The sequence below is a fragment of the Mycolicibacterium peregrinum genome (assembly GCF_001665625.1).
Taxonomy (GTDB): domain Bacteria; phylum Actinomycetota; class Actinomycetes; order Mycobacteriales; family Mycobacteriaceae; genus Mycobacterium; species Mycobacterium peregrinum_B.
Genome location: NZ_LZSY01000067.1, coordinates 1 through 57,671, shown reverse-complemented (window position 1 = coordinate 57,671; position 57,671 = coordinate 1). Strand labels below are relative to the sequence as shown.

General features: G+C 67.2%; 52 protein-coding genes and 1 tRNA gene (1 of these 53 running past the window's edge). 24 read left to right on the top strand and 29 right to left on the bottom strand.

The window, feature by feature from the left end; translation table 11 throughout:
* The 3 genes from A5779_RS09075 to A5779_RS09065 form a co-directional block, all read right to left on the bottom strand.
* Window positions 1-14 carry the 5' end (the start) of a CHAT domain-containing protein gene (locus A5779_RS09075; protein ID WP_064881012.1) on the bottom strand. The gene continues 1,183 nt to the left of window position 1, outside the view, so 14 of the gene's 1,197 nt are visible here — the first part of the coding sequence; the start codon lies at window positions 12-14; the stop codon falls past the left edge of the window.
* A complete protein-coding gene (locus A5779_RS09070) occupies window positions 11-1,759 on the bottom strand; it encodes a hypothetical protein (RefSeq protein WP_064881010.1) in 1,749 nt (582 codons plus the stop codon). Before A5779_RS09070 ends, A5779_RS09075 begins: the two co-directional genes overlap by 4 nt.
* Window positions 1,760-1,830: 71 nt before the next feature.
* Window positions 1,831-2,325 carry a lipoprotein LpqH gene (locus A5779_RS09065; protein ID WP_064881099.1) on the bottom strand — a complete coding sequence of 165 codons (495 nt, stop codon included), beginning with the start codon at window positions 2,323-2,325 and terminating at the stop codon, window positions 1,831-1,833.
* Between the two features lie 93 nt (window positions 2,326-2,418).
* Here A5779_RS09065 and A5779_RS09060 point away from each other — a divergent pair, with 93 nt between their 5' ends.
* The 3 genes from A5779_RS09060 to A5779_RS09050 are packed head-to-tail and all read left to right on the top strand — an operon-like array spanning window position 2,419 to window position 4,511.
* A complete protein-coding gene (locus A5779_RS09060; protein ID WP_330220064.1) occupies window positions 2,419-2,778 on the top strand; it encodes a hypothetical protein in 360 nt (119 codons plus the stop codon).
* Window positions 2,779-2,781: 3 nt separating this feature from the next.
* On the top strand, window positions 2,782-3,945 hold the full coding sequence (locus A5779_RS09055) for a winged helix DNA-binding domain-containing protein (protein WP_064881008.1): 1,164 nt from the start codon (window positions 2,782-2,784) through the stop codon (window positions 3,943-3,945).
* Complete coding sequence (locus tag A5779_RS09050; protein ID WP_064881006.1) at window positions 3,942-4,511, top strand: hypothetical protein; 570 nt, start codon at window positions 3,942-3,944, stop codon at window positions 4,509-4,511. Before A5779_RS09055 ends, A5779_RS09050 begins: the two co-directional genes overlap by 4 nt.
* 3 nt (window positions 4,512-4,514) lie before the next feature.
* Here A5779_RS09050 and uvrA read toward each other — a convergent pair whose 3' ends face one another.
* Window positions 4,515-7,409, bottom strand: coding sequence for an excinuclease ABC subunit UvrA (gene uvrA, locus A5779_RS09045; protein WP_064881004.1), 2,895 nt, complete (start codon window positions 7,407-7,409; stop codon window positions 4,515-4,517).
* A gap of 73 nt (window positions 7,410-7,482) precedes the next feature.
* Here uvrA and A5779_RS09040 point away from each other — a divergent pair, with 73 nt between their 5' ends.
* A complete protein-coding gene (locus tag A5779_RS09040) occupies window positions 7,483-8,166 on the top strand; it encodes an MBL fold metallo-hydrolase (protein WP_064881002.1) in 684 nt (227 codons plus the stop codon).
* Window positions 8,167-8,179: 13 nt separating this feature from the next.
* On the opposite strand, the gene A5779_RS09035 is transcribed toward A5779_RS09040, so the two are convergent.
* Window positions 8,180-8,623 carry a universal stress protein gene (locus A5779_RS09035; protein ID WP_055114775.1) on the bottom strand — a complete coding sequence of 148 codons (444 nt, stop codon included), beginning with the start codon at window positions 8,621-8,623 and terminating at the stop codon, window positions 8,180-8,182.
* A gap of 348 nt (window positions 8,624-8,971) precedes the next feature.
* On the opposite strand from A5779_RS09035, the gene A5779_RS09030 reads away from it, so the two are divergent.
* Window positions 8,972-10,510 (top strand): glycosyltransferase family 39 protein, encoded by a 1,539-nt coding sequence (locus A5779_RS09030; RefSeq protein ID WP_064881000.1) that lies wholly within the window; start codon window positions 8,972-8,974, stop codon window positions 10,508-10,510.
* Window position 10,511: 1 nt separating this feature from the next.
* On the opposite strand, the gene A5779_RS09025 is transcribed toward A5779_RS09030, so the two are convergent.
* On the bottom strand, window positions 10,512-11,357 hold the full coding sequence (locus tag A5779_RS09025; RefSeq protein ID WP_064880999.1) for an acyl-CoA thioesterase: 846 nt from the start codon (window positions 11,355-11,357) through the stop codon (window positions 10,512-10,514).
* A gap of 224 nt (window positions 11,358-11,581) precedes the next feature.
* Between A5779_RS09025 and A5779_RS34270 the strand changes: the two genes are divergently transcribed.
* On the top strand, window positions 11,582-12,034 hold the full coding sequence (locus tag A5779_RS34270; RefSeq protein WP_207549052.1) for a hypothetical protein: 453 nt from the start codon (window positions 11,582-11,584) through the stop codon (window positions 12,032-12,034).
* A 92-nt stretch (window positions 12,035-12,126) separates the two neighbouring features.
* Here the strand turns inward: A5779_RS34270 and A5779_RS09015 are convergent.
* A tRNA-Cys gene (locus A5779_RS09015) sits at window positions 12,127-12,197 on the bottom strand.
* 162 nt (window positions 12,198-12,359) lie between these two features.
* Between A5779_RS09015 and A5779_RS34955 the strand changes: the two genes are divergently transcribed.
* Both A5779_RS34955 and A5779_RS34950 read left to right on the top strand, forming a co-directional pair.
* Window positions 12,360-13,163 carry a helix-turn-helix domain-containing protein gene (locus tag A5779_RS34955; protein ID WP_082941608.1) on the top strand — a complete coding sequence of 268 codons (804 nt, stop codon included), beginning with the start codon at window positions 12,360-12,362 and terminating at the stop codon, window positions 13,161-13,163.
* A gap of 8 nt (window positions 13,164-13,171) precedes the next feature.
* Window positions 13,172-13,879 carry an RNA-guided endonuclease InsQ/TnpB family protein gene (locus tag A5779_RS34950; RefSeq protein WP_082941607.1) on the top strand — a complete coding sequence of 236 codons (708 nt, stop codon included), beginning with the start codon at window positions 13,172-13,174 and terminating at the stop codon, window positions 13,877-13,879.
* On the opposite strand, the gene A5779_RS09000 is transcribed toward A5779_RS34950, so the two are convergent.
* The 3 genes from A5779_RS09000 to uvrB all read right to left on the bottom strand — a co-directional run bounded on the left by A5779_RS09000 (window position 13,880) and on the right by uvrB (window position 18,364).
* Window positions 13,880-14,644, bottom strand: coding sequence for a DUF899 domain-containing protein (locus tag A5779_RS09000; RefSeq protein WP_064880993.1), 765 nt, complete (start codon window positions 14,642-14,644; stop codon window positions 13,880-13,882).
* A 100-nt stretch (window positions 14,645-14,744) separates the two neighbouring features.
* Window positions 14,745-16,148: an MFS transporter gene (locus tag A5779_RS08995; protein WP_064880991.1), complete on the bottom strand. Its 1,404-nt coding sequence runs from the start codon at window positions 16,146-16,148 to the stop codon at window positions 14,745-14,747.
* Between the two features lie 44 nt (window positions 16,149-16,192).
* Window positions 16,193-18,364 carry an excinuclease ABC subunit UvrB gene (gene uvrB, locus A5779_RS08990; RefSeq protein WP_064881090.1) on the bottom strand — a complete coding sequence of 724 codons (2,172 nt, stop codon included), beginning with the start codon at window positions 18,362-18,364 and terminating at the stop codon, window positions 16,193-16,195.
* Between the two features lie 67 nt (window positions 18,365-18,431).
* Between uvrB and A5779_RS08985 the strand changes: the two genes are divergently transcribed.
* Together A5779_RS08985 and A5779_RS08980 are read left to right on the top strand one after the other, a co-directional pair.
* The gene (locus tag A5779_RS08985) at window positions 18,432-18,938 is read left to right on the top strand and encodes a ribonuclease FAU-1 family protein (protein ID WP_207549054.1); all 507 of its coding nucleotides are present in this window, start codon (window positions 18,432-18,434) and stop codon (window positions 18,936-18,938) included.
* 11 nt (window positions 18,939-18,949) lie between these two features.
* Window positions 18,950-19,522, top strand: a complete 573-nt coding sequence (locus tag A5779_RS08980; RefSeq protein ID WP_064880989.1) for a hypothetical protein — start codon at window positions 18,950-18,952, stop codon at window positions 19,520-19,522.
* 3 nt (window positions 19,523-19,525) lie between these two features.
* Here the strand turns inward: A5779_RS08980 and A5779_RS08975 are convergent, their stop codons facing one another.
* The 3 genes from A5779_RS08975 to rpsA all read right to left on the bottom strand — a co-directional run bounded on the left by A5779_RS08975 (window position 19,526) and on the right by rpsA (window position 23,055).
* Entirely contained in the window at window positions 19,526-20,260 is a 735-nt protein-coding gene (locus A5779_RS08975) for a FadR/GntR family transcriptional regulator (RefSeq protein ID WP_064880987.1), read from the bottom strand.
* A gap of 106 nt (window positions 20,261-20,366) precedes the next feature.
* Window positions 20,367-21,530 carry a dephospho-CoA kinase gene (gene coaE / locus A5779_RS08970; RefSeq protein ID WP_064880985.1) on the bottom strand — a complete coding sequence of 388 codons (1,164 nt, stop codon included), beginning with the start codon at window positions 21,528-21,530 and terminating at the stop codon, window positions 20,367-20,369.
* A 79-nt stretch (window positions 21,531-21,609) separates the two neighbouring features.
* Window positions 21,610-23,055: a 30S ribosomal protein S1 gene (gene rpsA, locus A5779_RS08965; RefSeq protein ID WP_055114791.1), complete on the bottom strand. Its 1,446-nt coding sequence runs from the start codon at window positions 23,053-23,055 to the stop codon at window positions 21,610-21,612.
* Between the two features lie 263 nt (window positions 23,056-23,318).
* On the opposite strand from rpsA, the gene A5779_RS08960 reads away from it, so the two are divergent.
* Window positions 23,319-24,503 (top strand): PrsW family intramembrane metalloprotease, encoded by a 1,185-nt coding sequence (locus A5779_RS08960; RefSeq protein WP_236734704.1) that lies wholly within the window; start codon window positions 23,319-23,321, stop codon window positions 24,501-24,503.
* Here A5779_RS08960 and A5779_RS08955 read toward each other — a convergent pair.
* Window positions 24,482-24,889: a helix-turn-helix domain-containing protein gene (locus tag A5779_RS08955; RefSeq protein ID WP_236734703.1), complete on the bottom strand. Its 408-nt coding sequence runs from the start codon at window positions 24,887-24,889 to the stop codon at window positions 24,482-24,484. The genes A5779_RS08960 and A5779_RS08955 overlap by 22 nt on opposite strands.
* 49 nt (window positions 24,890-24,938) lie before the next feature.
* Here A5779_RS08955 and A5779_RS08950 point away from each other — a divergent pair, with 49 nt between their 5' ends.
* Window positions 24,939-25,883 (top strand): MBL fold metallo-hydrolase, encoded by a 945-nt coding sequence (locus tag A5779_RS08950; protein ID WP_064880981.1) that lies wholly within the window; start codon window positions 24,939-24,941, stop codon window positions 25,881-25,883.
* Between the two features lie 54 nt (window positions 25,884-25,937).
* Here the strand turns inward: A5779_RS08950 and polA are convergent, their stop codons facing one another.
* Window positions 25,938-28,598, bottom strand: a complete 2,661-nt coding sequence (gene polA, locus A5779_RS08945; protein ID WP_236734706.1) for a DNA polymerase I — start codon at window positions 28,596-28,598, stop codon at window positions 25,938-25,940.
* A 34-nt stretch (window positions 28,599-28,632) separates the two neighbouring features.
* Window positions 28,633-29,517: a LysR family transcriptional regulator gene (locus tag A5779_RS08940; RefSeq protein ID WP_064880976.1), complete on the bottom strand. Its 885-nt coding sequence runs from the start codon at window positions 29,515-29,517 to the stop codon at window positions 28,633-28,635.
* A 71-nt stretch (window positions 29,518-29,588) separates the two neighbouring features.
* Here A5779_RS08940 and A5779_RS08935 point away from each other — a divergent pair, with 71 nt between their 5' ends.
* Together A5779_RS08935 and A5779_RS08930 are read left to right on the top strand one after the other, a co-directional pair.
* On the top strand, window positions 29,589-30,710 hold the full coding sequence (locus A5779_RS08935) for an FAD-dependent monooxygenase (RefSeq protein ID WP_064880974.1): 1,122 nt from the start codon (window positions 29,589-29,591) through the stop codon (window positions 30,708-30,710).
* Complete coding sequence (locus A5779_RS08930; RefSeq protein ID WP_064880972.1) at window positions 30,707-31,423, top strand: alpha/beta fold hydrolase; 717 nt, start codon at window positions 30,707-30,709, stop codon at window positions 31,421-31,423. The genes A5779_RS08935 and A5779_RS08930 overlap by 4 nt, the downstream gene beginning before the upstream one ends.
* Here the strand turns inward: A5779_RS08930 and A5779_RS08925 are convergent.
* Together A5779_RS08925 and A5779_RS08920 are read right to left on the bottom strand one after the other, a co-directional pair.
* The gene (locus tag A5779_RS08925) at window positions 31,389-32,807 is read right to left on the bottom strand and encodes an FAD-dependent monooxygenase (RefSeq protein WP_064880970.1); all 1,419 of its coding nucleotides are present in this window, start codon (window positions 32,805-32,807) and stop codon (window positions 31,389-31,391) included. The two genes, A5779_RS08930 and A5779_RS08925, sit on opposite strands and share 35 nt — an antisense overlap.
* Complete coding sequence (locus A5779_RS08920; protein ID WP_064880968.1) at window positions 32,804-33,361, bottom strand: TetR/AcrR family transcriptional regulator; 558 nt, start codon at window positions 33,359-33,361, stop codon at window positions 32,804-32,806. The genes A5779_RS08925 and A5779_RS08920 overlap by 4 nt, the downstream gene beginning before the upstream one ends.
* A gap of 121 nt (window positions 33,362-33,482) precedes the next feature.
* On the opposite strand from A5779_RS08920, the gene A5779_RS08915 reads away from it, so the two are divergent.
* From A5779_RS08915 to A5779_RS08905, 3 genes are all read left to right on the top strand, one after another.
* Window positions 33,483-33,920, top strand: a complete 438-nt coding sequence (locus tag A5779_RS08915; protein WP_055114812.1) for a Zn-ribbon domain-containing OB-fold protein — start codon at window positions 33,483-33,485, stop codon at window positions 33,918-33,920.
* A complete protein-coding gene (locus A5779_RS08910; RefSeq protein ID WP_064880966.1) occupies window positions 33,920-35,122 on the top strand; it encodes a lipid-transfer protein in 1,203 nt (400 codons plus the stop codon). The genes A5779_RS08915 and A5779_RS08910 overlap by 1 nt, the downstream gene beginning before the upstream one ends.
* A gap of 88 nt (window positions 35,123-35,210) precedes the next feature.
* Window positions 35,211-35,438: a DUF167 domain-containing protein gene (locus tag A5779_RS08905; RefSeq protein ID WP_055114815.1), complete on the top strand. Its 228-nt coding sequence runs from the start codon at window positions 35,211-35,213 to the stop codon at window positions 35,436-35,438.
* Window positions 35,439-35,523: 85 nt separating this feature from the next.
* Here the strand turns inward: A5779_RS08905 and A5779_RS08900 are convergent, their stop codons facing one another.
* From A5779_RS08900 to A5779_RS08890, 3 genes are all read right to left on the bottom strand, one after another.
* Complete coding sequence (locus A5779_RS08900; protein WP_064880964.1) at window positions 35,524-37,518, bottom strand: DUF7064 domain-containing protein; 1,995 nt, start codon at window positions 37,516-37,518, stop codon at window positions 35,524-35,526.
* Window positions 37,519-37,563: 45 nt separating this feature from the next.
* On the bottom strand, window positions 37,564-39,501 hold the full coding sequence (locus A5779_RS08895; protein ID WP_064880962.1) for a primary-amine oxidase: 1,938 nt from the start codon (window positions 39,499-39,501) through the stop codon (window positions 37,564-37,566).
* A gap of 64 nt (window positions 39,502-39,565) precedes the next feature.
* Window positions 39,566-41,077, bottom strand: coding sequence for a carboxylesterase/lipase family protein (locus A5779_RS08890; protein WP_064880960.1), 1,512 nt, complete (start codon window positions 41,075-41,077; stop codon window positions 39,566-39,568).
* Between the two features lie 76 nt (window positions 41,078-41,153).
* Here A5779_RS08890 and A5779_RS08885 point away from each other — a divergent pair, with 76 nt between their 5' ends.
* A complete protein-coding gene (locus tag A5779_RS08885) occupies window positions 41,154-41,870 on the top strand; it encodes a hypothetical protein (RefSeq protein ID WP_064880958.1) in 717 nt (238 codons plus the stop codon).
* Here the strand turns inward: A5779_RS08885 and A5779_RS08880 are convergent.
* Window positions 41,867-42,205: a hypothetical protein gene (locus A5779_RS08880; protein ID WP_064880956.1), complete on the bottom strand. Its 339-nt coding sequence runs from the start codon at window positions 42,203-42,205 to the stop codon at window positions 41,867-41,869. The two genes, A5779_RS08885 and A5779_RS08880, sit on opposite strands and share 4 nt — an antisense overlap.
* Window positions 42,206-42,327: 122 nt before the next feature.
* Between A5779_RS08880 and A5779_RS08875 the strand changes: the two genes are divergently transcribed.
* Window positions 42,328-42,666, top strand: coding sequence for an RNA polymerase-binding protein RbpA (locus tag A5779_RS08875; RefSeq protein ID WP_064881086.1), 339 nt, complete (start codon window positions 42,328-42,330; stop codon window positions 42,664-42,666).
* Between the two features lie 60 nt (window positions 42,667-42,726).
* Here the strand turns inward: A5779_RS08875 and A5779_RS08870 are convergent, their stop codons facing one another.
* From A5779_RS08870 to cobN, 7 genes are all read right to left on the bottom strand, one after another.
* Entirely contained in the window at window positions 42,727-43,536 is an 810-nt protein-coding gene (locus tag A5779_RS08870; RefSeq protein ID WP_055114825.1) for a polyprenol monophosphomannose synthase, read from the bottom strand.
* 9 nt (window positions 43,537-43,545) lie between these two features.
* On the bottom strand, window positions 43,546-45,447 hold the full coding sequence (lnt, locus tag A5779_RS08865; RefSeq protein ID WP_110777041.1) for an apolipoprotein N-acyltransferase: 1,902 nt from the start codon (window positions 45,445-45,447) through the stop codon (window positions 43,546-43,548).
* Window positions 45,437-47,032 (bottom strand): amidohydrolase, encoded by a 1,596-nt coding sequence (locus A5779_RS08860; protein ID WP_064880954.1) that lies wholly within the window; start codon window positions 47,030-47,032, stop codon window positions 45,437-45,439. The genes lnt and A5779_RS08860 overlap by 11 nt, the downstream gene beginning before the upstream one ends.
* 16 nt (window positions 47,033-47,048) lie before the next feature.
* Complete coding sequence (locus A5779_RS08855; protein WP_064880952.1) at window positions 47,049-47,543, bottom strand: FxsA family protein; 495 nt, start codon at window positions 47,541-47,543, stop codon at window positions 47,049-47,051.
* 6 nt (window positions 47,544-47,549) lie between these two features.
* Entirely contained in the window at window positions 47,550-47,978 is a 429-nt protein-coding gene (locus tag A5779_RS08850) for a PPOX class F420-dependent oxidoreductase (RefSeq protein ID WP_064880950.1), read from the bottom strand.
* 5 nt (window positions 47,979-47,983) lie between these two features.
* Window positions 47,984-48,367 (bottom strand): PPOX class F420-dependent oxidoreductase, encoded by a 384-nt coding sequence (locus tag A5779_RS08845; RefSeq protein WP_064880948.1) that lies wholly within the window; start codon window positions 48,365-48,367, stop codon window positions 47,984-47,986.
* 97 nt (window positions 48,368-48,464) lie between these two features.
* Entirely contained in the window at window positions 48,465-52,115 is a 3,651-nt protein-coding gene (cobN, locus tag A5779_RS08840) for a cobaltochelatase subunit CobN (protein ID WP_064881082.1), read from the bottom strand.
* A gap of 353 nt (window positions 52,116-52,468) precedes the next feature.
* Here cobN and cobG point away from each other — a divergent pair, with 353 nt between their 5' ends.
* The 5 genes from cobG (at window position 52,469) to A5779_RS08815 (ending at window position 57,561) form a co-directional block, all read left to right on the top strand.
* Window positions 52,469-53,587: a precorrin-3B synthase gene (gene cobG, locus A5779_RS08835; protein WP_064881081.1), complete on the top strand. Its 1,119-nt coding sequence runs from the start codon at window positions 52,469-52,471 to the stop codon at window positions 53,585-53,587.
* A gap of 9 nt (window positions 53,588-53,596) precedes the next feature.
* Window positions 53,597-54,223, top strand: a complete 627-nt coding sequence (locus tag A5779_RS08830) for a precorrin-8X methylmutase (protein WP_064881079.1) — start codon at window positions 53,597-53,599, stop codon at window positions 54,221-54,223.
* Window positions 54,220-55,755, top strand: a complete 1,536-nt coding sequence (locus A5779_RS08825) for a precorrin-2 C(20)-methyltransferase (RefSeq protein WP_064880945.1) — start codon at window positions 54,220-54,222, stop codon at window positions 55,753-55,755. Before A5779_RS08830 ends, A5779_RS08825 begins: the two co-directional genes overlap by 4 nt.
* Window positions 55,756-55,852: 97 nt before the next feature.
* A complete protein-coding gene (locus tag A5779_RS08820) occupies window positions 55,853-56,491 on the top strand; it encodes a TetR/AcrR family transcriptional regulator (protein WP_064881075.1) in 639 nt (212 codons plus the stop codon).
* Window positions 56,492-56,511: 20 nt separating this feature from the next.
* Window positions 56,512-57,561 (top strand): phosphotransferase family protein, encoded by a 1,050-nt coding sequence (locus A5779_RS08815; RefSeq protein WP_064881077.1) that lies wholly within the window; start codon window positions 56,512-56,514, stop codon window positions 57,559-57,561.
* Window positions 57,562-57,671: the final 110 nt, after the last annotated feature.

Genomic DNA, 57,671 nt, shown 5'->3' with positions numbered 1-57,671 from the left:
AGCGTGTCGTTCATGGCCAGGTCGTCCAATCCGCGCCAGGGGCGGTGACGTCCCGCCCATACCGCTGCAGCGCCAGCTCCCGGTAGTGGCTCAGGATCGGGCCAGAACTCGGGTCGATCCGCAATGGCGGCAACGGTCCGAGCCGCGTCAACGAGCCTTCGGCGTCGACCGGTGCAGCCGCGGCCGCGACGGCGAGTTGCGGGGCGAGTTCGGCCTCGACCGGAACGACGGCCGTGGCCGTCTCCGCCCATTCGGCGGACTGCTCTGCATCGACCGCTTTGTCGGCGGTGAAAGTTCCTCGTGCACTGTGGTATTCGATCAGCTCACAAGTGAGCTCGGTATTGTCCGATTCCCAGGCCACCGCGAATGCCCCCGCCAGCAAGGGCGCCGAGACACTGCCGGCCCACCGGGCCCTGGCCCCGGCGTCGGTGATCGTGTAACGCACCGAATCAACCGCGAGGGCGGCAGGCACCTTCAGGTCGGCGGCCCGGCCCAGCTTGACCATCCCCCGGCGGTACTTGCGGCTGCCCGGGCGGCAGTTGAACGTGCCGGTCCCCGCGGCGTGCCGAGCCTCCACCTGTTCCCAGCTCTGCCCCGGTTTACCCAAACCGTCGAAGCCCATCTCCGCCAGCGCGTCGGCCCGCCAGATGTTGCCCAGGTGCGCATCCAGCCGCGCGTACTGCAACCAGCTGCGCCGCGGCGATGCGTCGAGCAGCGCCCTGGCCTCCTCCACCATCGCGATCGCCTCGTCGAAGGCGCCGCGGAACAAGGCGATCCAACTGCGCTGCAGCAGAATTCGGTGAATATGTAAGGGCCGCTCGATCTCGCGCCAATGCCGCTCGGCATGGTCCCAACATTCGTCGGCCTCCCGCAACCTGCCCAGGCCCACCCGGATCAGACCGAAGTACAACCAGCTCCGGGACACATCATGGGCGCGGGCATGCTCGGCGATCACCGGGTAGGCCTCAGTCACCAGGTCTTGGGTCTCGGCGTACCGACCGGCTGTCCAGGCGGCAGCCCCCCGCTCGAGCTGGGCGCGGGCGGTGGCGAGTCTCCAGCCCCGGGCCTGCGCACGGGCACCGGCCCGGCGCAACCATGGCTCGGCCTCGTCCAGACGACCGGACTCGATGCAGAACCGACCGTAGCCGAGCGCTCCGGTGACGAACAGATGATCAGCCTCGGCATCCTCACCTCGAGGCGCTTCGCCGTCCTCCAGGACCTCGAGCACCTCGGCCCACACCGGGACCGATGCGGCATACAGATCGTCGTCGCACAGGCTGCTCGCGATCAGAATTCTGGTGTGGCAGATCAGGTTACGATGCTCACGCCGTAAATCGTCAAAGTCTCCGGCGGTTTCGATCAGGGTCTCCAGATGCGCTGCGGCACCGTCATGATCGCCGCGGGCCGCAGCCAGCCCGGCTTCGAGGAACTCCAGCCGGCGGGAGTAGCGGCAGGTCATGTGATCGATCTCGGCATCGGACATGGTGGTCTGTGCGGCAAGATCGGGCCGCTGCCCCGAGCGGATCGCAGCGTAGATCGCCAGGGTGTCGCGGATCCGGGAAATGCTCTCCACCACACCGTCATACGCGGTTCGTACCAGGAAGATCTCACCGAGCTGGGCGAACACCTCGAAGGCATAGTCGTCGCGGTCGGCCTGCTCGATCCGGGGTAGCAACGACAGCAGGAGATCGTGGGCAGCACCCTCGTCGGCGGCCAGCGCCAGGTGACGTGCGCGGTCGAGATCGCCGACGATGGCCACCTCTGCACCATATAAAAGGTGCGGGCGTGCCCGGCGGACCACCTGCCGGGCACGCCCGCCATGACGGGAGATCAGCTGCAGGACACCGTGATGGTGAACGGCTTGTTGATCATCCCGGCCATCGGGTTCTTCATGTCGGCGCCCGACGCCTCGCCGGTGATGGTGTAAGTGTCCCCGTCGACCTTGACCTCGGCGGAACCGACCTTGACACCCATCGCCTCACTGACCGCCAGTGCGCTTCCGTCGAAAACCAGGCCGAGGGACTCGACCTTCGGGGTGGCCTCGTCGGTCATCACCACACCCAGGCCCTGCTGGCCGCCGATCGCGGCGCTGGCCACGTTGATCTTGCCGCCCTGCTTCACACAGCTGACAGAGTTCAGGTCGAGGCCCGCCAGGTCCGACCCGTCGACCTTGACCTGGGTGTTGTCCCCGGTGCTGACCTTGGCCTCACCGGCCGGCTGGTCCGCCGATGCGGCGGGCTTGTCGGCGGGCTTGTCGTCCGAGCAGCCCACCAGCACCGCACCGGTCGCGAGCAGTCCCATGGCGCCTGCGATAACTCGATTCATGCTCATTCCGTCTTCCCCTTCGTCTCACGTTGCCCCGATGGCTCCGTCCTGCGCTCAAGTGAAGGCGGGCCCAAGTGCTACCGATCCCAAGAAATGTCGGTTGCCGCAGGTAACGTGGATTTCGTGACGAAGGACCCAGAGCACCCGGATCAGCCCGAAGAAACCGAGGAGCCCGCTGCGGTGGAGGGTGAGATCGTTCCTGCTGCTACGGCCACGGGTCCGGCCGCACCCGTCGAGGTGCCCGACACCGGCTACACCGCCGCCGGGGTGCCGACGTTCGACGCGGTCCGGGAGAAGATCGAGACCCGGTACGGCACCGCGATCGGGTCGGCGGAGCTGGCGGCCGAGACTCCGGAGGGCCGCTCCATCGAGGAGCAGTACGAGAAGCGCCAGCAGGCGGCGGCCGAGCGCTTGCAGCAGATCCGTGAGTCTATGCACAAGGACGACACCTGATCCGTGCGCACGTTCACTGTTGCCGAGCGGCGGGCGCGGCTGGCCCGGCGCCATTTCCTGAGCCAACCGGCGTCCTCCGTCGACGACGCCGCACGCGCTTTCGTCGGCCTCCACGCGACTGATCCCTCGACCCCTTACCTGTCCCTGTTTGCGCGGCTGCCCGGCTTCACTGTCGACGATCTCGACAGCGAGCTGTACCGGCAGCGCACGCTGCTCAAACACCTCGCGATGCGCCGCACGCTGTGGATCGTGCGCACCGAGGACCTGCCGCTGGTGCAGGCAGGGGCCAGTGACCGAGTCGCGGGCAATGAACAGCGCAAGCTCGTCGGCGACGTGGAGAAAGCCGGGGTGGCCGCCGACGGCACCCGGTGGCTGCACACCGCGTGCCAGGCAGTCCTGGCCCATCTGGGTGAGCACGGGCCGACCCCCGCATCCCAACTTCGCATCGCACTACCCGAACTGGCCGGCAGTTTCGACCCCGCACCGGGAAAGCGCTGGGGCGGTGAGACTCCGCTTTCCCCAAGGGTTCTGACGGTGCTCGGGGTGCGCGGCGAGATCGTCCGCGGCCCCAACGACAGCGGCTGGACCAACTCGCGGCCGCGGTGGGCGGTCACCTCCGACTGGCTCGGGACAACGGTGGCGACAGCCGACCCCGACCATGCCCGCGCCGAGCTGGTGCGCACCTGGTTGCGCACGTTCGGCCCCGCCACGGTCACCGACATCAAGTGGTGGTTCGGCAACACCCTGACCTGGGCCCGCCACGCCCTGCGCGATATCGGCGCGGTCGAGGTCGATCTGGAGGGCACCGCGGGCTACGTGCTGCCCGACGACCTCGATGTCGAACCCGAGGCTCAGCCCTGGGCCGCTCTGCTCCCGGGCCTGGACGTCACCACGATGGGGTGGTTCGACCGCGACTGGTACCTCGGCGATCATCGTCCAGAGGTGTTCGACACCAACGGCAACGGCGGGCCCACGGCCTGGTGGAACGGCCGGATCGTGGGCGGCTGGGGCCAGGACTCCGACGGCCGCGTCCATCTGCACCTGCTGGAGGCGATCGGCCGCGACGGCACCCGCGCGCTGCAACAACGCGCCGATGCGCTCACGGACTGGCTGGCCGGGGCACGTGCCAATCCCCGGTTCCCCTCCCCGTTGTCCAAGCGCTCATGACGCGGTTCGCCGGTTGGGTGTTGTTGGTGCTGACCGGGTGCGCGGTCCTCGGCCTGCTCTACGGCATGAGCTTTCCGGGTGAACCGTCCGATGCGTTCTATATCGGCGCCTTGGCGCTGGTCCCGTTGTTCATCATCTGGTGCGGCGTGGGCATCGCGCTGCGAGGACGGGCCGGCCGGCGGGACCGGGCCGTGATGCTGGCGAGCCCGGCGCTGGTGATCGTCGGCATCGGGCTGGCGTGCACAAACGTTCCGCTGCAACTGCATTGGCGGGTCGCGCAGTCAGCGTTCGAGGCGGACCTGACGGCATTTGAGAGCGATGAGACCTTCGGACACCAGCCCCACCGCATCGCCGGATACACCGTCGAGGACATCTCGCGCCGGACGGACAACTTCATCGACTTCTCGCGCCGCGACGACATGAACGGCTCGGACGGGTTCACCTACAGCGTCGACGGCAGCGCGCCTCAGACCGTGCACCACGTGGCGAGCGACTATGTCATGGCGTCGGTGAAACGCCTTGGCCCGCACTGGTTCGCGGTCCAGAGCTACCACACCATGAACTGACCGTCAGGCGCTGACCTTGCGGCGCTTGGGTTTCGGTGCGGGCGCGTCGACCAGCTCGGCGAGGAACTGACCGGTGTAGCTGTCGGGGTTGGCCGCCACGCCCTCGGGCGTGCCCTGCGCGACGACGGTGCCGCCCCCGGCCCCGCCCTCGGGCCCCATGTCGACGATCCAGTCCGAAGTCTTGATCACGTCGAGGTTGTGCTCGATGACGATCACCGTGTTGCCCTTGTCGACAAGGCCGTTGATCACCTTGAGCAGCTTGCGAATGTCCTCGAAGTGCAGGCCGGTGGTGGGCTCGTCGAGGATGTAGACGGTGCGCCCGGTGGACCGCTTCTGCAATTCGGCCGCGAGCTTGACGCGTTGCGCCTCGCCGCCGGACAGTGTCGGCGCCGGCTGCCCCAACCGCACATAACCCAGACCCACGTCGACGAGGGTCTTGAGATAGCGGTGGATCGAGCTGATCGGCTCGAAGAACTCGGCGGCCTCCTCGATCGACAGATCCAGCACCTCGGCGATGGTCTTGCCCTTGTAGTGCACCTCGAGGGTTTCCCGGTTGTACCGGGCGCCCTGGCACACCTCGCACGGCACATAGACGTCGGGCAGGAAGTTCATCTCGATCTTGATGGTGCCGTCACCCGAGCAGGCCTCACACCGGCCGCCCTTGACGTTGAACGAGAACCGGCCCGGCTGGTAACCGCGGACCTTCGCCTCGGTGGTGGCCGCGAACAGGGACCGGATCTTGTCGAACACCCCGGTGTAGGTGGCCGGGTTGGACCGCGGCGTGCGACCGATCGGTGACTGGTCGACCCGCACCAGCTTGTCGAGCTGATCGAGCCCGTTCACCCGGGTGTGCCGCCCGGGCACCTGCCGGGCGCCGTTGAGCTTGTTGGCCATCACCGAGGCCAGGATGTCGTTGACCAGGGTCGACTTGCCCGAACCCGACACCCCGGTGACCGAGGTGAGCACGCCGAGCGGGAACGCGACGTCGATCTCCTTGAGGTTGTTCTCCCGCGCCCCGACGACCGTGACCTGTCGACGTTTGTCGGTGGGCCGCCGAATGGCGGGGACCTCGATGCTCTCCTTGCCGGAAAGGTAAGCGCCCGTGATGGATTCGGGGTTGGTCAGCAGATCCTGATACGTGCCGCTGTGCACGATCCGGCCGCCGTGTTCACCGGCCGCCGGGCCGATGTCGACGACCCAGTCGGCATGGGCGATGGTGTCCAGATCGTGTTCGACGACGATCAGCGTGTTGCCCAGGTCGCGCAACCGCACGAGGGTGTCGATCAGCCTGCGGTTGTCCCGCTGGTGCAGGCCGATGGACGGCTCGTCGAGCACGTAGAGAACGCCGACCAGCCCGGAGCCGATCTGGGTGGCCAACCGGATGCGCTGCGCCTCACCGCCGGACAGCGTCGCGGCGGCCCGCGACAGCGACAGGTAGTCCAGCCCGACGTCGAGCAGGAACCCGAGCCGCGACTGGATCTCCTTGAGCACCTGCCCGGCGATGGCCTGCTCGCGATGCCCTAGCGTCAGATCGTTCAGGAAGTCAGCACAGTCTGCGATGGACAGCTCGGCCACTTCGGCAATGGACTTCGCGCCATGGTCGCCGGCAGTCATGGTCACCGCGAGAATCTCGGGCTTGAGCCGCGTGCCGTTGCACTCCGGGCACGGGATGTCACGCATGAAGCCCTCGTAGCGTTCCTTCATCTGCTCCGAGTCGGTCTGCTCCATGCGGCGCTGAAGGAAGGCCATCACGCCTTCGAAATCGGCGTAGTAGGACCGGGTGCGGCCGTAGCGGTTCTTGTATCGGACGTGGACCTGGTGATCCGAGCCCTCCAGAATCGCCTTGCGTGCCTTGGCGGGAAGCTTCTTCCACGGGGTGTCGATGTCGAAACCGAGTTGATCACCCAGCCCGGACAGCATCCGGGTGAAGTACTCGGCGCTCTGCCCGACCGCCCACGGCGCGATGGCGCCCCCGGCCAGGGTCAGCTCCGGGTCGGGCACCACCAGTTCGGGGTCGACCTCTTTGCGGATGCCCAGGCCCGTGCACTCCGGGCAGGCGCCATAGGGCGAGTTGAACGAGAAGGACCGGGGTTCAAGATCATCCACGGCCAGCGGGTGGCCGTTGGGGCAGGCCAGCTTCTCGGAGAAGCGCTGCTCCCGGTGCGGATGGTCATCCTCGCGGTCCACGAACTCCAGCACCACGATGCCGTCGGCCAGGTTCAGCGCCGTCTCCACCGAATCGGTGAGCCGCTGCTTGGAGCTGGCCTTCACCGTGAGCCGGTCGACGACCACCTCGATGTCGTGCTTTTCCTGCTTCTTGAGCTTCGGCGGGTCCGTCAGCGAATGCACCACACCGTCCACCCGCACGCGGCTGTAGCCCTGGGTGTTGAGCTTCTCGAACAGGTCGACGAACTCGCCCTTGCGGGTGCGGACCACGGGTGCCAGCACCTGGAAACGCAGGCCTTCATCCATGGCCAGGACCTGGTCCACGATCTGCTGCGGGGTCTGCCGGGCGATGCGCTCACCACACACCGGGCAGTGCGGGGTGCCCGCGCGGGCGTACAACAGACGCAGGTAGTCGTAGACCTCGGTGATGGTGCCCACCGTCGACCGGGGGTTGCGGTTGGTCGACTTCTGATCGATGGACACCGCAGGCGAGAGGCCCTCGATGAAATCGACATCGGGCTTGTCCATCTGACCGAGGAACTGCCGGGCGTAGGCCGACAGCGACTCGACATAGCGCCGCTGCCCCTCGGCGAAGATGGTGTCGAAGGCCAGCGAGGACTTGCCCGACCCGGACAGGCCGGTGAACACGATCAGCGCATCACGGGGTAGATCGAGGTCGACTCCCCGCAGATTGTGCTCGCGCGCACCCTTCACGATCAGGCGGTCAGCCACGCGTTTCCTTTCCCACGACAGACTTCACGCCCATGCTATGTGCGCCCACCGACAAGCCGGATACGGTGGCGCTATGACCAGCCCCCACATCGCGGTTGACGACACCTATACCGGCCACCAGGAGCCGCAGACCGCCGCCCGGCGCACCCTGCCGAACGCCTCGATCATCAAGGTGTCGGTCGGTCCCATGGACAACAACGCCTACCTGGTGACCTGCAATTCCACCGGAGAAACGCTGCTCATCGACGCCGCCAACGACGCCGAGGTGCTGCTGGACGTGATCAAGCAGCAGACGCCGAAGCTGTCGCTGATCGTCACCAGCCACCAGCACTTCGACCACTGGCAGGCGCTGGAGGCTGTGGCAGAGGTCACCGGGGCGCCGACGGCCGCACACTCCCTGGACGCCGAACCACTGCCGGTGACGCCCGACCGGATCCTGGCCGACGGCGACACCATCACGATCGGCGACCTGACGTTCGACGTGATCCATCTCCAGGGCCACACCGAGGGGTCGGTTGCCCTGGCATTGAAGTCACCGGACGGCGTGACCCACCTGTTCACCGGCGACTGCCTGTTCCCCGGCGGAGTCGGCAAGACCTGGCAGCCCGGTGACTTCGAGCGGTTACTGGGCGATGTGAGCACCAAGGTGTTCGACGTCTACGACGACCGCACAGTGGTGTACCCCGGGCACGGAGACGACACCACGCTCGGCGCCGAACGTCCCCATCTCGGGGAGTGGCGCGAGCGCGGTTGGTAAGTCGGGCAGCAGCTCAGCTCGTGTGGACGATGAGCACGTCGGTCTTGGACCGGCGTGCCACGTTCGCGGGCACCGAGCCCAGCAGACGGCCGGCAATCGTGCTCAGGCCGACGTTGCCGACCACCAGCAGATCCGCCTGAACGTCCTCGGCCAGCTCGACGAGCGCATCGACCGGAGCGCCGACAACCGGCCGCTCCTCGATTTCGGTGGCGCCGGCAGCCTTCGCGCGGTCGGTCGCCTCGCGGAGGATGGCGTAGATGGGCGCGTTGCCGGCCATCTTGTAGCCCTCTTCTTTGAGCACATCGGCGGCACGCTGGTCTTCGCTCTGGGGGAAGTACGCGGTTGCCACGATCAGTTTGGCATTCGAGCCGGCGGCAATCTGACCGGCGCGGTCGACTGCACGCAACGACGAATCAGATCCGTCCGTGCCGACCACCACGGTTCGATACGCGCTCATCAATACCCTCCCACTGTCAGTTGCAACGCCACCCGAGACAGTAACCCGTCGCCCGCTGACCAGGGGTGCAAATCACGACACCCGCACGGACAGCCGACAACTGGACCCACTATTGGCATCCCGGTCCGGCGAACCGGCCCTGATATTAACTCGCAGAGGCGCAAATTCGGTGCCGACCGTGACGTAGTCGACGTCGGCCGAATCCGGGTTGTCGCCAGGACGATTCACCGCGGGAGTGATCCAGCTCATCTGTCGGGACCGCCCGGCAATAGCCCTGTCGGATAAAGCGAGTCGGCTCCCCTCAGGTTATTGTTTGCCATCACTTGAGGGGGTGACACCGTCGCTGACGTGGATCTATCGCTGAACGAGCGCGCCGACGGCGCGGACCGCCGCATCGGCCGAGAAGCCCGATTCGACGCCCTGGCGGTGGCGGCATTTGCCATCGTGCTGTGCGCGGCGGGAGCCGCACGTCCGTCGCTGTGGTTCGACGAGGCGGCCACCATCTCGGCTGCTACCCGATCGGTGCCGCAGCTGTGGGATCTGCTCGGCCATATCGACGCGGTGCACGGGCTGTATTACCTCGGCATGCACGGCTGGTTCAGCATCTTGCCCGCGACGGAGTTCTGGTCCAGGTTCTCCAGCTGCCTGGCCATCGGCGGCGCCGCGGGCGGGGTCGTGGTTCTGGGGCGGCAGTTCGGCACCCGCACGCTATCGGTCTGTGCGGGAATTCTTTTCGCGATGCTGCCCAGGATCACTTGGGCAGGTATCGAAGCCCGCTCCTACTCGTGGTCGACGCTGGCTGCGGTGTGGCTGACAGTTCTACTCGTCTGCGCCATCCGGCGCGACCGCAGTGCACTGTGGCTGTCATACGGTGCGCTGCTGGCCGTTTCGGCCGTACTGAACATCTTCGTGGTGCTGATGGTGATCCCGCACGCGGCGGCCATCGCAGTCCTCTGTAGCCGTCGTCGTACCCGCATCAGGTGGGCCTCGGTGACAGCGGGCGCGATTCTCGTCCTGGTCCCCTTCGTCCTGTGGTGTCGCTCGCAGAGCTTCCAGGTCGGGTGGATCTCACATTTGGGTCTGCATTCACTAATCGAAGTCCTGGTCAGACAATATTTCGATCACAGTGTGGCCTTCGCGGTACTTGCAGCCGCTGTGTTGGGCGCACCGCTGGTGGTCAGAAGGCTGCGGCCCACCGATGACGGCACCCGGCGGCTGGTGCTCGTGGCCGCGGTATGGGTTGTCGCCCCGACCGTGGTGTTGCTGGTGTATTCGGCTGTTGCCCAACCGCTTTACTACCCGCGCTATCTCAGTTTCACCACACCGGCGATGGCACTGTTGCTCGCCGTGTGCGTGGTGGCGGTGGCTCGCAGCAGGGAGTGGATCACTGCCGTACTGGCGGTGTTCGCCGTCGCGGCAACACCCAACTACCTGATGGTGCAGCGCGGCCCGTACGCCAAGGAGGGCATGGACTTCAGCCAGGTCGCCGACGTCATCTCGGCGCACTCCTCCCCCGGCGACTGCATCATCTTCGACAACACCACCTCATGGAAGCCGGGCCCGATCCGCCCGCTCACCGCCGCCCGGCCGGCCGCGTACGCCGACCTTGTCGATCCCGGTCGCGGTACCCCGGCCTGGAAACGAAATCGGCTGTGGGATGCGCATCTCGGGATCTGGGGGGTGGCTGACGAGGTGCGCAACTGCACCGTCTTGTGGACGGTGTCCGAACGCGACCCGTCGGTACCGAGCCGACAGAGTGGAACAGGGCTCAAGCCCGGACCCCGACTCGACCGTGCCCCGGCCTATCAGGTGCCGGAAAGCATGGGTTTCCACATCGTCGAACGCTGGCAGTTCAACTTCGCCCAAGTGGTCAAGTCCACCCGCTGAGTCAGTCGCGACGGCGGCCGAAGTACATCTCCTGCGTCGTCGTGCACACGAGTTGCCCCGCGTGGTTGTACAGGGTCGCGCTGGCCAGACCCCGCCCGTTGATGCCGCTCGGTGAAAGCTGGTCGGACAACACCCAATCCGTCAGATCAGCAGGACGGTGAAACCAGATCGCCATGTCGATCAACGCCGAGAACGTGGTCACATGGGTGGCACGCCGCATGGTCACCGTGGTGTCGAGCAGTGCGGTACCCGCGAAGTAGGTCAGCAGCGCACTGTTGATGATCGGATCGCCGGTCACGGGTTCGGCGGGACGCCACCACATCCGGGTGCGCTCCGGCGGCTCCGCCATCTCGATCGCCAGCCGTGGCGGCGGGTCGATGTAGCGTCGCTCGATCCACTGCGGGCGCACCCAGAACCCGTCGGCCTCATCGGCGAACGCCTGCAACTGCTCCTCGACCCGGGGAAGAGTCTCGGGACCGGGCACCTCGGGCGCGCGACGATGGTAGTCCGCCGCGTCCATCGGGACGCTGAACGAGATCATCGCCTCCAGCAATATCTCTCCACCCTGGCGGGCGGTGACCTGACGCGTGGACAGCGAGCCGCCGTCGCGCAGGTTGCTCACCTCCATGTACACCGGGTACCGGGCGTCACCGGCCCGCAGCAGGTACACGTGCAGGCTGTGCGGCAGTCGGCCAGGCACGGTGCGACCGGCCGCGATCAGCGCCTGGGCAGTGAGGTGACCGCCCACGATGTGATGGGTGGGGTTGTCCCGCTGTTCGGCGACGAACGTGCCGTCCTCTGACTCGACCAGCTCGAGGGTGGACAGGATGTCGGCGAGAGGCAACATGGGCACGGCAGCATTATTCGATGCGGTGCGCCGCCGTTTGCGACGGGGTCCTGTCCCCTGGTATTCGACACCTTCACCGAAAATTCCCTACGGGATGCCTGTTGACGGCCACGGACAAGGTGCGCGGCATGGCTCAGGCCCTGCTCGACGCGGAATAGCCCAGCAACACCCAACCGGATCGCCAGGAGTAGCCTCGCCTCACCGCACGAACCACGGGGGCAACCATGAGTCAGGCCGACGACAACTATCCGCCCGCTGTGCCAGCGCCCGCGCCGCTGCAGCCACCACCGATGCTGCAGCCCCAGCTGAGCCCGCCGCCCAGTTACATCGGCGCCACCGGCCCAAGCCTTTACCCGTACCCGGCCCAGCCCCCGGTCCAGGTCAACCTGTACGCGCCGGCCCTTCCGACGAAGAGCCCCGGGCTGGCCGCCGTGCTGGCCGGGCTGTTCGGCTGCCTGGGCATGCTCTACGCGACCGTTCCCGGCGCCTTCATCATGTTCGGCATCAACGCACTGCTGCTGATCATCGGATTCTTCACCCTCGGCATCGCCTGGTTCCTCTGGCTGTTCACCTGGATCGGGGGGATGGTGTGGGCCTACATGGCCGCAGACCAGCACAACAAAAAGCTGATGCCCACCGCCTACCCGGCGCAGTACCCGCCGACCGCCCCGTACTGACCGGATGCGATCCCCGGGTGCGGTGCGGGAGCAACCGCTCCAGCACCTGCCCCAGCAACCCTCCAAGCGTCAGTTGAACTGCACTTTCATCGAGCGAGTGACGGGATTCGAACCCGTGTAAACGGCTTTGCAGGCCGGTGCCTGACCACTCAGCCACACCCGCGTCAAGCCATACGATGCCATCGCGATCGGGGCGGGCCCAGTGTTTGGATCTCGGTGATTACATCCCGTTTAGTTGGCGCGGGTGCGCGAAATCTGGTGCTGTTGTGCAAGTGTGGTGCACGGTCGCCGGGGATGTCGGTACCCCGTGGAAAACTCTCCTGCAATGTCTCGGCACACCACGTTCCGATACTGCTTGGACCCCACGACCGAGCAGCAGGCAGTCATTGCCCGACATTGCGGAGCCTCCCGGTTCGCGTTCAACCAGTGCTTGCGGATGGTCAAAACTAACCTCAGGCAACGCAAAACCGATCCCGCTGTCAAAGTGCCATGGAGTGGGTTCGACCTGATCAACCGGTTCAACGCGTGGAAGAAATCCGAGGATGCCGGCCGGGTGTTCACCGTCGATACCGAGGGCGTCGCAGAGATCGCGGTTACGGGGTTGGCGTGGCGGGACCGTGTGTATCAGCAAGTATTCGAGGAGGCCGCGGTCGATCTGGCCGGGGGTCTGGCGGCCTGGTCGGATTCGCGGTCAGGTAAGCGTAGGGGCAAGCGGGTCGGGTTTCCCCAGTTCAAGAAGAAAACCGCCAACAGCCCGTCGTTTCGATTGCGCAACAAACACGGCAAAGGTCATCCGCCAGGAATCCGGGTGGGCGACAACGGCCGTCCTCGTTCGGTCACGCTGCCCGGTCTCGGGCAAGTCCGTGTGCACGATGACACCCGGCGGCTTCGGCGCATGTTAGCCAACGGCCGAGCCAGGGTCTGCTTCGCTACAGTGAGCCACCACGGTGGACGTTGGTGGATAGCACTGAATGTACAGGCCGCAGAACTGCATCCCGAACGCCAACATTCCACACGCAACGATTCTGACGCAGCTGGCTGGGTCGGCGTGGATCGCGGGTTGTCGACATTTGTAGTCGCGGCCACCGCTGACGGGACTGAGCGCGCATCGTTGCACCCAAAGTCCTAGCTGCGGAAATGAAGCGGCAACGACTGCTCGCGAAATCGTTGTCACGCAAGAAGAAAGGATCATGCAACCGGAAGAACGCTGCAGCTCAATTGGCACGGCATCATCGACATGTCGCCAACACCCGGCACCATTTTCTGCATCAAGTTGCCAATGAGATGGTCAAGAACCACGACCAGCTCGTCATCGAGGACCTGAACGTGGCAGGGATGTTGCGCAATCGTCGGCTGGCCCGAGCCATATCCGACGCCGGGTGGACCGAGTTCGCCCGCCTGCTCAAGTACAAACAGGCCTGGCGAGGCGGCCATGTTGTCGAAGCCGGCCGTTGGTACCCGTCGACGCGGCAATGTTCGCAGTGCGGGGAGGTCAACCACAAGCTGACGCTGGCCGATCGGGTGTTCGTATGTGGTTGCGGACATGCCGTCGACCGCGACACCAATGCGGCGACGAATCTGGCCCGCTGGGGTTCAACCCATCACGGCCTTCGCCGATCCCCGGACCCCCAAGCAGGAGGCCGGGCTAACAATGCCCACCGACGGGATGGCGCTGACCAGCACCCCTTGTGTCCTGGTGAAACCAACCCGGATGACGCGGGAACCGACGTACGAACCGCAACCAGCGGGGAGCCCCGACGACGCCCGAGAAGGGCGGTGCCCCAGTCACCACTTGTGGGTCACGCTTTAGCCGCTCAGACACACTTCGATCTCAATGATCGCTAACTAGCCGGAGTCCCCCACCGGCCTGCCGACCGCTGGTCCGCCTTGCGGCCACCCGGCCGGCGAGTCCTCCCACGCTTCCTGTCGTCCGTACGGGGTGAGGTCGAGGAACGGGTATCCGACCGCGCTGTGGTCGAGGCCGCGGGCGAAGGCCGAGTAGGTGTGGAACACCTCGTCGCCGCGGCGTAGGAAGACACTGGCCCCCGGCCAGTCACCGCGCAGGTCGTCGTCACTGAAACCGTCGGCGCGCAACTCGTCGGCGGACTTGTAGTTGTATTCGATTGGGGCACGGGCCGGGTCGAGCGTCACGTGGTAGTCGTAGGTGAAGTCGCCGTTCCGCGACGAGTACCACGGGAACGTCCAGCCGTGGCTGTCGCGGTAGGCCGCGATGCTGGCGTACGGCGCGCGGGACACACAGGCGAAGGTGACGTCCTTGCCGTGCAACAGCTCTCGATCTTCTTCGGTGAAGGTCAGATCGGCTGCGGCCGTGCAACTGGGGCAACCGGCGTCGATCGCGTCGATCCACATGAAGTGGTGGATGTAGAGCTGGCTGCGCCCCTCGAACATGTCGAGGAGCGTCACTTCACCGTCGGGCCCCTCGAACGTGTAGTCCTTCTCCACCTTGACCATCGGCAGCCGGCGCCGTTCGGCGTTGACGGCGTCGCGCAGGTGCGTCGACTCACGTTCGCGGGCCAGCAGCTTCTTGCGGGCCTCGAGCCACTCGTCCCGGGTGACGGCATCTGGGTAGGCATTGAGTGTCAGCGGCATCGAATCACTCCTCGTGTTGGTCCTATACGAGTGAGACCCGCGGTGCCGCCGAAACTCATCGCGCACGACAGTGCGCAAAGTGTCGACGTTTCGCGGCGTGTCAGGGAGCAGACACGCACGCTCGCGGTGCTGAACGGAACGAGGCCACCACACCGAGCGCGGCGAGCACCGCGAATGCGGCGAAAAGCCAGCGCGCTGCGGCCGCGTCGGCGGTAGCGCTGAGGTTGACGACGACACCGGCCAGACCCGCGCCGAACGCCCCGCAGATCAGTTGCACGGTGTTGATGGCCGCCGCCGCGGCCGGCCCCTCGGCGGGATCGTCCACGCTGCCCATGGCCCAGGCGGACAGGTGAGGCCAGGCAATACCGATCCCGGCGCCGGTGACCACGAGCGCCGCCGCCCAGGCCCCCACCAACCACGGCGTCATGCCGTCCCGGATCAACACCGCACCCAAGGCCAGACCGGCCGCCATCACCAGGGGCGCGACCGCCACCGTCCGCCCGATCGCGCGCCGATTCTGCAGCGACGCACTGACGATCTCGCCCGTGGTCCAGCCGACCGACAACACCGCGCCGAAGAAGCCCGCCATCACCGGCGTCAGGTGCCCCAGACGTTGACCGAACAGCGGCACATACATATCCACCATGGTGGCGGCCATCAGCACCCCGAGGCTCAGGTAGATCCACTTGAGCGGACCGGGCCGGAATGTGCTGGGCGGCAACACCGATGCCCGGGCGCGGCGGTCGACGAACAGGAACCCGGCCACCAGTGCCAGCCCGACACCGAGCAGTGCTGCGGTCCCCCGCCAGTCGTGCGGGATACCCGCTACGCTGACCGACATGGCCGCAGCACCCAACAGGGCCAGCGACCACACCGGAATGCCGGGCGCCGAAACCCCGGCCGTCCCTCTGGCGGGCAGGGCGACCGGCACCAGGACGGCCATCGCGAGCGTCAGGATCACCAGCACACCGAACGCCCACCGCCAGTGCCCGAACTGCGCGAACAGCCCGCCCGCCGCCGGACCGATCAGTGTGCCGACACCCCACATCGCCGACACCAATGCAGATGCCTTGGTCCACAACGTATTCGGCAGCGCCGTGTTGATCACCGCGTAACCCAGGCCGGCCAGCAGTCCACCCGCGAAGCCCTGCACGGTGCGCCCGAGAAGCAGGACCTCCATGCTGGGGGCCAGGGCACAGCCGAGGCTTCCGGCACCGAACACCGTGAGCCCCAACAGGTATGCGTGTCGCGGACCCAACCGCATCAGCAGCGAGTGGACCGTGGTGGCCGCGACCACCGACGCAACGAGGTACACCGTCGTCACCCAGGCGTAGAACCGCTGCCCGCCGATGTCGCCCACCGCACTGGGCAGCAGGCTGATCGTCAGGAACTCGTTGGTCGCGTACAGCAGCACGCCGCCGGCCAACACGGTGGATGCGCCCAGGTAGCGGGCACCCAGCAACTGCCGCCAGGTCCCGGTATCGGGCGTCACGGTATCGGTCACACCGATGACGCTAGAAGCTGAACCGCCGTTGAGGTCAACTCTGATTACTTCAGGCCGGCCGCGTCCATCCCTCGCAGCTCCTTCTTCAGGTCCTGGATCTCGTCGCGGATGCGCGCCGCCAGTTCAAACTGGAGATCACGGGCGGCAGTCATCATCTGTTCGGTCAGATCCTTGATCAGATCGGCCAATTCGGCCCGCGGCATGTTGGTGGTGTCGCGCCCCTCGACGATGCCGGCACTGACCGCCCGCCCGGGTTCACCCTGAGCGCGCCGGCCACGCGAGGCGTTGCGCCCCGAACCGCCCACCTCGACGGACTCGGTGTCGTCAGCCTCGCGGTACACCTGGTCGAGAATGTCGGCGATCTTCTTGCGCAGCGGCTGCGGGTCGATCCCGTTGGCCTCGTTGTAGGCGACCTGCTTGGCGCGGCGGCGTTCGGTCTCGTCGATCGCCTCACGCATAGAGTCGGTGATCTTGTCGGCGTACATGTGCACCTCACCCGACACGTTGCGCGCCGCGCGGCCGATGGTCTGGATCAGGCTGCGCGTGGAACGCAGGAAACCCTCTTTGTCGGCGTCGAGAATCGCCACCAGCGACACCTCGGGAAGGTCCAGGCCCTCACGCAGCAGGTTGATACCGACCAGCACGTCGTACTCACCGAGGCGCAGCTGCCGCAGCAACTCGACCCGTCGCAGGGTGTCGACCTCCGAGTGCAGGTAGCGGACCTTGATGCCGAGCTCCAGCAGGTAGTCGGTGAGATCCTCGGCCATCTTCTTGGTCAGCGTGGTGACCAGCACGCGCTCGTCGCGCTCGGTGCGGGCACGGATCTCGCCGATCAGGTCGTCGATCTGGCCCTTCGTCGGCTTCACCACCACCTTCGGGTCGACCAGACCCGTCGGGCGGATCACCTGTTCGACGAACTCGCCGCCGGCCTGGCTGATCTCGTAGGCGCCCGGCGTGGCCGACAGGTATACCGTCTGCCCGATCCGGTCGGCGAATTCCTCCCAGGTCAGTGGCCTGTTGTCGACGGCCGAGGGCAGTCGGAAGCCGAAATCGACCAGGTTGCGCTTGCGCGACATGTCCCCCTCGTACATGCCACCGATCTGGGGCACGGTGACGTGGGACTCGTCGATGACCAGCAGGAAGTCCTCGGGGAAATAGTCCAGTAGTGTCGCGGGCGCCGAGCCGGCCGGCCGGCCGTCGATGTGCCGCGAGTAGTTCTCGATGCCCGAGCAGAACCCGACCTGCTTCATCATCTCGACGTCGTAATTGGTGCGCATCCGCAGCCGCTGGGCCTCCAGCAGCTTGCCCTGCCCTTCCAGCTCGGCCAGCCGCGCCTCGAGCTCGGCCTCGATGGTGGAGATTGCATGCTCCATCCGTTCCGGACCGGCCACATAGTGGGTGGCCGGGAAGATCCGCAACGAGTCGACCTGCCGGACGATGTCCCCGGTCAGCGGGTGCAGGTAGTACAGGGCCTCGATCTCGTCGCCGAAGAACTCGATCCGCACGGCGAGCTCCTCGTAGGACGGGATGATCTCCACCGTGTCGCCGCGCACCCGGAACGTGCCCCGGGTGAACGCCATGTCGTTGCGGTTGTACTGGACGTCGACCAGCAGCCGCAGCAGCCCGTCGCGCGGCACCTCCTGACCGACCTCCAGCTCGACCGAACGGTCGAGATAGGACTGCGGCGTGCCCAGGCCGTAGATGCACGACACCGAGGCCACCACGACCACATCGCGCCGGGACAGCAGGCTCGACGTCGCCGAGTGGCGCAACCGCTCGACATCGTCGTTGATCGAGCTGTCCTTCTCGATGTACGTATCGGTCTGGGCGATGTACGCCTCGGGCTGGTAATAGTCGTAATACGAGACGAAGTACTCAACAGAGTTGTGCGGCAACATCTCCCGCAATTCATTGGCGAGCTGGGCGGCCAGGGTCTTGTTGGGCGCCATCACCAGGGTGGGCCGCTGCAACCGCTCGATCAGCCAGGCCGTGGTGGCCGACTTTCCGGTACCGGTGGCGCCGAGCAGCACGACATCGCGTTCGCCGGCCTTGATCCGGCGCTCGAGTTCGTCGATCGCCGCCGGCTGGTCACCGGCCGGGTCGTACTCACTGACCACCTCGAATCGGGCACCGGTACGGACCAGACCAGTTACGGCATCGGCAGCCGGTCGGTACTCCGAATGCGCAAGCACAGGATGTTCGGTCGCGAAGGCCATGCTCACCAGCGTAGAACTGTGCACCGACAACTTCCGCCCGCGTTCGCTCCCCGCGTAGGCTTGGCCCATCCACCCGCCCAAGCACGAGACATTCGACCTGGTGGCCCGCACGAACACCGACCCCAAGGGCATCGTGCGGGCTGTCGACGTCTACACGGTGGAGCCCTGGGGCCTTTACATGGCCCGACCGACGCCCGGCCGGGCCCAGTTCCACTACCTGGAATCCTGGTTGCTGCCCTCGCTCGGGCTGCGGGCCAGCGTGTTTCATTTCAGCCCCGGCCACGAGCGTGATCAGGACTTCTACCTCGACATCGGTAGCTACACCGCGGGGCCGGCGGCCTGGTACTCCGAGGACCACTATCTGGACCTGGTGATCCGCACCGGGCGCGGCGTCGAGCTGTGCGACGTCGACGAACTGCTCACCGCCGTCCGCCATGGATTGTTGAGTCCGGAGGTCGGAGAACAGGCGGTGCAAACCGCGGCCACCGCGATCGAGGGCCTGGCGAGCTGCGGCTATGACCTGGCTCAGTGGCTGTCCGGCAACGGAATGGCCCTGTCGTGGCGGGGAGCGTAAGGTCAGGATTCATGAGCTCAGCTAAGTACGTCTGGGGAGCCCTCCCCGCGCTGGCAGGACTGCTCACCGGCGCACTGTTGATCCCCGCCGCGGCACAGGCCGACCCGGAGGGCCCGCCGCAGGTGGAACCGCTGCCCGACCAGCAGCTACACAACGTCACCTACCGCGCCAGGATCGACGGCGTCTCGCGCAACGCGACCATTGCCTACAAGATCGACGACGACAACATCAACACCGCCGACCCCTCCATGCTGCCGGGCCGGATCTTCGAAGCCACCGGTGTGGTGTCCGATCCGGAGACTGCCGGAATGGCGGTCCGCATCGACTGGCCGTACTCGGCGAACCTGCACTGCGAGATCCTGGTGGACGACCAGCTCATCGCACAGGCCGATACCTTCGTCGGCCCGCGACTGACCCGGCCCAAGGACGATCCGAGCTACGGCAGCCTGCCCTGCGGCGCCCCGTTGAACGCGCCGGTACCAGGCACCGTCGCCGACACCGCGCCGCCGGCCACCGATGCCGCGCTCCCACCGACCGACCCCGCAGCCCTGCCGCCGGCCGAAGCAGAGCCGCCGACAACGTAGCCGTCAGCGCTTCAGCCAGGACTCGACCGTGTGCCGGGTGTCGTTGATATGGGCTTCCATCTGCGTGGCGGCCAGGTCCGGATCACGGTTCACGATCGCTTCGAGGATCGACTCGTGGTAGTCGTTCGCGTTGGGTTCCAGACGTCCGAAGATCGCACCGACCGGTAGCCACATCCTCCGGCGGGCGTCCGCGACCGCCTCGGCCAGCCGATCATTCTGCGAAGCCTGGGCGATACCGAGATGAAACGCCGAATCCAGAGTCTGAAAATCCGCGGTGTGCTGCGCCGATTGGTCGTTCATCCCCGTCTGGAGCGCGGAATCCATGTCTTTGAGCAGCCTGCGCAGATCGGTGACATCCGTGGCGCGACGCCGCTCGGCGGCCATCCGGGTGGCCCCGGTCTCGACGATCACGCGGTAGTCGAAGGCATCGCGGATCGCACGCTTGTTGCGGCGCATCTCCCGACGCATCACGGCCGCGTCGTAGTGCGGCGCCTGGACGGTGAACCCGCCGCCTCGACCGCGCCGCACGGTGATCAGGCCCTCCTTCTCGAGCACAGCCACGGCGGCGCGCACGGTGGTGCGAGAGACGTCGAGCACGTCCGAGAGTTCGCGTTCGGTGGGCAGCCGATCGCCGGGACGGAACTGACCGCGTTCCAGCGCCCGCCGCATCTGGTCGACGACCAACTCATGTGCGGCAATTTGACGGACCGGAACCAAGGCCGGTTTCGATGTTGGCACGTTCGTCCCCCCTTTGGACGCTTCGAACGCTACCGCACAGCAGCAGGGCGGCCCACACAGCCGGCCAATGGATGGCCACGTGCGAAACCTGGTGCCGCCCAGTGACCTAGGGCTGCCAGCCCGTCGTGTCCGCCCACTTCCACGCGCGTCGGTAGGCGTCCAGGAACCACGGCTCTTTGGCCACGGCGTAGTCAGCCGTCGCGAGCGCGGCACGCTTGGCCGCCAGATAGTCGGCCTGCACGCCGGGGTTGGCCCGCAGCCAGTCGACGAACATCAGCGCGAAGCGCTGGTTGGGCCGGCCATCCACCCGGATGTGCACATTGGTGGGCCGGCCCGGATCTGCCGAGGCATGGAAACGCTTCTGCCACAACGCCGGATCGTCATCATGCGGTGTGTCGGTGGTGATGTCCGGCACCACGGGATAGCCGGCGGTCAACAGCGCCTCGACGAGTTCGTCGGCGATATCCAACGACCCGACCGTCACCTGCACATCGATGACATCCTTGGCGTCCATTCCCGGCACGGCGGTCGAACCGATGTGGTCGATGCGCACCGCGCGGTGCCCGCATGCCGTGTTGAGCCGGGCCAGGATCCGACGGGCCTGATCGGGCCAGGTCGGGTCATACGGCACCACGACCGGGTCCCGACGGGCCGGTCGGCGGATCTGCACGTTGTGCGCGAAAGGCAGGATCCGCTCGTGCCAGATGGCGCGAGCCTGCTCGACGACGGCACCCGGGCTGCCCGAGTTGTCCAGCCACACATCGGCGACCGCACGGCGCTGCTCCTCGGTGGCCTGCGCGGCGATGCGGGCGCGGGCGTCCTCCTCGGTGAATCCGCGGTACTCGATGAGCCGCTTGACGCGCAGTTCCGCGTCGGCGTTGACGATGATCACCAAGGGGAACATCGGCGCCATCTGCGATTCCACCAACAGTGGGATGTCCTCGACGATCACGGCATCTTCGTGGGCTGCCGCGATGAGCTCCGACCGGCGGTGCGCCACCAGCGGATGCACGATGCCGTTCAGGGTGGCACGCTTCTCGTCGTCGCTGAAGGCGACCGCCGCCAGCGCAGGACGGTTCAAACCCCCCTCGGGCAGCAGGATTCCGTCGCCGAATGCCTCGACCAGCTTGGCCAGGCCCTCGGTTCCGGGCTCGACAACCTCACGCGCGATGACGTCACCGTCGACGATGATGCCGCCGAGATCGCTGAATGTGGCCGACACTGTTGACTTCCCGGCGCCGATACCGCCGGTTAACCCGATACGAAGCACGCCCAACAGTGTGTCAGGCCCCCGGAACGACGAACGCCCCGACCCAAGAGGGCCGGGGCGTTCGTTGTCGTACTTGTGATCAGGCGTTGCCTGCGAGCTTCTCGCGCAGAGCGGCCAGCTGTGCATCGCTGGCCAGCGTGCCACCAGTGGACTCTTCGCGACCAGCGCCGTTGGACGACGACGAGGTCGGACGGGCAGCTTCCTCGGCCTCGGCCGCGGCGAACTTCTCCATCTGCGTGGTGTGCATCTTGTGGCGACGCTCGGCCTCGGCGTAGCGGGCCTCCCACTCCTCACGCTGCTTGTCGAAGCCTTCGAGCCATTCGTTGGTCTCGGCGTCGAAGCCCTCGGGGAAGATGTAGTTGCCCTGCTCGTCGTAGCTGTCGGCCATGCCGTACTTCGACGGGTCGAACTCCTCGGTGTAGTCCTCGTTGGCCTGCTTGAGGCTCAGCGAGATCCGGCGACGCTCCAGGTCGATGTCGATGACCTTGACCATCGCGTCGTCGCCGACCTGGACCACCTGGTCCGGGACCTCGACGTGGCGCTCGGACAGCTCCGAGATGTGCACCAGACCCTCGATGCCCTCCTCGACGCGGACGAACGCGCCGAACGGCACCAGCTTGGTGACCTTGCCCGGCACGATCTGACCGATCGCGTGGGTGCGGGCGAAGTGGCGCCACGGGTCTTCCTGAGTCGCCTTGAGCGACAGCGAAACCCGCTCGCGGTCCATGTCGACGTCGAGCACCTCGACGGTGACCTCGTCGCCCACCTGAACCACCTCGGACGGGTGATCGATGTGCTTCCAGGACAGCTCGGAGACGTGCACCAGGCCGTCGACGCCGCCGAGATCGACGAAGGCGCCGAAGTTGACGATCGAGGAGACGACACCCTTGCGGATGGCGCCCTTCTGCAGCTGGTTGAGGAACTCGCTACGCACCTCGGACTGGGTCTGCTCCAGCCAGGCGCGGCGGCTCAGCACCACGTTGTTGCGGTTCTTGTCCAGCTCGATGATCTTGGCCTCGATCTCCTTGCCGATGTACGGCTGCAGATCGCGGACACGACGCATCTCGACCAGCGATGCGGGCAGGAAGCCACGCAGACCGATGTCGAGGATCAGGCCGCCCTTGACGACCTCGATGACGGTGCCCTTGACGGCCTCGTCCTTTTCCTTGAGCTCCTCGATGGTGCCCCAGGCACGCTCGTACTGAGCGCGCTTCTTGGACAGGATCAGGCGGCCTTCCTTGTCCTCCTTGGTGAGAACGAGGGCCTCGACCTCATCGCCCACGGAAACGACCTCGTTCGGGTCGACATCGTGCTTGATGGAGAGTTCGCGGGAAGGAATGACACCTTCGGTCTTGTAACCGATGTCGAGCAGGACCTCGTCACGGTCAACCTTGACGATGGTTCCCTCGACGATGTCGCCATCGTTGAAGTATTTGATGGTTTTGTCGATGGCGGCGAGAAAGTCCTCAGCCGAGCCGATGTCGTTGACGGCTACTTGCGGCGAGGTGACGGAGGGAGAGGGCATGTGGTGGGTTGCTCCGGACAGGTTTACTAGTAGGGACAATTGTGTTGCGTGTATTGCGTTCGTGCGGATCCGTGACGGCGACCAGAAGATGTCCAGCTGTACGCACAGATACGTAACGAGGGTACTCGACCAGGCACACGCAGGACAAACCGGCTCCCCCGAGGGTCGTTCCGACGGCCCGCCGGAGCGTCCGCCGAATTTGTGCGGGATGGCAGACCAAACTTCTGCCAGGGACGGCAGCTGCCCACCGTTACGCTTCGCACGTGGCGTACTCCCCGACCCCCGGCCCCCATCATCGGCCGTGGTTTCCGATCACCGCACCAATGCCCAGGCCGGTACGCAAGGTCGGGGCTCCGCTGGCCGCGATCATCGCCTGCGGTGTCGTCATCGGCGCGCTGGTGCTGTTGTTCACCGCGCTCAACCCGGCCGGTGCGATCATCGGGTTCACGCTGTCCAGCATCGTGATGACCGGCGCGGTGTTCGCCTACCTGTGGCTGGACCGGTGGGAGCCGGAGCCGCCGCGATTGTTGCTGTTGGCGTTCGGCTGGGGTGCCGCGGTCGCCGTCGTGCTCTCGCTGATACTGGGCCTGTTCGCCGATGCGCTACTGGCGACTCCCGGGGTCGACTCGTCCCACAGTTTCGCCTCCGTGGCGATCCGGGCGCCGCTCATCGAAGAGGCCGCCAAGGGCTTGTTCCTGCTGGTCATGATGACCGGCAAGCGCCGCAATGAGCTCAACTCCCTGACCGACTGCCTGGTCTACGCCGGCCTGGTCGGTCTCGGCTTCGCCTGGCTGGAAGACATCATGTACATCTCCAGCGCGGATTCGTTGGGGGGATCCCTGCTCACCGCGGCGCTGCGACTGATCATGGCGCCGTTCGCCCACTCGCTGTTCACCACGATGACCGCGATCGGCGTGTACTTCGCACTGCAGCGGCGCAGCGGCCTCGCGAAAGCGCTGTGCATCCTGACCGGCTACCTCGGCGCGGTGCTCATGCACGGGCTGTGGAACGGCTCGTCATTGCTCGGTGCCGGAACCTACTTCATCGTCTACATCGTGTGGATGGTGCCGATCTTCATCATCATGATCGTGGTCGCCGTCACCAGCCGTCGCCGCGAACAGCGCGTGGTGGCCGCCAAGCTGCCCGGCATGGTCGCCGCCGGGCTCATCACCCCCAACGAGGCCACCTGGCTCGGATCGCTGAAGACCCGCCACGGCGCCGTCCAGCAGGCGACGCTGGCCGCCGGGCGCCCCGCCGGCAAGGCCGTCGCGGCGTTCGCGGCCGCCGTCGTCGAACTCGCCTTCGTCCGCGACCGCATCGACCGCGGTTTCGGCGATGCCCAGGTGTACGCGCTGCAGCAGGAAGAGGTGTATTCGGTGACGGCCGCCCGCTCGGCCGCACCGATTCTGCAGTGGCTCGCCAACTATCAGGCGCCCGTCCGGTACTGAGCGGTCCCTCCCGATTGCGCGATGACGGCACAATCCGGGCATTCCGAGACCAGCGGGTGCACGCAGGTGACGACGTGCGAAAGGAACTGCTCGGCGCGCTGCAGCCGGGAGATATCCGTCCTGATCCGCTCCAGCGTGGTCGTGATCAAGCCGATTCGCCCGTCACGGTCGGCGGCGCGCAACGCACGAATCTCGGCCAGCGCGAGGCCTGCCTGCTGAAGGAGCCGCACCAACCGGGCCCTGGCGAGCAACTCGTCGTCGTAGCGCCGGTGCCCTGACGCGCTCCGCAGCGGGACCAGGACCCCGACGTCTTCCCAGTGCCGCAGGACGTGCGACTCGACGCCGACCGCCGCGGCGGCAGCCCCGACCGCGTACATATCGCCCATGTCAGTTCTCCTTGACTTCAGGTCGACCTGAATTTCTAGCTTCGCACACATGACTACCACTGCCGCCCAAAGTCCGGTTCGACAACCGAGCCTGTGGGCCTGCTGCTCGGCGTTCGCCCAGGCACCGGTCGGACTCCTCCGGCCGCGACGCGCCGACCGGAACTTCCTGCAGCAGCTGTCCGACGTCGGCCTGCCGCCCGCCACACAGACCGTCAGAGTCCGCGCACTGCGCCAGATGCCCAAATGGGTCCCCACCGCAGGCACCGTCGAGGGAACCCGCTCTCCGCGCCGTATTCCCATCGCCCTGACAGCGTTCGTCATCGAGCATCCGCGGGCCCGCTTCGTGGTGGATCCGGGCATGTGCGCCGATGTCGGCACCCGGGTGCTCAGCCAGCTGCCTGCTGTACTGCGTCCGGCTGTCGGGCCGCCGGCCGAGGCGATCACCACCGCGGCGGCACTGGCCGAAGAGCTCGACGAGAATCACGTCGACTTCGCGCTGCCGACCCATCTGCATTGGGACCACATCTGCGGGCTTCTCGATCTGCCCGCCATGCCCGTGCACATCCACCAGCCAGAACTTGACTGGGCCACCAGCGGTCCGGTCGCACCGGCCGGCGGCGTGCGGGATTCCCTGCAGCACAGGACGATCACGACATTCACGCTCGACGGCCCGCCGATCCTGACGTTCGAGCGAAGCCACGACCTATTCGGCGACGGCGCGGTGCAACTCGTCGACCTCCCCGGCCACACTCCCGGCAGCATCGGCCTCCTGATCAACACGGCCGGCGGATGGGTACTGCTGGCCGGCGACGCCGCATGGCACAGTCTCGGGGTGGAACACATCCGGCAAAAGCCCAGTTACCCAGGCGTATTCGCCGATGAGGATCGTGACGCGAGCTTCCGCACTCTGCACCGGCTGCACGCGGTCAGAGACCAGGTCCGGATCGTCCCGACACACGACCACACCGCCTCGACATCGCTGCCGCAGAGCTAGTCGAACGCACCCCAGCCCACGCGCCGCTAATGCGCGGCTCCAGCCGATGCACCGCTAATGCGCGGCGGCGTCCCAGCTGCGGCCGTAGCCCACCGACACCTCCAGCGGCACATCCAACGGATACGCGTTGCCCATGTGCTCGCGTACCAACGCCTCCAGCGCGTCCCGCTCCCCGTCGACCACCTCGAAGAGCAGTTCGTCGTGCACCTGCAGCAGCATGCGTGACTTGAGCCCGGCCTCCTTGATGGCCTCGTCGACGTTGATCATCGCCACCTTGATGATGTCGGCGGCGCTGCCCTGGATAGGCGCGTTGAGCGCGGCCCGTTCGGCGGCCTCGCGCACATTGCGGTTGCTGCTGTCGAGCTCGGGCAAGTAGCGCCTGCGCCCGAACACCGTCGAGGTGTAGCCGTCCTTGCGGGCCTGATCGACGACGTCGCGCAGGTAGTCGCGGATACCACCGAAGCGCGCGAAGTACTGCTCCATCTGGATCTTGGCTTCTTCGGTGGAGATCTTGAGCTGGCTGGCCAACCCATAAGCGCTCAAGCCGTAGGCCAGGCCGTAGGACATCGCCTTGACCCGCCGACGCAGTTCCGGGGTGACCTCGTCGATCGGCACGTCGAAGGCCCGTGACGCGACGAACGAGTGCAGGTCCTCGCCGGTGTTGAACGCCTCGATGAGACCTTCGTCGCGGGACAGGTGCGCCATGATCCGCATCTCGATCTGGCTGTAGTCCGCCGTCATCAGCTCGGAATAGCCGTCGCCGACCACGAAGGCGTCCCGGATCCGCCGACCCGCCTCGGTGCGGATCGGAATGTTCTGCAGGTTTGGCTCGGTGGACGAGAGCCGACCGGTGGCGGCGATGGTCTGGTTGAACGTCGTGTGAATCCGGCCGTCGGTGGCGACGGCGGCCAACAACCCGTCGACGGTCACCTTCAGCCGGGTGGCGTCCCGGTGGGCCAGCAGATGCTGCAGGAACGGATGCCCGGTCTTGTCGAACAGCGATTGCAGCGCATCCGCATCGGTGGTGTAACCGGTCTTGGTGCGCTTGGTCTTGGGCATCTCCAGCTCGTCGAACAACACGACCTGCAGCTGCTTGGGTGAGCCGAGATTGATCTGCTTGCCGATGACCGCGTACGCAGCCTCTGCGGCGTCGCGGATCTGATCGGCGAACTCGCTCTGCAACTCCGTGAGGTAGTCGCTGTCCACGGCGATGCCGGTGTGCTCCACCTGGGCGAGCACCCGCTGCACCGGCAGCTCCATGCGGCCCAAAAGAGACGACGAGTCGATCTTGGCCAGCTCCTCGTCGAGCGCATCGGCGAGGTCCAGCACCGCGCAGGCCCGCAGGATCACGGTCTGCACCGCCTGCTCGTCGACGCCGTCCGAATCATCGAGCAGTGAAAGCTGTTGTTGCTCCGGGCTTTCGGCGCGAAGCTCCCGCTTCAGGTACCGCACCGACAAATCGTCGAGGGCGAAGCTGCGCTGCCCGGGCCGAACCAGGTATGCCGCCAGCGCAGTGTCGGAGGTGACCCCGCGCAACGTCCAGCCCCGGCCGGCCAGGTCATGCATGGCCAACTTGGCCTCGTGCAGGGCCTTGGGTGGGCCGGGGTCGGCCAGCCAGGACGACAACGCTTGCTCGTCCTCAGCCGTCAGCCTGGCGGTGTCGATGTAGCGGCCGTCGCCGTCCGCGGAGACGATGGCCAGGGCCGTGGCGTCGGCGTCATACGCCAGGTGCGTGCCGACCACCGCCATCCCGAACCGGTTGCCCAGGCTGTGTTCGGACAGCCACGCGGCCAGCTCTCCCGGTTCCAGTGCCCGCCCACGCACGTCGAACCCGTGCTCAACCTCCGGTTCGGCGGCCACCAGCGTGTCGAACAGCCGGTCCCGCAGCACCCGGAACTCAAGATCGTCGAAGAGCCGGTGGATCTGGTCGCGGTCCCACGGCAGTAGGCGCAACGTATCCGGGGTCTGGGCCAGCGGCACATCCTTGACCAGTTCGGTCAGCTCGCGGTTGAGCACCACACTGGACAGATTGGACCGCAGCGACTCACCGACCTTGCCTTTCACCTTGTCGACGTTGTCGACCAGGGATTGCAGCGAACCGTATTCGACGATCCACTTGGTGGCGGTCTTCTCCCCCACACCCGGGATGCCGGGCAGGTTGTCGCTCGGGTCGCCGCGCAGCGCGGCGAAGTCCGGGTACTGCGTCGGCGTCAGTCCGTACTTCTCCACCACCGCATCCGGCGTGAACCGGGTGAGCTCGCTAACCCCCTTGCGCGGGTAGAGCACGGTCACGTCGTTGCTGACCAGCTGCAACGAGTCACGGTCACCGGTGACCACCAGTACCCGGTAGCCGGCGTCCTCGGCCTGGGTGGCCAGGGTGGCGATGATGTCGTCGGCTTCGAAGCCGGGTTCGGCCAACACCGTGATGCCCAGCGCGCCGAGCACCTCCTTGGTGATGTCGATCTGGCCGCGGAACTCGTCGGGCGTCGCCGACCGGCCTTCCTTGTACTCGGGGTACTTCTCCTTGCGGAACGTCTGCCGCGACACATCGAAGGCTGCGGCGACGTGACTGGGCTGCTCATCACGCAGCAGATTGATGAGCATCGCGGTGAAGCCGTACACGGCGTTGGTTGTCAGCCCACCCTGCGTCTTGAAGTTCTCCGCAGGCAGCGCGTAAAACGCGCGGAAAGCCAGGGAATTACCGTCGAGCAGCATCAGTGTGGGCTTCGCGTCCGTCACGGCCCTAACTCTATGCACCGCCGCCGACGAGTTCGGCGGCCATCTCGATCAGCGCCCGCGCGGCCGGGCTGATCGGCCCGCTCGCGCGCCAGGCCAGCACGAGCCGACCACGCAGTTCAGGCCGGATCGAAATGGCGTGGACATCGGTGCGTTGACGTGCCACCGAACCCGGGACGATCGCAACGCCCAGCCCCCGCCCGGCGAGATCGGCGAGCGCGTCGGGCGTAGCGGCCTCGAACACCACGTGCGGCGCGACGCCGGCCGCGGCGCAGGCCCGGTCGAACTGCCGACGGATGCCGCCACCGGCAGGCAACGAGATGAGCGGGCGCTGCGCGAGCGCGGCCAGTGTCACAGTCCGGCGCTTCACCCAAGGGTCGGAACGGCTCACCACAGCCTCGATCGGTTCGTCGGTCGTGGTGGCGACCGCCAGGCCGTCAGGCACCTCGGAAGAACCGACCGACGTGATCGCGACATCGAACCTGCCGCTGCGGACACCGTCGATCAGCGCGTCAGAGGTATCGGTGGACAAGGTGATCTCCACCGCCGGGTGAGCCCGGTGGTAATCGGCCAGCAGTTGCGGCAGGTCGACGTTGTGGGCCGTCACGGTGCCCACCGTCACCGAGCCGCGGACCAGCTGGGTCAGCTCGTCGACCGCGGTCCTGGCGTGCCGCACCGCGTCGAGGGCGGCACGCGCATAGGGCAACACCGCCGCCCCGGCCGCGGTCAGCCGGACCTCGCGCCGCGACCGGTCCAGCAGCGGCTGACCCAATTCCCGCTCAAGCCGGGCGATCTGGGCACTGACTGCGGGTTGCGCGACATGCACACGCTGCGCGGCGCGGGTGAAGTTGGCCTCCTCGGTGACGGCGACGAAGTACTCAAGCTGCCGCAATTCCATAACACTTGATTATAGTTTGTGTACTGAGATGCTATTGGACTTATAAATACTGCTCCGCGCAGGCTTGAGTCATGGACATCGTCATCGCAGGGGCCGGTATCGGCGGCCTCACCACCGCACTCGCACTGCATGCCCGGGGCATGAGCGTCACCGTTGTGGAATCGGCGCGCGAACTCGCCGCGCTCGGTGTCGGTATCAACCTGCTTCCACACGCCGTACGTGAGCTGACCGAGCTGGGCCTGGGCGACGAGGTCCGCGCCATCGCGGCCACCCCGGCAGTCATCGATTTCTACTCCTCGGACGGGACACTGTTGTTCCGCGAGCCGCGCGGAATCGAAGGTGGCTACGGCTACCCGCAGTGCTCGGTGCACCGCGGCCGGTTGCAGATGGTGCTGCTCGACGCGGTCCGGGCCCGGCTGGGCGCCAAGGCGGTCCGGACCGGTGCCGGCGTCGTGGATTTCGCCGAAACGGCTGACGCGGTGCGCGTGCAGACCCGTGCCGGCGATTTCACCGCCGACGTGTTCGTCGGCGCCGACGGGGTGCACTCGATGGTGCGGCGCAGGCTGCACCCGGGCCCCGATCCACTCGCCTGGTCGGGAGTACGGATGTTTCGCGGCGCCAGCCGGATTCGGCCGTTCCTCGACGGCCGCACGATGGCCATCGTCAAGGGTCCGCACGGCGTCGAGCTGGTCACCTATCCGATCGGCGGTGATCTGGTGAACTGGGTGCTGCAGGTCCCCGAAGCCGGGGCCGGCCCCCTTCCCGGCGACGCGAACTGGAACACCCCGACCGATCCCGCGGCCGTGACCGCCCACATGTCCGGCTGGAGCCTGGACTGGCTGGACACCGCCGAGCTGGTGGCCCGATCCGACACGGTGTTCGAGTATCCGATGGTCGATCGGGAGCCACTGCCGCACTGGGGAACTCAACGCGTCACACTGGTCGGCGACGCTGCGCATCCGATGTACCCGGTCGGAGCCAACGGCGGGTCCCAGGCCATCCTCGATGCCGCCGCGCTGGCCGACGAACTGGCCGTCGGCCGCGGTGTCACGGGTTACGAAGCCCGCCGCGTCCCGGAGACGACGGCCGTGGTGTACGCCAACCGTGAGATGCATGCCGGTGACCCGCGCGACCTGGACCGCGTCACCGCCACCTACCGACGAAACACTCTGGCGGACCGGAGTTCCCGATGAACGGACGATCGAACGCGAACATTGTTCTCGTACCCGGCGCGTGCCACGGCGGCTGGTGCTTCGATGACCTGGCCGCTGCGCTGCGGGCCGACGGCCACCGGGTGTTGACGCCAACCCTGACCGGGGTCGCCGAACGCGCGCACCTGGCTCACGCCGGGGTCAACCTCGACACCCACATCGCCGATGTGATCTCCGATTTCCACGCTCACCGCGTCACCGACGCGGTACTGGTCGGCCACAGCTACGGCGGCATGGTGATCACTGCGGTTGCTGACCGAATCCCGGACCGTGTGCGCACGCTGGTCTATCTGGATGCGTTCGTCCCGCGCGACGGCGAGTCCTGCTGGTCGCTGACCAACGACGAGCAGCGCCAGTGGTACATCGGGGTCGACGCGACCGGCTACGGCGTGCCCCCGCTGCCGTTCTTCGACGAACGCGCGACGGCCCACCCTCTGGCGTCACTGTTGCAGCCGGTCCGCCTCGGCGACGAGCCGCCGGGGATTCGCCGGATCTACGTCGCAGCCCGGCGGTGGCCGACGGAGTCGCCGTTCGCGCCGACCTACGAGCGGCTCCGCAGCGACCCCGGGTGGACGACGTATGCCCTCGATGGGGCGCACAACCTCATGCGGGACAACCACACTGATCTGGTGCGCATCCTGCGGGACGCCGCCGATACCGTCAACCTCCCGACCGGCGCAACTGGTCGCGGATGACGTTCGCCTGGGTGCTGATTGCGCCGACATAACCGTCGGGCCGCACCAACACGTAGGTGCCGACAGGTACGTCGTAGTCCGAACTTGGCCCGAGGCTCACCTGGGGAACACCGAAATCGACTGTTTTGCAGTCGAATTCCAGCACAGTCCAGTGCGGGCCGCGGAACACGTCGAACAATCGACGGCCATCGGGCAACAGACCGTCGGGTGCCCGGTCGCCGGCTTGCAGTCCGTCCAGGCTCGCATCACCGGCCGCCAGTGGACCGCCCCGGTAGCCGATGTCCAACTGGTGGATCGCGGCCGGTGCCGGCTCAGTCCCGCCGAACCCCTGGCGATGTAGCGCACCGCTGAGTTGCAGTACCTCGGCGGCAACGGGCAGGCGTTCGGCCTCATAGCTGTCCAGCAGGTCAGCGGGTGCGCCGGCGATCACCGCGGCCAGTTTCCAACCGAGGTTGTAGGCGTCCTGCACCCCGGTGTTCACGCCCTGCCCTCCGGCGGGTGAGTGCACGTGGGCGGCATCCCCGGCGAGGAAGACGCGGCCGATCCGGAATTGTTGCGCCATGAGCAGATTCACCCGGTACAGCGAGATCCATCGCAAGTCCGACAGTGTGACGTCGCGGCGGCCCGACCGTTGTTCCAGCACCGCCTGCATTCCCTCGAGGGTCAGCGGTGGCGGGTCCTCGACCGGCGCCATGGTGACCACCAGTTGGTAATGCTCGCTGCCGGGGAGGTTCCACAGCGAGAACCGCCGAGATTGATCGCCGTCCCGGGTCAGCAGGTGACAGCACCGGCCGTCGAGCCCGCTGACCCGCACGTCACCGACCACGATGCGTTCCTCGGTCAGCGCACCGCCGAGAAACTCGACCCCCGACACCTTGCGTACCGTGCTGCGGCCACCGTCGGCACCGACCAGGTAGCCGGCGCGGATTCGCCCGCGGTTGGTGTCCACCGTGACGCCGTCGTCGTCCTGCGTGAAACCCGTTACCTCGGTGTCGAATTCGATCGTGCCACCGAGTTCGGCGAACCGCGCCGCCAGGATCTGGTCGGTGCGCCACTGCGGGATCAGCCAGGTGTACGGATAAGGCACCGCCGGTGCAGGCTCCAGCTCGGACAGTCCGAGGAGCTCGTAGATCGGCTTCTCCCAGACCACGTCGGCGCCGCGGTACAGCCGCATGGGCGGAAACGACTCACCGGCGGCCAGCACCGCACCGATGACCCCGAGGTCGTCGAAGACCTCCAGCGTGCGCGGCTGCAGCCCCTTGCCGCGCGAACCGGGAAACAACGTCGCCGCCTTGTCCAGCACCCGCGTCGGCACGCCTCGACGAGCCAGTTCGATGGCCAAAGTGAGTCCGGTCGGCCCGGCACCCGCGATCACGACCGTCATCGACAGACACCTCCGAGCAGCACCAGCAGCACGTCATCGATCAGCCGTGCGCTGAATGCCGCGTCGATCGGCAGGTCCAGGTGGATCTGGCGCAGGATCATCGCCTCGGCCACGTCATGGACGAGCTCGACATCGACGCCGGCGGCGATGTCACCCCGGGCAATGGCCCGTTGCAGCGCGTCGTGGAACGGCGAGAGCTCCTCCTTGGCCAGGTGTTCGCGGAGGGCCTCGGCCAGTTGCGTGTCGTGGCGCATCAGCGTCGCGAGCTCCGCAGTCACCCGCGTCAGCGGGTCCGCCACCTCCGCGGCGACCGCATCCATGACGGCGAACAGGTCACTGCGCAGCTGCCCGGTATCCGGAATGGCGGCGTTGCGGGCGGCGTCCGCAGCGTCCAGCGTGGCGCGCACCAGCTGTGCCTTGTTCGGCCACCGGCGGTAGATGGTGGCCTTGCTGGCACCTGCCCGCGTGGCGACGGCGTCCATCGTCAGCGCCTGATATCCCCGCTCCGCCAGCAGTTCGGCCGCCGCTGCCAACACTGCCTTTTCTCGCTCCATGCCTCGCACCACGCCCGAAGCGTACGAAACTGTTTCGTACTCTTCAACGCAATATTCTGGTCCGCGGGACAAAACTGCAACACGTTTCAGTTTTGCGGTCTCGATCGTTTAGGCTTTCCTCGTGCCAGCAGCATCTTCGCAACCCGCGATCGACGGATGGTTCGCCACCGACGACGCCGGTGCCACCCATCTGATCGGCGGCAAGTGCACTCAGTGCGCCACGTTCGTGTTCCCGCCGCGCGAGAACAACTGCCCCAACCCGGCCTGCGCCAGCGACACCCTCGACCTGGTGCCACTGTCCCGCCGCGGAAAGGTGTGGAGCTACACCGAGAACCGGTACCTCCCGCCGTCGCCGTATCCCAAGACCGACCCGTTCGAGCCGTTTGCGATCGCCGCGGTGGAGCTGGCCGACGAAGGCCTGATCGTGCTCGGCAAGGTCGTCGAAGGCACCCTCGCCGCCGACCTCAAGGTCGGCATGGAGATGGAGCTGACCACCATGACGCTCTACACCGACGACGAGGGCGTCGAGCGCACCACCCACGCCTGGAGGATCGCCTGATGAGCGCACCCGAACCGCTGTACATCCTCGGCGCGGGAATGCACCCGTGGGGCAAGTGGGGACGCGACTTCACCGAGTACGGCGTCGTCGCCGCCCGCGCGGCCCTGGCCGAAGCCGGGCTGGACGCGCAGCAGATCCAGTTCATCGCCGGCGCGGACACCATCCGCAACGGCTACCCGGGCTTCATCGCCGGGTCGACGTTCGCCCAGAAGCTGGGCTGGAACGGCGTGCCGGTGTCGTCCTCGTACGCGGCGTGCGCGTCGGGCTCGCAGGCGCTGCAGAGTGCGCGCGCCCAGATCCTGGCCGGGTTCTGCGATGTCGCACTGGTGATCGGTGCGGACACCACCCCCAAGGGCGCCTTCGCGCCCGTCGGCGGCGAGCGCAAGAACGATCCCGACTGGCAGCGCTTCCACCTGCTCGGTGCGATGAACCCGGTGTACTTCGCCCTGCTCGCGCGGCGCCGGATGGATCTCTACGGCGCCACCGCCGAGGACTTCGCCCAGGTGAAGGTGAAGAACTCCCGCCACGGCCTGCAGAACCCGAATGCGCGCTACCGCAAGGAATCCGCGATCGAGGACGTGCTGGCCAGCCCGGTGGTCTCCGACCCGCTGCGCCAACTCGACATCTGCGCCACCTCCGACGGCGCGGCCGCTCTGATCGTCGCTTCGAAGTCGTTCGCCGAGAAGCACCTCGGCTCGCTCGAGGGTGTGCCGTCGGTACGCGCGATCTCGACTGTGACCCCGCGCTACCCGCAGCACCTGCCCGAATTGCCAGACATCGCAACAGATTCCACCGCAGTCGTGGCGGCGCCGGAGCGGGTGTTCAAGGACCAGATTCTCGACGCGGCCTACGCCGAGGCGGGCATCGGCCCCGAGGACGTCAGCCTGGCCGAGGTCTACGACCTGTCCACCGCACTCGAACTGGACTGGTACGAGCACCTGGGCCTGTGCGCCAAGGGTGAAGGCGAGCAGCTGCTGCGTTCGGGCGCCACGACCATCGGCGGGCGCGTGCCGGTCAACCCGTCGGGCGGCCTGGCCTGCTTCGGCGAGGCCATCCCGGCCCAGGCCATCGCGCAGGTGTGCGAGTTGACCTGGCAGCTCAAGGGCCAGGCCACCGGCCGGCAGGTCGAGGGCGCGAAGGTCGGCGTGACCGCCAACCAGGGCCTGTTCGGCCACGGCTCCTCGGTGATCGTCGCCCGGTGATCCCCGTTGCCGCGCGAGCGTGCGTGTCTGCTCCGCGACACGCCGCCGCGCGGCAGCATTTTGCGCACGTTCGCGTCACGATGACGGTGTGAGCGAAACCGTCGTCGTCCGCGTCAAGCCCGGCAGCCGCAAAGGCCCGCTGGTCGAGGTCGCCGATGACGGCGCTCTCACCATCTACGTGCCAGAACGCGCCGTCGACGGCAAGGCCAATGACGCCGTCACCAAATTGCTTGCCCAGCATCTGGGTGTGCCGCGCAGCCGCGTGGAGTTGATCTCAGGAGCGACTGCGCGGCTCAAGCGTTTTCGGGTCAGCTGAGCTCCGGCGAGCGTGCGCAAAACACCGCTCAAAGGCGGCGTGGCGGGCAGCAGACACGCACGCTCGCGGTGCAAATGGGCCTGCGTCAGCCCAGGTTGCGGTTCCACTCCAGCCAGCCGATGCCGGTACGCCCGTCGGCGGTGCGAACCTTCGCCCAGGCGCGGGGGAACTGACTGATGCGACCGTCCGCAGCCACCAGCAGCACCGGCGCGTGTCCCTGGATGTCGACAGTCGCCTCGATGTCGCCGGGCTGCAGAGTCAGCGTCGTCGACACCGGCAGATCGTCGGCACCGACCGTGTATTGCGCTGTCACCGACTGCAATTCGACGAGCGGTTCACCGTCGCGCTGCGAATAGCCGATACCGATCGGTGGCATTCCGGAGATCCGGATGTCCACGCCGTGCAGGTGGGTGCCGTCGTCGAGATGGATGGCACTCCACACCCAATTCATCGACCACCAGTCCCGCACACCCCACGAATGATCGCGCTGACCCGACACTGCCTTGATGTCGAACGTCTGCTCCCCGATGGTCACCGTGCCCGCGACCGTGCAGGGAATCTCATAGCGCGGCGTGATGCGGTACTGGTACGGAGTTCCGGCTGTGGTCCAGGTCAGGTCCATGGTCACGTCAACCGGCCGACCGGTCTCGCCGCGCAGCAGCGCCGCCGGATCATCGTGAGCCTGCCCGGTACCCGACGCCGTGACGCGGTAGGTCTTGAGCGGTTCGACCGGTTGCAGGCTCAGCTCGACCCCGTCACCCTTGATCAGCTCCGGTTCGGCCGGTACGGCATGAAAGTCGTTGAGCGCCACGGTCGGCATGCCCGGACCGCAGAACAGCACATTGACCCACGCGGTGTCCTGGTTGGGGATCAGGCCCAGTCGGACCCAACCGCCGAAACCCGCGGCGGGATCGGTGAAGTCGAAGTACCAGCTCTCGTTCCACAGCTCTTCGTCGGTGGGCGGGTGCGGATGGTCGTCCTCGGCGGCGGGCACCAACGGCTCCGGAACCGAGGGTGGCGCAAGGACGTCCAGTGCTCCGGTATCCAGAACATGGCTGCAGTGCCGGTCGAGCATCGTCATGAACATGTGGTCGCCGCGTTCGGTACGTTCCACCAGCATCGAGGAGATGATCGCCATCATCACGCCGAAGAAACTCTGCCGGCGCACGCCGTCGCGCACCTGATCGAGCGTCAGTGCCGAGTCCGAGCCCAGCGCCTGGTGATACGCCGCCAGCAGCTCGTCGTAGTGCGCCCGGCGCTGTTCGACGGGTAGGGCGCAGCCGATGAAATAGGCGACATCGGTGAACGCCGGTCCTTTGGTGACGGTCTGCCAGTCGACCACCGTCAGAGCCCGGTCCGCACCCGCGTCGCCGAACAGCATGTTGTCGAGTCGATAGTCGCCGTGCACCAGACCCTGAGGCCGCTCGGACGCGCCTTCGTCGGCCAGGTAGGCGTCGAAACTCTCGACGAGTCGTTCGCATACCTGGCGCTGCTCCGGCGTGATCAGACCCGCGTACCGGTCGACGAAGGCCGCGTACAGACCCGAAATCAGCGCCTGGTTGACCGGTGCCTCACGATTGAGCCATTCAGCCTGGTCCAGGGCCTCGGCGCCGGCCTTCGACCCGTGCACGCGACCGAGCTCGGTGAGCGCCACGGCGGCCTGTTCGGCTGTGGCGCCGCGGATCTCGTCACCCACCACGGCGGGAACCGCATCGCCGAGCAGCAGATCGAAGGCACCGGTCTGGGTGTCGATCGCGGCGTGGTAACACGGCGCCACGGGCCCGGGCACCAGGGCGGGCGCGATGTCGGTGTAGAACCGCACCTCGCGCTCGTAAAGCCCCAGGGACAGTCCGGTCTGGCGGCTGTTGGGATCGGTGGCGGCCACCTTGAGCACCACCGAGGCGGGCCCGGCGGTGTCACCGGCGTAGCTCAGCGCGACGCGGTAGCACTCACTCATCTGGCCGGTGCCGATCCGCTCGAAAGTGAACGCGCTGACCTGGCCGGCACCGAGGGCGGCGGTCAGCCAGTCACAGGTCAGGTCTTCGGGGCGGTCGAGTAGGGCTGTCTGAGTCGGTTGCACACAGGCAACCTAGCAGTGTTCCGGATCACACATGACAGGTGTCAACTAATGGTGTGCCGCCTTGGCATGACCATGGGCACAGGCGTCCGGCGGGGTGGGCGCCACGTCCAGGGCCGGGTTGCGGTCGAAGAACCCGAACGGCTTGAGCCAGAACGACACCACGTCCACCGGCATCACCGGCCAGTCCTCCGGACGGGTGATGTGGTGGATGCCGAACACGTACCACAGCACCACGTCGGTGTTGTCGATCGAGCGGTCGGCCTTCGTCCACTCACCCAACCCGGTATCGGCCACCGACTGGTTGACGAACTCCCCCGCCGGCCAGCGCTCGTCCGGTTGGTTGGGGGTCACCCACAGCGTGTGGGCGATGACATTGGCGCGCTGAATCACCGGCGAGGCGGGGTCGAACATCGCAGGGATCGCACCGGTGGGAACCAGCTTGTACGACGGATGGGTCCCCAGGCCGTTGACGACGTTGGTATTGACCACCTTCCAGGCCCGCTGGGTGGCGAAGTTGACGTCCTGTCTGCCCTCCTGCTCGGTGCGCAGCGCCTGATTGCGCACCACCAGTGACAGGCCGTACGGATTGTCCGGGCTGATGGGTTCTGCGTACGACTCGGTCATGTAGACCGTGTTGTCGGTGCCGTCGACATCCAGATCCAACCGGGCGATCAGGAAGTGTTGATGGAACGGCGCGTAGGTGCGCTCGTCGACCAGCGTGCCGTTCTTCGGCGTCGGCCCGGCCGAAAACGGTGTGGTGACCATGATCCCGGTGGCCCGGACCTCGCACTCGATGTTGCCGTCCTGGTACAGCCGCCAGTACACCAGATATTCGTAGTTGGCGACGGTGACGTGGAAAGACAGTGTGAGTCTGCGCATCCGACGTACCTCGGCACCCGCGTCGTGGTCGACGTGCTTCCACAGCACGGCGTTGTCTTCCTCGTGGATGCAGATCGCGTTGGTGATGGTGTACGGCTCACCGCTGCTGTTGTGCAGTACCGCGTCCAGATAACGGATCTCACCGAGGCAGTCGCAGCCGAGCTCCAGCGAGGTGGTCATGAATCCCAGACCCCACTCGCCGATGTCGAACGCCGTGCGCCGGTAGTGATCGACCGAGGAATCTCGGTACGGGACCACCATCTCGGCGAACGACATCCGGTGTGCCACCGAACGATCCACGTCGCCGTCGCGGTACCGCACGGTGTGCAGGGTCATGCCCTCACGATGGTTGAACCCGATCCGCAACGACCAGTTCTGCCACCGCAGCAGGTTGCCGTCCAAGGTGAACGAGGGGCCGTCGGGCTGCGTGATGTCGAGCGGCTTGAGTGGGTCCCGGCGCGAAGCCGCCCGAATCCGTTCCGGGATGTGGCGCGGCACGTATTCACCCATCACGTCGGGCTTTTCGGCGCTGCCGTCATCTTCGACCCGCAGCACTTCCATGCTGTTGACGTCGATCACGCAATGGAGACCGCTGACCGGGTGCGCGTATGGATTGGCGCCGGCGGCCTGCTTGTACCAGGTGTCCGACCAGCCGATCCGCCGGTCACGATATTCGGGTGGCGCGACGGCGTCGCCGTAGGTCCAGGTGTCCATGAAGACGTTGTCGAGGTCGGTGATGCCGCGTCGGGCCAGGGCGGCGATCACGTCGGGATGCCGGCGCAGCACCTCGTCGCATTCGACGAACTCGTCGACGGTGAAATTGGCCTGGACACCCGGAACATGGTCGAACTTCTCGACCCGGTCGTCGGTCAGCGACACGACGCCCTTGTACGTGGCGTTGGCCGTCCGCTCCAGGCAGATCACGGCCGCGCGCCGGGCCGGAACAGCACCACCACCGTCGAACGCGGCCAATTCGGCCTTGGACGGCTCGACGAGTTCCACCGAGGCAACCCGCCAGCCCGCACCCACTCCGCGCTCACGCCGCAATATCGCCGCTACCGCACGAAACTCGTCGGCGGACAGCGGATCCAAGGGGTAATCCACGTCAAATACGCAACCACACCGGAGGATTCCGTGCAGCGAATCGCTCAGAGTAGATCAGACGAACTCACCGCTCGGCGAGGGTGAACCCTTCCCAGGCCCGGCGTCGCACCGACCGCGGGTCGTATTCGACGCGGGGCCTACGGTCGAACACGAACACCGCGCGGTCATCGCTGTCATAGGCCGGCCAGCCCGGGCCCGGCTCGCCGGACCGGCTGAACTCGCGCCACCGGCGCTGCACGTCTCGACTGACCCGCCGGGCCGACGTGCGGTCACCCACGGCGGTCAGCAGCGCGCCGTAAGTCGTGTGGTACGTGTCGAAGACGGCCAGCAGTTCCATCGCGTGCGTCGCTCCGAGCCCCGCCCAATGCAGGGTGCGGGGCGCGTAGTCGTAGCGGTACACGTAGGTCGGTGCATGCTTGCTGTGCGCCTCGGCGATCTGCCAGGTGGCCGAGGCGAACGCGAAATCACCACCGAGGCGCACACAGGCCGCGCTGCTCGGATAGTCCGGGTAGGCCGCGACGATCCGCCGGCGGTCCTCGGGATCGGTACGGGCGAACAACTTTTCGATCATCGGCTCATTGGTCGGCAGCAGCGGGAGGAACCGGGTGAACAGCCGGCCCTCGTCGGCGTTGTTGCCGACGATCAACGGCACCCGGTGTGCACTGCCCTCGGCCATCGCCGTCACCGGATCGACCGGCAGATACTCCGTGCCGAATGTCGGGCCGACCGGAAACGCCCCCGGCATGTCCGTCTGTCCACGCATGATCAGTGATTCCAGCGCCCGGCCCAGGTCCGCGGGCCGGGCGGACATGAGTGCGGCAGCCGCCGATCCCCCATCGGGACTGACCAATTCGGCGAGCTGATCCGCGAGCCGGGCCGCGGCATCCATGGAACTGACCATCCCGCTGGCCGGGCTCTCCGAGATCACCTGAGCGAACAGTCCTTCGGCCTCCGGCACCGCGAGCAGTGTCGCGACCGCGTGGGCGCCCGCACTCTCACCGAAGATCGTCACGTTGTCGGGGTCTCCGCCGAACACCGCCACGTTGTCGCGGACCCAACGCAGGGCCAGCACCAGATCACGCAGGAACAGGTTGTCCTCGATCGGATGGTCGGGAGTCGCCAGCGACGACAGTTCGACGCAGCCGAGCATGCCGAGCCGGTAGTTCACCGAGACGAACACACAACCGCGGCGAGCGAGCGCAGCACCGTCGTAGACGGGTGTGGCCGAACTGCCCATGATGTAGCCACCGCCGTGCACGAAGAACATCACCGGCAGCGGACCGTCGGAGTTCGGCTTTTCCGGCGCCACCACGTTGAGGGTCAGGCAGTCCTCGCTCATCGGCTGGTGCTTGCCCACACCGACGAGCGTGTAGCGGCGTTGCTGGGGCGCGCAGTAACCGAACCCGTGGCAATAGCGCACACCCGGCCATGGCTCGGCAGGCTCGGGTGCCCGCAGGCGCAGCGGCCCGACCGGCGGTTTGGCGTAAGGGATGGAACGCCAACGATGTACGCCGTCACGCGTGAACCCCTCGACGATGCCGGTACTGATCTTTGCCCGGACAGTCCGCTCGTGCATAGACCGACCGTATCGAACAACACCAGTGGGGGCGGACACGCGGTGGGCGTGGCATGCGACCGCTAGCCTTGCGGGTATGCGAATCGCTGTGACTGTTGGGGCTGCTGTGCTTTTGGCGGCGCTCGTGGCGGCCTGCTCACCGGGAGGGGGGCACGAGACGCAGCCGAACTCGCAGCCCCGGATGTCGATGCCGGCCGGCGCCCCGCACACCAAGATCACCACAACCACTACGACCACCACCTCGCCGCTGCCCACCACGGCGCCGGATCCGGGTACCCCGATGAACCGGGTGATCAAGTGGGTCGAGGCGGGCACCCCGGCCGACCCGTCGGGCTTCCATACGGCAACGCGCGAAGGTCAATCCACCAATCTGGGTGACGATGTCGCGTTCGTCGCTCCTTCGGGCAAGGCCCGCTGCGCCACCGACAAGACGGCCGAAGGCCAATTGGCGTGCCTCATCCAGGCCAGCGGCCTCCCCTCGAAGCCGTCGGACGTCGAGGGTCAGTGGATTCCCGGCTGGGTGGATTTCGGCGGGGAGACCGTGGATATCGGCTCGCTGCACGGAGATCCGGGCCGGTTCAACTACGGGGACGGCGCGGAACTGGCCGCGGGCAAGTCACTGGCCTTCGGCGACTACCGGTGCCGCGCCGACGACACCACCCTGGTGTGCGTTAACTACGCGCACCAGTCCGCGGTGCTGCTGAACTCGTCGGGCGTCGAACCATTGGGCTGTCTCAAGCCGGTCCCACCGCCGGTGGGCGTCGGGCGTCAGCTCAGCTGCCCGCCCGACTAGCGCCAGCCGTCGGCAGCCTTCGCGGCCTGTAGCAACGCGTCACACAACTGTCGCAGCTCGTCGGCTGCGGCACCCTCGTCCACCGCGATCGCGACATCCTCGGCCGCACACCGGACCTGATACACCCGGTCGGACAGCTGGGCGGCCTCGTCCGCGGAGAGCACCACCGAATCCGGGGCCAGCGAGGTGCCTTTCACCATCGCGCGCTGTTCGTAGGCTCGCTGCCGGCAGGATTGCCTGCAATACTGGCGACGCCGGCCCATCTGCGCATCGGCGACCTCACGACCACACCACCGACAGGGCTGCGGACGATTCTTTCGGTGGTGGTGCGCCATGGGTCCCGACTGTAGACTGCCCGACGCCGCGACCCGCGTATCATCGATGGTCGAGTCGGGAACTTCGCAACGCCGTGCTGCGTTGATACATCCGGACAAACGCCGAACAAGGAGTGTTGACGATGGCTGATCGCGTCCTGAGAGGCAGTCGCCTCGGAGCCGTGAGCTACGAGACCGACCGCAACCATGATCTGGCGCCGCGTCAGGTCGCGCGCTACCGCACCGACAACGGTGAGATATTCGACGTCCCGTTCGCCGACGACGCCGAGATTCCCGGCACCTGGCCCTGCAAGAACGGCATGGAGGGCACCCTGATCGACGGCGACGTGCCGGAGCCCAAGAAGGTCAAGCCGCCGCGTACCCACTGGGACATGCTGCTGGAGCGCCGCTCCGTCGAGGAGCTCGAAGAACTGCTCAAGGAGCGCCTCGACCTCATCAAGACCAAGCGTCGCGGTAGCTGAACCCGATAAAAAACCGCGGCCATGCCCTTGTGGGCATGGCCGCGGTTTTTTCGTCGCCGACTAGCTGCGCACCACGCCCCTGGCGCGGTCCAGGCGCCCGCGGATACCCCACTCCGCGACCTTGAACATCGCCTCGCGGATGTTCGAGCCGCTCATCTTGGAGACCCCGAGCTCACGTTCGGTGAACGTGATGGGCACCTCGACCACCTTGAAGCCGTTGTTGATCGCACGCCAGGTCAGGTCGATCTGGAAGCAGTAACCCTTGGAGTCCACCGCGGACAGGTCGATCTTCTCCAGCACCTCCCGCCGGTAAGCGCGGTAGCCGGCGGTGATGTCGTGGATACCGACACCCAGCAGCAACCGGGAGTAGGTATTGGCGGTCTTGGACAGCACCAGCCGCCGAACGGGCCAGTTGCGTACCGTGCCGCCGGAGACATAGCGCGAACCGATGGCCAGGTCCGCACCGGCGTCGACCGCGTCCAGCAGCCGGCTCAATTCCTCCGGCGCGTGACTGCCGTCGGCGTCCATCTCGACCAGGACCGAGTACCCGCGGCCCAGCCCCCAGGCAAAGCCGGCCAGATAGGCCGCACCCAGACCCGCTTTGCTGGTCCGGTGCATCACGTGCACACGATCCGGGTCGGCCAGTGCCAATTCATCGGCCAGCTTGCCGGTGCCGTCGGGGCTGCCGTCGTCGACCACCAGGATGTGCACCTCGGGGCTGGCGTGATGAACACGCCCGACGATCAGCGGCAGATTCTCCCGCTCGTTGTAGGTGGGAATGATCACCAGAGTGCGCTGACTCGGGCGTTCACCGTCCCGGCGAGGGCTGGATTCCCCCGGCCGCTTCGCTCCGTCACCAGGGACTGTCATGTGGCTCCTTCATCGTCGCGGGCCTTCGCCGGTGCGACGCCTCATTCTTTGCACGAACCCTCCATTGTGCAGTATTGCGGCGAGCAACGCCCCAAATCCAATCGTGACCAGCGCCACCTGCAAAGCCGGCCCCCACTCGGTGGCGGGTGTCAGCTCGGTTTTCAGCCTGACCTGGCTGTCCAGATAGGCGGGCTGGAAGAACTCGGTGCGAGCCAGCTCACGTCCGTCGGGCGCGATCACCGCGCTGATTCCGGTGGTCCCGGCGACCACGACGTACCGATCGTGCTCGACGGCCCGCAGTTTGCCGAACGCCAACTGCTGCGCACTCATACTCTCGTCGAACGTCGCATTGTTGGTGGGCACCGTCAGCACCTGCGCGCCGCTCAGCACCGATTCCCGCGCGGCCCGGTCGAAGATCACCTCCCAGCAGGTGGTCACCCCGATCGGCACTCCCGCCGCATGCACGACGCCGTTGCCCTCACCCGGCACGAAGTAGCCGGCCCGGTCCGCATACGACGACAGGTGCTTGAAGAAGCTGCGCCACGGCAGGTACTCGCCGAACGGCTGCACGATCTTCTTGTCGTGGCGCTCCCCCGGCCCGTGTTCCGGATCCCAGACGATCACGGTATTGGTGGCGACCGGGTTATCCGCGGCGTACCCATCGGCCTTCGTGACGGTTCCCACGAGGATCGGCGCGCCGATGGCGTCGGCGGCCGCGGTGACCTGCGCCGCGGCGTCTGCGTTGGCCAACGGATCGATGTCGGAGGCGTTCTCGGGCCAGACCACGAACATCGGCTGCGGTGCCCTGCCCGCCCGGACGTCGTCGGCCAGTCGCTGCGTCTCTTTCACGTGGTTGTCGAGCACCGCACGGCGCTGGGCGTTGAACTCCAGTCCGAGCCTGGGCACATTGCCTTGAACGGCGGCCACGGTGACAGTCTGCTCATCGCCTGCACCGGTCCCGGAATGACGGACCTGCGGCCACAACAGTGCGGTGGACAGCAGCACCACCGTGATACTGAGACCGGGCAACATGACCGCAGGCGCGGGGAACCCCGGCTTGTGCCCGTGACGCCACCACTGCGCGATCTCCAGTGCCAGCAGCGTCGCGCTGAAGCCGACGAGCGCCACCGCGAACGACAGGAGCGGGGCGCCGCCCCAGCGCGCGATGGCGAGCAGTGGTCCGTTGGTCTGGCCGAATCCGACCACGCCCCAGGGAAATCCGCCGAACGGCACAGTCGATTTGAGCCACTCCTGGGTACTCCACAGCGCCGCGAACCACAACGGCCATCCGGGCAATCGCCTGACCACGACCGCCGACAGACCGAAGATCCCGCAGAACACGGCCTCCATGGCGGCCAGTGCCAGCCAGGGCATCGCGCCGACCAGACCGCTGATCCACGGCAGTAGCGGGATGTAGAAGGCCAACCCGAACAGGAATCCGTAGCCGAAGCCGCCGGCGAGGGTAGTGGACCGGAGGGTCAGCACCCAGCCGATCAACGCCAGCCCGACGAAGGCCGCCCACCACCAGCCGGTGGGTGGGTAGCTCAGGCACAACCCGAGTCCGCCGCCCACCGAGGCGCTCAACTGCGCCCACCGCGCCGCGGCGGCGCGGCCGAACCGCGACGCCCGCACGGTCACCACGGACCAGCGATCAGGCGTGCCCGCCGCGGTGAGGCGGTACTCGCGCTCCTCGGGTTCGTCGTCGGGATCGATGTCGGCCACCGGATCGCCGGTGACGTCCTCATCCAGTTCGCCGAAGGACTCGTCGTCGAGTGCGTCGAGTTCAGCGAGTTCGTCTTCCTCGATGGCCGGGATCACGTCGGTGGTCTCGTTGGGCCGCGGGCGGCCCAAGCCATCCGGCCGCGGCGCCCGGGAGCGCTCGGATCGGTCTCGGGGACGCTCACTGCCCATGAATGACGACACCCCGGTGGACGGTCTGACGACAGCGCGGCAGGTCCGCATCGGCGGCCAGCCGCGGCAGTGCGGGTACGCGTGACCGCGGATCGGTGGACCAACGCTGGACGGCGTTGGCCGGCGCGCTGACCTCAAGATCGTCGGCATCCCACACCGCATAACTGGCAGCAGCGCCGGGTGTCAGCGTCCCGGTGACACCATCGCGGACCCCACCGGCCCGCCAGCCCCCACGGGTGGCCGCAGCGAACGCTGCACGAGCCGAAATAGCGCTGCCTGCGCTGCGGTGCGACACCGCCGCACGCACGGTCTGCCAGGGATTCATGCTGGTGACCGGGGTGTCTGAGCCGAACGCAAGGGGCACGCCTTCGGATGCTAACAGCGCAAACGGGTTGAGCCGGTGAACTCGGTCAAGCCCGAGACGCTGGGCGTACATGCCTTCTTCGCCACCCCACAGGGCATCGAAGTTGGGTTGCATGCTGGCCATCACGCCCCAGGCCCCCAACTGGGCGGCCTGCTCGGCGTTGACCATCTCCAGATGCTCCAGACGGTGACCGCAGCGGGCCACGGCCGGGCCGCCCAGCCGCTGCGCCACAGCCTCGAATCCCTCGACGACCGCGGCGACCGCGGCATCGCCGATCACGTGGAACCCAGCCGGGATTCCGGCCTCCGTGCACGCCTGCAGATGTGTGGTGACGGCACTGACGTCGAGATAGGAATTGCCGCAGGTGTGGGGTGCGTCGTGGTACGGCTCGTGCAGCCACGCGGTGCGCGAGCCGAGGGCGCCGTCGACGAACAGGTCCCCGGCCAGGCCCCGCGCGCCGGTCTCGGCAATCAGGTGGCGGGCATGTTCGGCGTCGCGGGCCGGCTCGCCCCAATATCCGACGACCTCTACTCCGTGCTCCAGCGCGCGCAGCTCCTGCCAGTCCACCAGCCCGCCGATCTGCGGGCCCGCGCATTCGTGGACCGCGGCAATCCCCATCCCGGCAGCGTGGTCGAGCGCCGCGACGCGGGCGTCGTGCCGTTGCTGCGCGGTGAGCTGTTCACGCGCAGCGGCGCGCACCAGGTGATGCGCCTCGGCGCTCAGCGGGCGCTGCGGATCGAACCCGACGGCCTCGGGCAGCGCGGGCGCCAACCGGCGCAGCGCTGTGGTGGCGGCGGCCGAATGCACGTCCACCCGGGCCAGATAGGCGGGCCGGTCGCCCAGCACCGCGTCGAGATCGTCGGTGCTCGGGCCCGTGCGCTCCGGCCAGCCCGACTCGTCCCAACCGTGTCCCCACACCGGCCCCTCGGGATTCCGGCGGGCATAGTCACCGACCAATTGCAGGCACTGTGCCAACGAGGTGGCCCCACGCAAGTCCAGGCCTCGGAGATTCAGCCCGGTGGCGGTCAGGTGGACGTGGCTGTCGACGAACGCCGGGGCGACGAACCCGCCGTCGAGGTCGACGACCTCGGCATCGGGAAACTGTGACCGGCCGACGTCGTCAGTCCCCAGCCACGCCACTACCCCGCCGCGCACGGCGAATGCCGTCGCGTCGGGATAGCTGGGGCTGTGGATACGCCCGTTGATCAGGAGAGTGGTCAAGCTTTTCGGCTGGCGGTCAGGCCTTGGGAGGCAGACGGTACGGATCGACGTCGTTGACGTCGATTACTTCGCCGTCAATGTAGTCGCCTGTGCCCCGTCGAAAACCGGCGGCACCGGTCGCTGCGCCGAAACCAACCGGGGCGGCGACGATGAGCGGCACTCGCCGGGCGACCAGGCCGGTGAGCACCGGCCGTGCGGCTGCCCGCGTGGGGGGCAACAGCAACAGTGCGCCGGCGACCGAGCTGGCCAGTCCGGGAATCACCACCAACACGGTGCCCAGCGCCACCAGCAGGCTGTCGGACACCGCTCCCTGGGGATCGGACAGGCCACCCGAAAGGCCCGCGCGCAACCGGCGGATGTGCCGGTTGAGCTGCGAACCCGCCAACACCAGCCCGATCACGAACGAGGCCAGCAGCAACAGCACGGTGTAGCCGAACCCGATGGTCGCCACCAGGGCGACCATCACGGCAACCTCCAAGAGGAGATAGATCAGAAACAGCCGCTTTGCCATGCCAGGTCAACGATCGGACGGGCGGTTCGGTTCCTGATCGGGTGCCGGTGCGTCGACGGCACGTACCTCGATGGCGCTGTGCACCTTGTCGATGCCGCCGCGCAACAGGGCCCGTGGCACGAAGTACCAGGCGTGGTTCCAGTACCGCTTGACGATCGCGTCGAACACCCGCCGGGTCTCGGACGTCGGCAGGTTACTGGCCACCGCCTCCACCGGATCACCCTTCGGGGCGCCGAGCACACCGCATTTCTGGATCGTGACCCGCGGGGTGTTGTTGATGCGCTTGGTCTTCCACGATCCGTCGTCGGTGATGATCAGCAACTTGTCACCGTCCGGGACGCCCCACACCGCGGTCGGCTTGGGCTTGCCGGTCTTGGTGAAGGTGGTCAGCAGCAGGTACTTCTCCCGGTAAACGTCCTCGAAGGTCGGTGCCATGGGACTCAATTCACCGGTTTGAGCAGAAGCGAAACATTGTTCTGCATGCCGCCGCGCAGCTTGGAGAACACGTTGAACGTCTTGCCCAGCAGGCCGTACCGCTTGCCGATCGCGTCGTAGGTGGCGCCGTTGGCCGATTTGGGCAGGATCTCGGCGACGGCCTCGACCGCCTCGCTCTTCGGATTGCCGCGCACGTCACACGCCGCCACGGTGACCCGCGGCGTGTTGCGGATCCGTTTGACCTTCCAGGACGACTCCTGGGTGATCACCACCAGTCCGTCCGGTGACGGCGCGGCCCAGATGGCGGTCGGCTTGGGCCGCCCGTCCTTGGTGAACGTGGTCAGCAGAACGTAGTTGGCCTTGGCGACATCGGCGAAGGTGAGAGCCATGCTGCCCAATCTAAGCCAACAGGTCAGCGGACGTTGACTCTGCGAACAGGGCGCAAATGTGCGAGAACGGTGCACCCTGGACGCAGAGTCAGCGCGGTCAGCCCTCGAGGTCGCCTTCGGTTTCCAGCAGCACCTGCCGGAGCCCGTCGAGGGTGGCCTGTTCGGGTTGGGCCCACATGCCACGCCCCGCAGCCTCGAGCAGCCGTTCGGCCATGCCGTGCAGCGCCCACGGATTGGATTCGGACATGAACTTGCGGTTCTCGTCGTCGAGTACGTACTCGGCCGAGAGCCGTTCGTACATCCAGTCGGCCATCACATGCGCGGTGGCGTCGTAGCCGAACAGATAGTCGACCGTGGCCGCCATCTCGAAGGCGCCCTTGTAGCCGTGGCGGCGCATCGCGGTGATCCACCGCGGGTTGACCACCCGGGCCCGGAACACGCGGTTGGTCTCCTCCGACAGCGTCCGGGTGCGGACGGCATCGGGGCGGGTGTTGTCACCGATATAGGCCGCCGGGGCCTGTCCGGTCAGTGCCCGCACAGTGGCGACCATCCCGCCGTGGTACTGGAAGTAGTCGTCGGAGTCAGCGATGTCGTGTTCGCGGGTGTCGGTGTTCTTGGCCGCCACCGCGATTCGCCGGTAGGCACGGTTCATGTCATCGGCGGCGGGGGCTCCGTCGAGTCCGCGACCGTAGGCGAATCCGCCCCAGGCGGTGTACACCTCGGCCAGATCGGCGTCGTCGCGCCAGTTGCGGCTGTCGATCAGCTGCAGCAGACCGGCCCCGTAGGTTCCCGGCTTGGAGCCGAAAATTCTTGTGGTGGCTCGTCTTTGATCACCATGTTCGGCCAGGTCGGCCTGCGAGTGGGCGCGCACGTAGTTGTCCTCGGCTGACTCGTCGAGGCCGGCCACCAACGCCACGGCGTCGTCCAGCATGGTGACCACGTGAGGGAAGGCGTCGCGGAAGAAGCCCGAGATCCGCACCGTGACGTCGATGCGCGGCCGGCCGAGTTCTGCCAGGTCGATCGGCTCCAGGTTGACCACGCGGCGGGACGCGTCGTCCCACACCGGCCGCACTCCCAGCAGTGCGAGCACTTCGGCGATGTCGTCGCCGGCGGTGCGCATGGCCGAGGTGCCCCACACCGACAGCCCGACCGATTGCGGCCAGCGACCGTAGTCGGTCCGGTAGCGGTCCAGAAGTGAATCCGCCATCGCCACACCGGTTTCCCACGCCAGCCGCGACGGGACCGCCTTGGGGTCCACCGAGTAGAAGTTGCGCCCCGTGGGCAGCACGTTGACCAGGCCGCGCAACGGCGAGCCGGACGGCCCGGAGGCGATGAAGCCGCCTGCCAGGGCGCGCAGCACCTGGTCGATCTCGCAAGCCGTGCCGGCCAACCGGGGCACCACCTCGGTCGCGGCGAAGCGCAGGATGCGGGCCACCTCGGGATTGTCGGTGATCCTCTCCACCGCAGAAACGTCCCAACCGGATTCCTGCAACGCGGCGACCAGCTCACGAGCGCCGGCCTCGGCGGCGTCTACGGCCGCCCGGTCGTCACTGCCGTCCTCGGTCAGGCCCAGCGCCTGACGCAACCCGGGAACCGTCTGCTCGCCGCCGAACAGCTGCCGGGCCCGCAGGATTGCCAACACCAGGTCGAGTTCGCCCTCACCGCTGGGCTTCTGCCCCAGCACGTGCAGGCCGTCGCGGATCTGGACGTCTTTGATCTCGCATAGCCAGCCGTCGACATGCAGCAGCATGTCGTCGAACACGTCCTCGTCGGGGCGGTCCTCCAACCCCAGGTCGTGGTCCATCTTGGCGGCGCGCATCAACGTCCAGATCTGCTGGCGGATGGCCGGAAGCTTGCCCGGGTCCAGGGCCGATACGGTGGAGTGCTCGTCGAGCAGTTGCTCCAATTTGGCGATGTCGCCGTAGGTTTCGGCACGAGCCATCGGCGGGATGAGGTGATCGATCAGGGTGGCGTGCGCCCGGCGCTTGGCCTGGGTGCCCTCCCCTGGATCGTTGACCAGGAACGGGTAGATCAGTGGCAGGTCCCCGAGGGCGGCGTCGGTGCCGCAGGCCGCGCTCATGCCGAGCGTCTTGCCCGGCAGCCATTCCAGGTTGCCGTGCTTGCCCAGGTGCACCACGGCGTCCGCACCGAACGAACCCGGGAACGACTTGTCCAGCCAGCGGTAGGCGGCCAGGTAGTGGTGGCTGGGCGGCAGGTCGGGGTCGTGGTAGATCGCCACGGGGTTCTCCCCGAAGCCGCGCGGCGGCTGAACGATCAGCACCACGTTGCCGGCCTGGATGGCCGCGATGACGATCTCTCCGTCGGGATCGCGACTGCGGTCGACGAACAGCTCCCCCGGTGGCGGGCCCCAGTGCTCGACGACGGCATCGGAAAGCTCGGCGGGCAGCGTGGCGAACCAGGCCCGGTAATCCTTGGCCGGAACCCGAATCGGGTTGGCGGCCAGTGCCTCGTCGGTCAACCAGTCCGGGTCCTGACCGCCGCGCTCGATCAGCGAGTGGATCAGGGCATCTCCGTCGCCGGAGTCGACGATGGTGGCGAGGTCGCCGGGTGCGGTGGCCTCACCGATGTCGTAACCCGCATCGCGCATGGTGCGCAGCAGTGCGACCGCGCTGGCCGGGGTATCCAGACCGACGGCATTGCCGATGCGGGCGTGCTTGGTGGGATAGGCCGAAAACATCACGGCCACCCGCTTTTCCGCGGCCGGGATGGCACGCAACCGAGCGTGCCGTACGGCCAGGCCCGCCACCCGCGCGCAGCGCTCGGGATCGGCGACGTAGGAGATCAGCCCTTCGGAGTCGATCTCCTTGAAGGAGAACGGCACCGTGATGATGCGCCCGTCGAACTCGGGAACGGCGACCTGGGTGGCCACGTCCAGCGGCGACATCCCGTCGTCGTTATCCGACCACTGATCCCGTGAACTGGTCAGGCACAGGCCCTGCAGGATCGGAATATCCAGTGCGGCAAGGTGAGCGACGTTCCATGAATCGTCGTTACCCCCGGCACCGACTGTCGCCGGTGTGGCGCCACCGGCAGCGAGCACCGTGGTGACGAGCGCATCGGCGGTGCCGAGCAACTCGAGGAGTTCGGGTTCGGCGGTGCGCAGGGAGGCGCAGAACACCGGCAGTGCCCGGCCGCCGGCCTGCTCGACGGCGTCACACAATGCCTCGACGTAGCCGGTGTTTCCGGCGAGTTGCTGGGCGCGGTAATAGAGGACTGCCACGGTCGGGCCGGCGGCCTCGGTGGCGGCGCGCTCGAGGACGCCCCAACTCGGGGTGCTCGCCGGCGCCGCGAAGCCGAATCCGGTCATCAGCAAGGTGTCGGACAGGAAGGAATGCAGGTTCCCGAGGTTCTCCAGCCCGCCCTGGGCCAGGTAGATGTGGGTTTGCAGGGCCGCACCCTGCGGGGCGGTCGAATGCCCCATCAGCTCGGCGTCGGGCGACTGCTCACCGCTCACCACGATGGTCGGCAGGCCGCTCGACACCACGGTGTCGATGCCGTCCTGCCAGGCCCGGTACCCACCGAGGATCCGGATCACCGCGATGTCGGCGCCCTCCAGGAGCTCCTCGAGCTCACCGGTGACCAGCCTTGACGGATTCGCCCAGCGGTACCGCGCACCGCTGGCGCGGGCAGTGATCAGATCGGTGTCCGAGGTCGACAGCAGCAGGACGGTGGGCGTAGTGGCATCGTTTGCGGCGGTCGCGGCGGCGGCGTCAGAAGGGTGGGACACCCCACATTCGTACCGCACCGGCTGCCCGATCGGGTAGCCGGTGCGGTACGGATCAGCAACGTTCAGGGTTGAGTTTCACCGAACCGGTCGTGCCACGACTGCCGGTACGGCCGGCCCGGCGTCGCAACGAGCACCAGCACGAGCACGGCGAATGCACCGAAGGCGAGCATGGATCACTCCTTTCGTCTGAACCTCTGTCAAGCTGTTCAACTTCCCGGTACCGGTGGTCCCGGAAATTCCTCTAAACGGTACGTCCGGCGGCGCGGAAAATGGCCGATCTGTAAGCGACCGAACAGGTTTCCGCACCTATGACGGATGTCACAACACCGGCCGAAAGTAGGATGGACTGCGAGATGACCAGGACCCGCGACAACGACGCCTGCCCCGGCGCATTGACGGTGCACCAGGCCGCCGACGGCGCCCTGGTGCGGATTCGGCTCCCCGGCGGGATGATCACCCCCGCCCAACTGACCGCGCTGGCCGAGGTCGCCGAGCAGTTCGGCTCGCCGGCAATGGAACTCACGTCTCGCGGCAACATCCAGATCCGGGCATTGACCGATACCGACGGCGCTGCCACCGCGCTGGCCGACGCCGGACTGCTGCCGTCGCCGACACACGAGCGGGCCCGCAACATCGTCGCCTCGCCCCTGTCCGGCCGTTCGGGCGGCATCATCGACGTCCGCCCGCTGGTTACCGAACTCGACGACGCCATCCAGGCCGACCCGGCTCTGGCCGGACTGCCGGGCAGGTTCTGGTTCAGCCTCGACGACGGCCGCGGCGACGTGTCCGGGATCGACGCCGACACCGGGGTGCACGCACTGGACGACGGCACGTGCGCACTGCTGCTGGCGGGGCGCGACACCGGAGTACGACTCGAAACCGGTGACGCGACGACCACCCTCGTCGAGGTGGCCAGACGGTTCCTCGACATCCGTGGAAAGGCCTGGCGGATAACCGAACTCGACGATCACTCGGCGCTGTTGGACGGTATGACCGTCGCCGGCCCGGCAGGCGCCACCTGGCCGCCGACAGTCCAACCACCCGTCGGATGGATACCGCAGAACGACGGCCGCATCACCCTGGGCGCCGGACTGCCCCTGGGTGTGTTGCAGGCCCGGACCGCCCACTTCCTGGCTGCGATCGAGTCGCCAATGGTGATCACCCCGTGGCGCTCGGTGCTGGTGTGCGACGTCGGCGAAGGTGAAGCGGACATGTCGCTTCGTGTGCTCGCGCCACTGGGACTCGTATTCGACGAGAACTCGCCGTGGCTACGGATCAGCGCCTGCACCGGCAGCCCCGGATGCGCCAAGTCGATCGCCGATGTGCGCGCCGACGCGGCCCAGGCGGTCGACACCCCCACGGAGTCGCACCGGCATTTCGTGGGCTGTGAGCGGGCCTGCGGCAGCCCACTCACCGCCGAGGTCCTGATCGCCACCGAGGACGGATACCGGCTGCGTATCACGCCCCCGTAGGGTATGCGGGTGCTCGACTACATCCGTGACGCCGCCGAGATCTACCGGCAGTCATTCGCGACGATCCGCGACGAGGCGAACCTGTCGCGCTTCCCCGACGATGTGTCACGGGTGGTGGTGCGGCTGATCCACACCTGCGGTCAGGTCGATGTCGCCGACCATGTCTCCTACAGCGATGACGTCGTGACCAGGGCGCATGCCGCGCTGGCCGCGGGGGCGCCGGTGCTGTGCGACTCGTCGATGGTCGCGGCGGGCATCACGCGTTCACGGTTGCCCGCCGACAACGAGGTCGTGTCACTGGTGGCCGATCCGCGCGCCCCGGAGCTGGCGGCGAAGTTGGGTTTCACCCGGTCGGCGGCCGCCGTCGACCTGTGGGCCGACCGCCTCGGCGGCGCGGTGGTGGCGATCGGCAATGCACCGACTGCCCTGTTCCGGCTGCTGGAACTGCTCGACGAGGGTGCGCCCGTCCCTGCTGCGGTGCTGGGTGGACCCGTCGGCTTCGTCGGGTCGGCGCAGTCCAAGCAGGAATTGATCGAGCGCCCGCGTGGCATGTCCTATCTGGTGGTGACCGGCCGGCGCGGTGGCAGCGCCATGGCCGCGGCCGCCGTCAATTCGATTGCGAGTGAGCGCGAGTGAGCACAACGGCGTCAGAACGTGAAACCCGGGGCACCCTGTATGGCGTCGGGCTGGGCCCGGGCGATCCCGAGCTCGTGACGGTCAAGGCAGCCCGGCTGATCGGTGCGGCGGACGTGGTGGCCTACCACAGCGCCAAGCACGGTCACAGCATCGCCAGGGGCATCGCCGAGCCCTACCTGCGCGAAGGTCAGCTCGAAGAACACCTGGTCTACCCCGTCACCACGGAGACCACCGAGCATCCCGGCGGGTACGTCGGCGCGATGGAAGACTTCTATGCCGCCGCGGCCGAGCGCATCGCCGCCCACCTGGAGGCCGGCCGCGACGTGGCACTGCTGGCCGAGGGCGATCCGCTGTTCTACAGCTCCTACATGCACATGCACACCCGGCTGACCGAGCGATTCCACGCCGTCATCGTTCCCGGCGTCACCTCGGTGAGCGCGGCCTCGGCCGCCACGGGCACTCCGCTGGTGCAGGGCGACGACGTGTTGACGATCCTGCCCGGCACGCTGCCCACCGCAGAGCTGGAGCGCCGCCTGGCCGACACCGACGCCGCTGTCGTGCTCAAGCTGGGCCGGTCTTACACCCGAGTACGGGAAGCCCTGGAGTCGACCGGACGGCTCGACGAGGCGTACTACGTCGAGCGGGCCAGCACCGATCGGCAGCGGGTTTCGCCGGCGGGCGAGGTGGGCGGCGAAGGCGGCACGGACGTCAAGGTGCCGTATTTCTCCCTGGCCATGGTGCCCGGCCGGTCACGTTCCACCACACCTCAGGGCAGTGTCGTGGTCGTCGGCCTCGGACCGGGCGACTCGGACTGGATGACGCCGCAGAGCCGCCGTGAACTGTCCGCCGCCACCGATCTGATCGGCTACGGCCCGTATCTCGATCGTGTCGGCGCCCGCGCCGGGCAGCACCACCACCCCAGCGACAACACCGACGAGCCGGCCCGCGCGCAGCTGGCCTGCAAGCTGGCTCAGGAGGGCCGGACGGTTGCGGTCGTGTCCTCCGGCGATCCGGGCGTATTCGCCATGGCCACCGCGGTGCTCGAGGAAGCCAAGCAGTGGCCCGGCGTCGAGGTCCGGGTGATCCCCGCGATGACGGCCGCGCAGGCGGTCGCCAGCCGGGTTGGCGCCCCCCTCGGCCACGACTACGCGGTGATCTCGCTGTCCGACCGGCTCAAGCCGTGGGACGTGATCGCCGAGCGTCTCACCGCCGCGGCCAAGGCCGATCTGGCGCTGGCGATCTACAACCCCGCCTCCAAGACGCGCACCTGGCAGGTCGGCGCCATGCGCGAGTTGCTGCTGGAGTACCGCGATCCGAGTACCCCGGTGGTCGTCGCACGGGCCGTCTCCGGCGCCGAGCCGGGCCCGGGCGAACGGGTGTCCGTCGTACGACTCGCCGATCTGGATCCGGCCCAGGTGGACATGCGCACGATGTTGATCATCGGCTCGTCTCAGACGCAGTGGTACACCGGCTCGGCGGCCGGTGACACCACCGAGGACCGGGTGTTCACCCCGCGCCAGTACCCCGGCTGACCTCATCGACTGACGCGCGTCGAGATTCATTGACAGCTGTCAGTAGGACCGATAGTGTCCGGCGTCACACCCGTTCGAAATGGGAGGGCCGGCCACCATGCCGACGGCACCACAGGGCGCACCCGCGCGGTCACCGGTCGACCGTCGGCAACCGCAACGCAGCGATCAGCGCCGCACCGCAATCCTGGAGGCGCTCAACGAGCACCTGCAGAAGACCGGGTTCGACGCGCTGAACATCGCCGAGGTGGCGCGCCAGGCCGGGGTGGGTCGATCAGCGTTCTATTTCTATTTCGAGAACAAGGCAGCCGCCGTTGCCGCCTTGGTCGAGCCCATGTACGACGCATTGTTCGCCGCCAACAACATCCTGGCCGACGCAACCCGGCCACCCCGAGACCGTGTCCACGACACCATCGAGGCCGTGCTGCGGACCGCCGAGGATCATCGCTACCTGGTGCAAGCGATGTTGGAGGCGCGGGGGTCCAGCGGGGCGGTTCGCGATATGTGGGACCAGGCGCGCGAGTCCTTCGTCCCGACCGTCTCCACGGTGATCGCCGCCGAGCGCACCGCAGGCCGTGCGCCCGACGGCGCCGATCCGGTGGTACTCGCCAGCCTGCTGATCGAGTTCAACGATCGACTGGTCGAACGATTCATCCTGGGTGGACCGCTGTCGCGACAACAACTATCGGAAGGTGCTGAGGCAATGTGGATGGGCTCGATCTACGGGACAATTCGGTGACCGCCGCGGGTTCCATCCCCATGTCCATCCCGGGCAAACCGGCCGAGGTGACCGCCGGATGGCTGTCGAAGGTCCTTGGTGCCGAAGTGGATTCGGTACAGACCGCACCGATCGGCACAGGCCAGACCGGTGCCACCTACCGGGTGTCGGTCACCTACCGCGACGACGACGCCCTTCCGGGTACGTTCGCGGTCAAGCTGCCATCGCAGGACGAGACGGTGCGCGACCGCGTCACCATCGGGTACCGGTCAGAGCACGCGTTCTACACCAATGTCGCCGACCACGTACAGATCCCGGTCCCACATTGCCACCATTGCGAGATCGCCGGAGAGGGAGCCGATTTCGTCCTGCTCCTGGCCGATATGGCGCCGGCCGAGCAGGGTGATCAGATCGCCGGTTGCACACCGGCCGAGGCCACGCTGGCAGTCCTGGCACTCGCCGACCTGCACGGTCCGACGTGGGCCGACCCACGGTGGGCCAACTTCCCCGGTATCGCCATGCCCAAGCCGGAACCCGACTCCGCCAAGGGATTCGGTGACGTCGCAAAGATGGCCGCCGACATCACGCTGGACAAGATCGGCGCACGCCTGAGCACCGAGGACCAGGACACCATGCGCGCTGCGATGTCGGTCGTCACCCCGTGGCTGTTGGCCGAACCCGACCGGTTCGCGATCCTGCACGGTGACTACCGCCTGGACAACATGCTGTTCGACCCCGACCGGACCCGGATCACCGTGGTGGACTGGCAGACTCTCGGCTCTGGCCTGCCCGCTCGTGACCTGTCGTACTTCACCGCGACCAGCCTGGATCCAACCGTCCGGGCTGCCGCCGAATCCGACCTCGTCACGGCCTACCATGACCGGCTGCTGTCACACGGCGTCACCGAATATGACCGCGAAACCTGTTGGCAGGATTACCGTTTGGGCATGCTGCAGGCGCCGCTGATCACTGTGCTGGGCACCGCTTTCGCCAGCTCCACCGAGCGCGGCGACGACATGATGGTGGTGATGGCCCAGCGCGGTTGCCAGGCCATCCGGGAACTCGGCACGCTCGATCTGATCAACGCCTGACCGGCGGTCCGGTGACCCGGGTGCCAGGGGTGACGCGGGCGATTCCCCGCACGATCCGAGGCCCACGATGCGTCGATCGGACCAGGCCATGGCGGTGATGGCACGGCGGA

Coding starts and splice junctions, on each gene's coding strand:
- A5779_RS09065 (WP_064881099.1), bottom strand. CDS start 2,325: ATGAATCGAGTTATCGCAGGCGCCATGGGACTGCTCGCGACCGGTGCG.
- A5779_RS09060 (WP_330220064.1), top strand. CDS start 2,419: ATGTCGGTTGCCGCAGGTAACGTGGATTTCGTGACGAAGGACCCAGAG.
- A5779_RS09050 (WP_064881006.1), top strand. CDS start 3,942: ATGACGCGGTTCGCCGGTTGGGTGTTGTTGGTGCTGACCGGGTGCGCG.
- A5779_RS09040 (WP_064881002.1), top strand. CDS start 7,483: ATGACCAGCCCCCACATCGCGGTTGACGACACCTATACCGGCCACCAG.
- A5779_RS09035 (WP_055114775.1), bottom strand. CDS start 8,623: ATGAGCGCGTATCGAACCGTGGTGGTCGGCACGGACGGATCTGATTCG.
- A5779_RS09025 (WP_064880999.1), bottom strand. CDS start 11,357: ATGTTGCCTCTCGCCGACATCCTGTCCACCCTCGAGCTGGTCGAGTCA.
- A5779_RS34270 (WP_207549052.1), top strand. CDS start 11,582: ATGAGTCAGGCCGACGACAACTATCCGCCCGCTGTGCCAGCGCCCGCG.
- A5779_RS34955 (WP_082941608.1), top strand. CDS start 12,360: ATGTCTCGGCACACCACGTTCCGATACTGCTTGGACCCCACGACCGAG.
- A5779_RS34950 (WP_082941607.1), top strand. CDS start 13,172: ATGAAGCGGCAACGACTGCTCGCGAAATCGTTGTCACGCAAGAAGAAA.
- A5779_RS09000 (WP_064880993.1), bottom strand. CDS start 14,644: ATGCCGCTGACACTCAATGCCTACCCAGATGCCGTCACCCGGGACGAG.
- uvrB (WP_064881090.1), bottom strand. CDS start 18,364: ATGGCCTTCGCGACCGAACATCCTGTGCTTGCGCATTCGGAGTACCGA.
- A5779_RS08980 (WP_064880989.1), top strand. CDS start 18,950: ATGAGCTCAGCTAAGTACGTCTGGGGAGCCCTCCCCGCGCTGGCAGGA.
- rpsA (WP_055114791.1), bottom strand. CDS start 23,055: ATGCCCTCTCCCTCCGTCACCTCGCCGCAAGTAGCCGTCAACGACATC.
- A5779_RS08955 (WP_236734703.1), bottom strand. CDS start 24,889: ATGGGCGATATGTACGCGGTCGGGGCTGCCGCCGCGGCGGTCGGCGTC.
- A5779_RS08950 (WP_064880981.1), top strand. CDS start 24,939: ATGACTACCACTGCCGCCCAAAGTCCGGTTCGACAACCGAGCCTGTGG.
- polA (WP_236734706.1), bottom strand. CDS start 28,598: ATGCTGCTCGACGGTAATTCCCTGGCTTTCCGCGCGTTTTACGCGCTG.
- A5779_RS08940 (WP_064880976.1), bottom strand. CDS start 29,517: ATGGAATTGCGGCAGCTTGAGTACTTCGTCGCCGTCACCGAGGAGGCC.
- A5779_RS08935 (WP_064880974.1), top strand. CDS start 29,589: ATGGACATCGTCATCGCAGGGGCCGGTATCGGCGGCCTCACCACCGCA.
- A5779_RS08930 (WP_064880972.1), top strand. CDS start 30,707: ATGAACGGACGATCGAACGCGAACATTGTTCTCGTACCCGGCGCGTGC.
- A5779_RS08925 (WP_064880970.1), bottom strand. CDS start 32,807: ATGACGGTCGTGATCGCGGGTGCCGGGCCGACCGGACTCACTTTGGCC.
- A5779_RS08920 (WP_064880968.1), bottom strand. CDS start 33,361: ATGGAGCGAGAAAAGGCAGTGTTGGCAGCGGCGGCCGAACTGCTGGCG.
- A5779_RS08910 (WP_064880966.1), top strand. CDS start 33,920: ATGAGCGCACCCGAACCGCTGTACATCCTCGGCGCGGGAATGCACCCG.
- A5779_RS08890 (WP_064880960.1), bottom strand. CDS start 41,077: ATGCACGAGCGGACTGTCCGGGCAAAGATCAGTACCGGCATCGTCGAG.
- A5779_RS08885 (WP_064880958.1), top strand. CDS start 41,154: ATGCGAATCGCTGTGACTGTTGGGGCTGCTGTGCTTTTGGCGGCGCTC.
- A5779_RS08880 (WP_064880956.1), bottom strand. CDS start 42,205: ATGGCGCACCACCACCGAAAGAATCGTCCGCAGCCCTGTCGGTGGTGT.
- A5779_RS08875 (WP_064881086.1), top strand. CDS start 42,328: ATGGCTGATCGCGTCCTGAGAGGCAGTCGCCTCGGAGCCGTGAGCTAC.
- A5779_RS08870 (WP_055114825.1), bottom strand. CDS start 43,536: ATGACAGTCCCTGGTGACGGAGCGAAGCGGCCGGGGGAATCCAGCCCT.
- lnt (WP_110777041.1), bottom strand. CDS start 45,447: ATGGGCAGTGAGCGTCCCCGAGACCGATCCGAGCGCTCCCGGGCGCCG.
- A5779_RS08855 (WP_064880952.1), bottom strand. CDS start 47,543: ATGGCAAAGCGGCTGTTTCTGATCTATCTCCTCTTGGAGGTTGCCGTG.
- A5779_RS08850 (WP_064880950.1), bottom strand. CDS start 47,978: ATGGCACCGACCTTCGAGGACGTTTACCGGGAGAAGTACCTGCTGCTG.
- A5779_RS08845 (WP_064880948.1), bottom strand. CDS start 48,367: ATGGCTCTCACCTTCGCCGATGTCGCCAAGGCCAACTACGTTCTGCTG.
- cobG (WP_064881081.1), top strand. CDS start 52,469: ATGACCAGGACCCGCGACAACGACGCCTGCCCCGGCGCATTGACGGTG.
- A5779_RS08820 (WP_064881075.1), top strand. CDS start 55,853: ATGCCGACGGCACCACAGGGCGCACCCGCGCGGTCACCGGTCGACCGT.
- A5779_RS08815 (WP_064881077.1), top strand. CDS start 56,512: ATGTCCATCCCGGGCAAACCGGCCGAGGTGACCGCCGGATGGCTGTCG.